Source organism: Vibrio sp. S11_S32 (assembly GCF_014694465.1).
Classification (GTDB): domain Bacteria; phylum Pseudomonadota; class Gammaproteobacteria; order Enterobacterales; family Vibrionaceae; genus Vibrio; species Vibrio algicola.
This window is the reverse complement of sequence record NZ_JAAUWS010000007.1, coordinates 57,672-115,342: the sequence shown is the minus strand read 5'-3', so window position 1 is coordinate 115,342 and position 57,671 is coordinate 57,672. Positions and strand designations below refer to the sequence as shown.

The 57,671-nt window shown below is 42.6% G+C and carries 46 protein-coding genes (2 of these 46 cut by a window edge); 24 read left to right on the top strand and 22 right to left on the bottom strand.

Features of this window, described 5'->3' with window-relative positions; all coding sequences use genetic code 11:
• The 3 genes from HC723_RS06245 to HC723_RS06235 form a co-directional block, all read left to right on the top strand.
• On the top strand, nt 1-271 hold the 3' end of the coding sequence (locus HC723_RS06245) for an ABC transporter permease (protein ID WP_153448019.1). It extends 713 nt beyond the left edge of the window; 271 of the gene's 984 nt are visible here — the last part of the coding sequence; the start codon falls outside the window, past its left edge; the stop codon is at nt 269-271.
• A 14-nt stretch (nt 272-285) separates the two neighbouring features.
• Entirely contained in the window at nt 286-1,236 is a 951-nt protein-coding gene (locus tag HC723_RS06240; protein WP_153448229.1) for an ABC transporter permease, read from the top strand.
• A 277-nt stretch (nt 1,237-1,513) separates the two neighbouring features.
• Entirely contained in the window at nt 1,514-2,494 is a 981-nt protein-coding gene (locus tag HC723_RS06235; protein ID WP_190338535.1) for a Gfo/Idh/MocA family protein, read from the top strand.
• Nucleotides 2,495-2,520: 26 nt separating this feature from the next.
• Here HC723_RS06235 and HC723_RS06230 read toward each other — a convergent pair whose 3' ends face one another.
• The 4 genes from HC723_RS06230 to HC723_RS06215 all read right to left on the bottom strand — a co-directional run bounded on the left by HC723_RS06230 (nt 2,521) and on the right by HC723_RS06215 (nt 6,279).
• The gene (locus HC723_RS06230; protein WP_153448017.1) at nt 2,521-3,138 is read right to left on the bottom strand and encodes an AcfA family outer membrane beta-barrel protein; all 618 of its coding nucleotides are present in this window, start codon (nt 3,136-3,138) and stop codon (nt 2,521-2,523) included.
• Between the two features lie 21 nt (nt 3,139-3,159).
• Complete coding sequence (locus tag HC723_RS06225) at nt 3,160-3,504, bottom strand: hypothetical protein (protein WP_190338534.1); 345 nt, start codon at nt 3,502-3,504, stop codon at nt 3,160-3,162.
• 448 nt (nt 3,505-3,952) lie between these two features.
• Nucleotides 3,953-5,323, bottom strand: a complete 1,371-nt coding sequence (gorA, locus tag HC723_RS06220; RefSeq protein WP_190338533.1) for a glutathione-disulfide reductase — start codon at nt 5,321-5,323, stop codon at nt 3,953-3,955.
• Between the two features lie 119 nt (nt 5,324-5,442).
• Nucleotides 5,443-6,279, bottom strand: coding sequence for a 23S rRNA (adenine(2030)-N(6))-methyltransferase RlmJ (locus HC723_RS06215; protein WP_153448014.1), 837 nt, complete (start codon nt 6,277-6,279; stop codon nt 5,443-5,445).
• 224 nt (nt 6,280-6,503) lie between these two features.
• Between HC723_RS06215 and prlC the strand changes: the two genes are divergently transcribed.
• Entirely contained in the window at nt 6,504-8,564 is a 2,061-nt protein-coding gene (gene prlC / locus HC723_RS06210) for an oligopeptidase A (RefSeq protein ID WP_190338532.1), read from the top strand.
• A gap of 148 nt (nt 8,565-8,712) precedes the next feature.
• Complete coding sequence (locus tag HC723_RS06205; protein ID WP_153448012.1) at nt 8,713-9,330, top strand: LysE/ArgO family amino acid transporter; 618 nt, start codon at nt 8,713-8,715, stop codon at nt 9,328-9,330.
• 245 nt (nt 9,331-9,575) lie between these two features.
• Here the strand turns inward: HC723_RS06205 and HC723_RS06200 are convergent, their stop codons facing one another.
• Nucleotides 9,576-10,874 carry an anaerobic C4-dicarboxylate transporter gene (locus HC723_RS06200; RefSeq protein WP_153448011.1) on the bottom strand — a complete coding sequence of 433 codons (1,299 nt, stop codon included), beginning with the start codon at nt 10,872-10,874 and terminating at the stop codon, nt 9,576-9,578.
• 111 nt (nt 10,875-10,985) lie between these two features.
• Nucleotides 10,986-12,431 carry an aspartate ammonia-lyase gene (aspA, locus tag HC723_RS06195; protein WP_153448010.1) on the bottom strand — a complete coding sequence of 482 codons (1,446 nt, stop codon included), beginning with the start codon at nt 12,429-12,431 and terminating at the stop codon, nt 10,986-10,988.
• Between the two features lie 334 nt (nt 12,432-12,765).
• Here aspA and HC723_RS06190 point away from each other — a divergent pair, with 334 nt between their 5' ends.
• Complete coding sequence (locus tag HC723_RS06190; RefSeq protein WP_153448009.1) at nt 12,766-13,296, top strand: FxsA family protein; 531 nt, start codon at nt 12,766-12,768, stop codon at nt 13,294-13,296.
• A 148-nt stretch (nt 13,297-13,444) separates the two neighbouring features.
• On the opposite strand, the gene HC723_RS06185 is transcribed toward HC723_RS06190, so the two are convergent.
• The 3 genes from HC723_RS06185 to HC723_RS06175 all read right to left on the bottom strand — a co-directional run bounded on the left by HC723_RS06185 (nt 13,445) and on the right by HC723_RS06175 (nt 16,089).
• Nucleotides 13,445-13,924, bottom strand: a complete 480-nt coding sequence (locus tag HC723_RS06185) for a tRNA (cytidine(34)-2'-O)-methyltransferase (RefSeq protein WP_153448008.1) — start codon at nt 13,922-13,924, stop codon at nt 13,445-13,447.
• Nucleotides 13,925-14,023: 99 nt separating this feature from the next.
• Nucleotides 14,024-15,391: an envelope stress sensor histidine kinase CpxA gene (cpxA, locus tag HC723_RS06180; protein WP_153448007.1), complete on the bottom strand. Its 1,368-nt coding sequence runs from the start codon at nt 15,389-15,391 to the stop codon at nt 14,024-14,026.
• The gene (locus HC723_RS06175) at nt 15,391-16,089 is read right to left on the bottom strand and encodes a response regulator (RefSeq protein WP_153448006.1); all 699 of its coding nucleotides are present in this window, start codon (nt 16,087-16,089) and stop codon (nt 15,391-15,393) included. Before HC723_RS06175 ends, cpxA begins: the two co-directional genes overlap by 1 nt.
• Before the next feature lie 327 nt (nt 16,090-16,416).
• Here HC723_RS06175 and HC723_RS06170 point away from each other — a divergent pair, with 327 nt between their 5' ends.
• Nucleotides 16,417-16,950 carry a CpxP family protein gene (locus tag HC723_RS06170; RefSeq protein WP_153448005.1) on the top strand — a complete coding sequence of 178 codons (534 nt, stop codon included), beginning with the start codon at nt 16,417-16,419 and terminating at the stop codon, nt 16,948-16,950.
• A gap of 898 nt (nt 16,951-17,848) precedes the next feature.
• Here HC723_RS06170 and HC723_RS06165 read toward each other — a convergent pair.
• Together HC723_RS06165 and rarD are read right to left on the bottom strand one after the other, a co-directional pair.
• Nucleotides 17,849-18,502, bottom strand: coding sequence for a LysE family translocator (locus HC723_RS06165; RefSeq protein ID WP_190338531.1), 654 nt, complete (start codon nt 18,500-18,502; stop codon nt 17,849-17,851).
• Between the two features lie 8 nt (nt 18,503-18,510).
• Nucleotides 18,511-19,515: an EamA family transporter RarD gene (rarD, locus tag HC723_RS06160; RefSeq protein ID WP_190338530.1), complete on the bottom strand. Its 1,005-nt coding sequence runs from the start codon at nt 19,513-19,515 to the stop codon at nt 18,511-18,513.
• A 529-nt stretch (nt 19,516-20,044) separates the two neighbouring features.
• On the opposite strand from rarD, the gene recQ reads away from it, so the two are divergent.
• The 5 genes from recQ to HC723_RS17870 all read left to right on the top strand — a co-directional run bounded on the left by recQ (nt 20,045) and on the right by HC723_RS17870 (nt 27,094).
• Entirely contained in the window at nt 20,045-21,916 is a 1,872-nt protein-coding gene (gene recQ, locus HC723_RS06155) for an ATP-dependent DNA helicase RecQ (RefSeq protein WP_153448002.1), read from the top strand.
• Nucleotides 21,917-21,918: 2 nt separating this feature from the next.
• A complete protein-coding gene (locus tag HC723_RS06150) occupies nt 21,919-22,224 on the top strand; it encodes a DUF3630 family protein (protein ID WP_153448001.1) in 306 nt (101 codons plus the stop codon).
• Between the two features lie 222 nt (nt 22,225-22,446).
• The gene (locus tag HC723_RS06145; RefSeq protein ID WP_190338529.1) at nt 22,447-23,178 is read left to right on the top strand and encodes a 7-cyano-7-deazaguanine/7-aminomethyl-7-deazaguanine transporter; all 732 of its coding nucleotides are present in this window, start codon (nt 22,447-22,449) and stop codon (nt 23,176-23,178) included.
• 860 nt (nt 23,179-24,038) lie between these two features.
• Nucleotides 24,039-26,849, top strand: coding sequence for a DNA polymerase I (gene polA / locus HC723_RS06140; RefSeq protein WP_190338528.1), 2,811 nt, complete (start codon nt 24,039-24,041; stop codon nt 26,847-26,849).
• A 191-nt stretch (nt 26,850-27,040) separates the two neighbouring features.
• Nucleotides 27,041-27,094 carry a hypothetical protein gene (locus HC723_RS17870; protein ID WP_446751389.1) on the top strand — a complete coding sequence of 18 codons (54 nt, stop codon included), beginning with the start codon at nt 27,041-27,043 and terminating at the stop codon, nt 27,092-27,094.
• Between the two features lie 984 nt (nt 27,095-28,078).
• Here HC723_RS17870 and yihA read toward each other — a convergent pair.
• The gene (yihA, locus tag HC723_RS06135) at nt 28,079-28,786 is read right to left on the bottom strand and encodes a ribosome biogenesis GTP-binding protein YihA/YsxC (RefSeq protein WP_153448228.1); all 708 of its coding nucleotides are present in this window, start codon (nt 28,784-28,786) and stop codon (nt 28,079-28,081) included.
• A gap of 153 nt (nt 28,787-28,939) precedes the next feature.
• Here yihA and HC723_RS06130 point away from each other — a divergent pair, with 153 nt between their 5' ends.
• The 4 genes from HC723_RS06130 to hemN all read left to right on the top strand — a co-directional run bounded on the left by HC723_RS06130 (nt 28,940) and on the right by hemN (nt 32,662).
• Entirely contained in the window at nt 28,940-29,557 is a 618-nt protein-coding gene (locus HC723_RS06130; protein WP_190338527.1) for a c-type cytochrome, read from the top strand.
• Nucleotides 29,558-29,930: 373 nt separating this feature from the next.
• On the top strand, nt 29,931-30,512 hold the full coding sequence (gene yihI, locus HC723_RS06125) for a Der GTPase-activating protein YihI (RefSeq protein WP_190338526.1): 582 nt from the start codon (nt 29,931-29,933) through the stop codon (nt 30,510-30,512).
• Nucleotides 30,513-30,625: 113 nt separating this feature from the next.
• Nucleotides 30,626-31,114, top strand: coding sequence for a DUF2489 domain-containing protein (locus HC723_RS06120; protein ID WP_153447996.1), 489 nt, complete (start codon nt 30,626-30,628; stop codon nt 31,112-31,114).
• Between the two features lie 174 nt (nt 31,115-31,288).
• Nucleotides 31,289-32,662 (top strand): oxygen-independent coproporphyrinogen III oxidase, encoded by a 1,374-nt coding sequence (gene hemN, locus HC723_RS06115; RefSeq protein WP_190338525.1) that lies wholly within the window; start codon nt 31,289-31,291, stop codon nt 32,660-32,662.
• Nucleotides 32,663-32,925: 263 nt separating this feature from the next.
• On the opposite strand, the gene HC723_RS06110 is transcribed toward hemN, so the two are convergent.
• The 6 genes from HC723_RS06110 to HC723_RS17795 all read right to left on the bottom strand — a co-directional run bounded on the left by HC723_RS06110 (nt 32,926) and on the right by HC723_RS17795 (nt 42,319).
• Entirely contained in the window at nt 32,926-35,496 is a 2,571-nt protein-coding gene (locus tag HC723_RS06110) for a bifunctional diguanylate cyclase/phosphodiesterase (RefSeq protein WP_190338524.1), read from the bottom strand.
• Between the two features lie 278 nt (nt 35,497-35,774).
• Nucleotides 35,775-37,184, bottom strand: a complete 1,410-nt coding sequence (gene glnG / locus HC723_RS06105) for a nitrogen regulation protein NR(I) (RefSeq protein WP_153447993.1) — start codon at nt 37,182-37,184, stop codon at nt 35,775-35,777.
• 42 nt (nt 37,185-37,226) lie between these two features.
• A complete protein-coding gene (gene glnL, locus HC723_RS06100; protein ID WP_153447992.1) occupies nt 37,227-38,312 on the bottom strand; it encodes a nitrogen regulation protein NR(II) in 1,086 nt (361 codons plus the stop codon).
• Nucleotides 38,313-38,421: 109 nt separating this feature from the next.
• Nucleotides 38,422-39,051: a DUF4124 domain-containing protein gene (locus HC723_RS06095; protein ID WP_153447991.1), complete on the bottom strand. Its 630-nt coding sequence runs from the start codon at nt 39,049-39,051 to the stop codon at nt 38,422-38,424.
• 247 nt (nt 39,052-39,298) lie between these two features.
• Complete coding sequence (gene glnA, locus HC723_RS06090; RefSeq protein WP_153447990.1) at nt 39,299-40,708, bottom strand: glutamate--ammonia ligase; 1,410 nt, start codon at nt 40,706-40,708, stop codon at nt 39,299-39,301.
• Between the two features lie 456 nt (nt 40,709-41,164).
• The gene (locus tag HC723_RS17795; RefSeq protein ID WP_203218756.1) at nt 41,165-42,319 is read right to left on the bottom strand and encodes a hypothetical protein; all 1,155 of its coding nucleotides are present in this window, start codon (nt 42,317-42,319) and stop codon (nt 41,165-41,167) included.
• A 390-nt stretch (nt 42,320-42,709) separates the two neighbouring features.
• Between HC723_RS17795 and typA the strand changes: the two genes are divergently transcribed.
• The 4 genes from typA to HC723_RS06065 all read left to right on the top strand — a co-directional run bounded on the left by typA (nt 42,710) and on the right by HC723_RS06065 (nt 47,065).
• A complete protein-coding gene (gene typA / locus HC723_RS06080) occupies nt 42,710-44,539 on the top strand; it encodes a translational GTPase TypA (protein ID WP_190338523.1) in 1,830 nt (609 codons plus the stop codon).
• A 186-nt stretch (nt 44,540-44,725) separates the two neighbouring features.
• Complete coding sequence (locus HC723_RS06075) at nt 44,726-45,619, top strand: virulence factor BrkB family protein (protein ID WP_153447987.1); 894 nt, start codon at nt 44,726-44,728, stop codon at nt 45,617-45,619.
• Entirely contained in the window at nt 45,616-46,053 is a 438-nt protein-coding gene (gene dtd, locus HC723_RS06070; RefSeq protein WP_153447986.1) for a D-aminoacyl-tRNA deacylase, read from the top strand. Before HC723_RS06075 ends, dtd begins: the two co-directional genes overlap by 4 nt.
• 88 nt (nt 46,054-46,141) lie before the next feature.
• Nucleotides 46,142-47,065 carry a bifunctional GNAT family N-acetyltransferase/hotdog fold thioesterase gene (locus HC723_RS06065; protein WP_153447985.1) on the top strand — a complete coding sequence of 308 codons (924 nt, stop codon included), beginning with the start codon at nt 46,142-46,144 and terminating at the stop codon, nt 47,063-47,065.
• Nucleotides 47,066-47,152: 87 nt separating this feature from the next.
• Here HC723_RS06065 and HC723_RS06060 read toward each other — a convergent pair whose 3' ends face one another.
• From HC723_RS06060 to hslR, 4 genes are all read right to left on the bottom strand, one after another.
• Nucleotides 47,153-49,135 (bottom strand): AsmA family protein, encoded by a 1,983-nt coding sequence (locus HC723_RS06060; protein ID WP_190338522.1) that lies wholly within the window; start codon nt 49,133-49,135, stop codon nt 47,153-47,155.
• A gap of 209 nt (nt 49,136-49,344) precedes the next feature.
• Nucleotides 49,345-50,970 carry a phosphoenolpyruvate carboxykinase (ATP) gene (gene pckA, locus HC723_RS06055; RefSeq protein WP_190338521.1) on the bottom strand — a complete coding sequence of 542 codons (1,626 nt, stop codon included), beginning with the start codon at nt 50,968-50,970 and terminating at the stop codon, nt 49,345-49,347.
• A 339-nt stretch (nt 50,971-51,309) separates the two neighbouring features.
• Nucleotides 51,310-52,176 (bottom strand): Hsp33 family molecular chaperone HslO, encoded by an 867-nt coding sequence (hslO, locus tag HC723_RS06050; protein ID WP_153447982.1) that lies wholly within the window; start codon nt 52,174-52,176, stop codon nt 51,310-51,312.
• A 105-nt stretch (nt 52,177-52,281) separates the two neighbouring features.
• Nucleotides 52,282-52,671, bottom strand: a complete 390-nt coding sequence (gene hslR / locus HC723_RS06045; protein ID WP_153447981.1) for a ribosome-associated heat shock protein Hsp15 — start codon at nt 52,669-52,671, stop codon at nt 52,282-52,284.
• 333 nt (nt 52,672-53,004) lie between these two features.
• Here hslR and gspC point away from each other — a divergent pair, with 333 nt between their 5' ends.
• The 4 genes from gspC to gspF form a co-directional block, all read left to right on the top strand.
• Nucleotides 53,005-53,901: a type II secretion system protein GspC gene (gene gspC, locus HC723_RS06040; protein WP_190338520.1), complete on the top strand. Its 897-nt coding sequence runs from the start codon at nt 53,005-53,007 to the stop codon at nt 53,899-53,901.
• Between the two features lie 126 nt (nt 53,902-54,027).
• Entirely contained in the window at nt 54,028-56,073 is a 2,046-nt protein-coding gene (gene gspD, locus HC723_RS06035; protein WP_190338547.1) for a type II secretion system secretin GspD, read from the top strand.
• Nucleotides 56,073-57,572: a type II secretion system ATPase GspE gene (gene gspE / locus HC723_RS06030; protein WP_190338519.1), complete on the top strand. Its 1,500-nt coding sequence runs from the start codon at nt 56,073-56,075 to the stop codon at nt 57,570-57,572. Before gspD ends, gspE begins: the two co-directional genes overlap by 1 nt.
• A gap of 2 nt (nt 57,573-57,574) precedes the next feature.
• Nucleotides 57,575-57,671, top strand: the 5' portion of a protein-coding gene (gene gspF / locus HC723_RS06025; RefSeq protein WP_190338518.1) for a type II secretion system inner membrane protein GspF. 1,127 nt of this gene lie beyond the right edge of the window; only the first 97 of its 1,224 coding nucleotides appear in the window; its start codon is at nt 57,575-57,577; its stop codon lies off the right edge, out of view.

Here is a 57,671-nt window from a genome sequence, read left to right as displayed (position 1 = left end):
ACACGCACTCAAAAACACCATGTTACCGGTGTTAACTGTGGGTGGGGTGCAAATTGGTACTATGGTGGCGTACACTATTTTAACCGAAACCGTGTTCCAATGGCCGGGTACCGGATTCCTTTTCCTTGAAGCGATTAACCGTGTTGATACCCCATTGATCACCGCCTACGTTATCTTTGTTGGCTTAATTTTTGTGGTGACCAACACTATCGTAGATTTGTTGTATGGCTTGGTTAACCCAACCGTCAATATTACTGGAAAGGGAGCGTGATCATGGCGGATTCTATGACAACAAACAGCACTACATCATCTGTTGCGCCAAGCCGCTGGCAGCGTTTTTCTCAGTCGGATTTTTTATATTATTTTAAACGCGACAAAGTGGCTATGGTCAGTTTTGCGGTGTTCTTAACTTTTTTCTTGGCGGCATTACTGTCACCTTGGATTGCCCCAACGAACCCGTATGACCTAACCTCGATCGATATTATGGATTCCGAACTGCCACCATCTTGGATGGAAGGGGGCGATGCGGCGTTCTGGCTTGGCACGGATGACCAAGGACGTGATATTTTCTCGACTATTTTATATGGTTCGCGATTATCGCTGATGATTGGTTTTTGCGCGGTGGCATTGCAGTTATTTTTAGGCATAATCATTGGCTTATCGGCGGGTTACTTCGGTGGTCGCATTGATAGCTTTTTAATGCGCTTTGCCGATGTGCAGTTGTCTTTCTCAACTATGATGGTGGCGATCATCGTGTCGGCTATTTTCAAAGCCAGCTTTGGTGGTGAGTTTTACGGTGAATATGCGGTATTGATGCTGATTGTGATCATTGGTGTGGCTGAGTGGCCGCAATATGCGCGTACCATTCGTGCTTCAGTATTAGCGGAAAAGAAGAAAGAGTATGTTGAAGCGGCACGCGTGATGGGTTTCCGTTCACCGCGTATTATGTTCCGTCATATTCTGCCAAACTGTTTATCACCAATCTTGGTTATCTCAACCGTGCAAATTGCCAATGCCATTATGTCGGAAGCGGCGTTGTCGTTCCTTGGTTTAGGGTTACCGGTTGATCAACCTTCACTGGGATCGTTAATCAGTATTGGTTTTAACTATATCTTCTCTGGTTCTTGGTGGATCACCGCTTTCCCTGGCATTGTGTTAGTGACTATAGTGTTGGTGATTAACTTACTCGGTGACTGGTTGCGGGATGTATTTAACCCTAAGCTGTATAAAGGATAAAGCTATATAAGGCTTAATCGAGACAAAGATTAATGGCATGAAATTTCTAGCTAATATTGTTGATTACGAAAAGACGTTTAAACCGTCCATGGGCACTTGAAAAAGAACGTCCATGTTCTTTGACACTTTTCTCCATCAACAATATGAATAGAAGTGTAGTGTTGTTAGATGACCATAAGCCTTCCCCCTTGGTACTATTATTTAGGGGAAGATGTACAATAAGACCACAGAGTGCGAGCTTTGTGGTTTTCTTATTTTAGAGTAGAGGTTCAAGCTTATGTTACGACTGGCAATTATTGGTACTAACTGGATCACCGAGCGTTTTGTACAAGCGGCATTGGAAGTCAAAGAGTTTGAACTGAGTGCGGTGTATTCTCGTGATACTGCGCGCGCCAAAGAGTTTGCAGCGCCGTTTAATTCAGATGCGGTGTGTTTTGATGATCTCACCGAAATGGCCCAAAGTGATGCGTTTGATGCGGTGTATATCGCTAGCCCCAACTCACTGCATTATTCGCAAAGTGTGTTAATGCTAGAAAATGGCAAACATGTGATTTGTGAGAAACCAGTTGCCTCTAACATCACTCAAGCCGAGCATATGTACCAAGTCGCTGAGCAACATAATGTGGTGTTATTTGAAGCATTTAAAACTGAATACCTACCTAACTTCGCCTTGATTAGCGAACACTTACCGCAACTGGGTAAGCTGCATAAAGTCAGTATTCATTACTGCCAATATTCTTCGCGTTATCAGCGCTACCTTGATGGTGAAAACCCGAATACCTTTAATCCTGATTTTTCGAATGGCTCGATCATGGATATCGGCTTCTATTGTGTTTCTAGTGCGGTGGCGTTATTTGGTGAGCCGGAAAGCATTAAAGCGAGTGCTCACTTACTTGAATCGGGTGTGGATGCGCATGGCAGTGCCATTTTAACTTATCCCGAGTTTGAAGTGGTGATTTGCCATTCTAAAGTGTCGGACTCTGTCTTACCGACTGAATTGCAAGGTGAGGCGGGGGTAATGCATATCCCTCATATTTCAGAGTGCGATCATGTGGATATAAAACTGCGTGGTGAAGAGGTGGTGACTTATCAAGTGCCACAACTAGAAAATACCATGACTTATGAAGCCAGCATTTTCGCCCAGCAAATCAAACGCGGTCAATTATGTCAGCAAGCAAAAGCTCGTGCGTTAGGCGTGTCTCGTATTACCACTGAAATTCGCCGTCAGACTGGGGTAGTATTTCCTTCGGATGCCTAAAATCAATGGGATAGTGGGGTTTGGTGCTAAAAATAGTAACTTGAGCTTAGGCTTAATGAGGCTGTTTTAGTGGCTTGATCCGCTTGATATTGGCTCGTAATACCTAAGGTAAGTTGATCGTTGACCGTGAACTCTAATCCAAGACTTGCAATTCCACCCCAATAATTTTGTGAGCTTGAATGAGTTGTCGTGGTCTGTGTTTCATTGGTTCTAATTTGAAAGTCATAGTGGGTATAGCTGATTCCAATACCTGATTTAACCCGCCATTGATCATTTAAAGGATAAAAATACATAGGGATAAAGCTAGTCTGCTTAGCCGTTCCTTTCGATTCCCAAGCTTGCTTATTGTTATCGGTTGTCGCTACTTTGATGGCGCTGACCTCATTGTGCATTCTATATTGGCGATACTCCAATTCTGCTCCCCAATGTTCTGTAAATTGATAGCCAGCAACACCACCCCAGATGATGCTCGAAGTATTAGGGCTAAGATCAAGATTACCGATATCAGAATGATAGACATGGTCAGAAACACCAAAACCAAGATTGAGGCCAAGGTAAGGTTGAGCTGATGTAAAAAAAGGCAAAATTGCTAAACTGGTCAGTGCGACGTTACGCAAAAATTTAATCGAATTAGATTTGAGCATAAAGCCGACCTTATTAATGAGTTAATTACTGATCTTAAGGAAAAATCCAATATGAGGGACCTTATCATCGTAGTTCACTTCACCACCAATGGCGATGTTTTCGGTAAAGTAATACGTCATATCCGCCGATGTTTGTAGATAGGTTCGGTCGTAAGCGTATTTCGCGCCAATATTTACGCCACTTTCTAGCTTGTCGGTAATGCTGTAGCGTAAACCGGTGAGGGCGCTAACCCCAATACTGCCATCATCGGACTCTAATCCGACAATTTGATCTGCTGTTGAGCTTAAATCGCTGTCTTTATACCAATCGTAACTGAGCTCACCACCAAACACCGCATCGAGTGCTTCTCGTTTTGAGGTCTTCATAAACGTTTGAGAAGGGCGGCCAACACCGCTATCGTCAGGTGCGTGTTGTAATAATACTGCGATTACTGTTTGTCAGGATGTCAGAAGTTCCTGATACCGTGGAGGTTTCAGCCAAGCTATGAAAACTAAATAAAGCTAAGACACTTAATCCAATCACTTGAATTGCATGGGTTAACTTGTGGTTAGTAAAAAATAAAGTCATATAAACGATTTGAATCCCAAAAGGGAGAAATATTCATCATCCGTAGGTTATTATTGTTGTTATTGGTCTGATGTATGGATCTTAAAAAAAGAAAAACCCCAAGCAAGAGATTCTTGCTTGGGGTCCATAATTTGCGGCTCCTGAAAATCACGTCAATTTATATAGGCAGTTCAATCGCCTTATTACTACGTGATTTATACTTGTCTTACTTGCAGCGTCAATTATTTTGACGGCATTGTTAGCGATTTACCTCATGGTAACGAATTCTTCACTACCGGTTGGGTGGATCGCAACCACCGCATCAAAGTCTGCTTTAGTGGCGCCCATTTTCATCGCCACTGCAAAACCCTGGATCATTTCATCGACGGTAAAGCCAATGCCATGCAAGCCGACCACTTTTTCATCGTCACCTGCACAAACGAGCTTCATTTTACACGGTTGACGGTGCTGTGTCACGGCTGTGTACATTGCTGTGAAGCCCGACTGGTAAATTTTGACGTTTTCTTGACCATATTTGGCCACGGCTTCCGCTTCGGTTACCCCGATAGTACCAATGGGTGGATGGCTGAAGACCACGGTTGGGATCAGGTCATAATCCATTTTAGCCGTGGTTTTGCCGTTAAATAGACGTTCAGATAGCTGACGACCGGCTTTAACCGCAACGGGTGTGAGCTCAACGCCACCTTCCATAATATCCCCAACACAATAGATACCTTTGACATTGGTTTCTTGGTATTGGTCGACTTTGATGTAACCACGATCGTTGGTGGCAACGCCAGTGACATCTAAGTTAATCGCATCGGTTGCAGGATGGCGACCAATCGCCCAAATTAAAGTGTCGACGTTTTGGCTTTCACCGTTTTCAAGGTGCAGCGTTAGGCTACCATCAGCTTCTTTGACCACTTCTTTTGGTACTGAGTGAGTATGTAAAGTCGGCCCTTCTGCGTCCATGACTTCAACCAGAGTGTCGATGATCATCGGATCGAAACTACGTAGTGGTGATTCTTTACGCACATATAAATGAGTCTCTGTGCCTAATGCGCTTAATACTCCAGCGATTTCAACCGCAATATAACCCGCACCAACCACGGCCACACGTTTAGGTTGTTCGGTGATTTCAAAGAAACCGTTTGAATCAATACCGTGCTCTGCGCCTGGCACGTTTGGAATGGTTGGACGACCACCGACGGCAATTAAAATATGATCGGCAGTGTAAAGCTCACCATTGACTTCGACCGTTTTCTTATCGACACCATCTCCTGAAACAAATCGCGCAAAGCCACGAATGACATTGATTTTGTTGTTACCCAATACACGATCGTAAGATTGATGAATACGGCCAATGTAAGCTTGACGGTTTTCAACCATTTTGGCCCAGTTGAAGCTTTTAACGTCGACATCAAAACCGTAATCTTTTGAATATAGGTTGATCGCTTCTGCTACTTGCGCGCCATGCCACATCACTTTTTTCGGTACACAGCCAACGTTGACACAAGTGCCACCCAAATCTTGCGCTTCAATTAACGCGACTTTCGCGCCGTACATTGCCGCGCGGTTAGCTGAAGCTATGCCACCACTGCCGCCACCAATACAAATGTAATCAAAATGCGTTGTCATTGTGTTCTCCGTAACTGTGTTTAAGGCATGTCCGTTTTGGTCGGCATGCGAGTGAATTTTGCTATGGTCTATTTATCATTAATGGGGGTAGCTAAGATGAACCGCAACCCCAAATTATTTTATTCAGGAACGATCCACTCTACTTTAGAAAAGCCGGTTGCAGGTGCGATCGCTTGTTGTAATCGCGGCAAAATATCCCGCATTTGGCTTTCGAGTTTCCACGGTGGGTTTATCACGATCATGCCAGAGGCCGTCATGCCACGCTCTTCGCTGTCGGGTGATACGCCCAGTTCAATTTGTAAAATCTTGCGAATGCCGAGATCTTGCAAACCTTCCAGCATGTCATCGATATTGCTGCGATACACCACCGGATACCAAATGGCATACACCCCAGTTGACCAGCGTTTATAGCTTTGAGCAATCGCTTTGACTACGTCTTGGTATTCATGGGCTAATTCATAAGGAGGATCGATTAAGACTAAACCACGACGCTCTTTTGGTGGCAAGCAGGCTTTTAAATGGGCAAAGCCATCTTTTTGATGCATCGACACTTGGCGATCACGATGAAACTCTTGTTCAAGTAATGGAAAGTCACTTGGGTGTAATTCGGTTAATACCATGCGATCGTTAGGGCGCAAATGAGCGCGTGCGACCCGAGGAGAGCCGGGGTAATAACGCAATTCTTCTCCGTGATTAAGATTGGTCACCGCTTGTAAGTAACTGCTTACTTCTTCCGGTTGAGCCGTATCCCAAATACGAGCAATACCTTGTTTGTATTCACCGGTTTTTTCAGACCATTCATGGGTCAAGTCATAACGACCGACACCCGCATGAGTATCATGATAGACAAATGGCTTATCTTTTTGCTTCAGTGCATCAAGAATTAAGCTTTGTACTATGTGTTTAACTACGTCGGCATGGTTGCCAGCATGGAAGCTATGACGATAACTCAGCATGAAATATCTCTTTTAAAAGGGGGTATTATTGTTTTCCATGATACCGAAAATCAGCTCGATATGCGTGACAAAAAATCAGCCAATTTATTTTTTCGTGTGCCGCGACTGAAAAGGCTTTTGCTTTTTCTTTATCCGCCCATTGAAATTAGCATCGATCGGCTACATTTAATCAGTATAAAGCGATAAAAAAGCTGTGATCTCAATTCACGATTAAGGAAGCCTTCATGTCAAATCCGTTACTTACTTTTACCCAATCGGCTGATGGTTTGCCGCCATTTTCTCATATTCAACCCCATCATGTTTTACCCGCTGTTGAGCAAGCGATTGCCGATTGTCGAGCTCAAGTGGAAGCGGTATTAGCGACGGGTGATGCGCCAACTTGGGATTCTATCTGCCAGCCATTAACTGAAACCGATGATCGCTTAAGTCGAATTTGGTCGCCAATTGGGCATCTTAATTCGGTTAAAAATAGCCCTGAATTGCGTGAAGTGTATGAAGCTTGTTTGCCGTTATTGTCAGAATACGGTACTTGGGTTGGTCAACACAAAGGCTTGTACGATGCTTATAAAGCGATTAAAACCGGCCAAGAGTTTGCGCGCTTAAATACCGCGCAGCAAAAAGCGATCACCGATGCATTGCGTGACTTTGAATTATCGGGTATTGCACTCCCTGCCGATGAACAAAAACGTTATGGTGAGATCAGTAAGCGTTTGTCTGAATTAGGTTCAACGTTTTCAAATAATGTCCTTGATGCCACTATGGGTTGGTCTAAGCACATTACCGAAGAAGCCGATTTAGTTGGTATGCCAGAATCGGCCATGGCGGCCGCCAAAGCCAATGCGGAAGCGAAAGAACTTGACGGTTGGTTGCTGACACTTGAAATGCCATCGTACATTCCAGTGATGACTTATTGTGACAACCAAGCACTGCGCCAAGAAATGTATGAAGCATTTGTGACTCGCGCTTCGGATCGTGGTCCCAATGCTGGCAAATGGGATAACACCGAGATCATGGCAGAAGAGCTAAAACTGCGCCATGAAGTGGCTCGTTTATTGGGCTTTGCTTCTTACGCAGAAAAATCACTGTCGACTAAAATGGCCGAAAACCCAGCTCAAGTGATGGGTTTCTTAAATGATTTAGCATTAAAAGCAAAACCACAAGGCGAGAAAGAAGTTGAGCAATTGCGTCAATTTGCTGAGCAAGAATGTGGCGTCAGCGAATTAAACCTGTGGGATATTGGTTACTACAGCGAAAAACAAAAACAAAAATTGTTCCAAATCTCAGATGAAGAATTACGTCCTTACTTCCCTGAGTCAAAAGTGGTGTCGGGTTTATTTGAAGTATTAAGCCGCGTGTTCGGCATGACAGTCAGCGAAAAACAAGACATTGAAATTTGGCACGAATCAGTACGATTTTTTGAAATTAAAGACAGCCAAGGTCAATTGCGTGGCAGTTTTTACTTAGATTTATATGCGCGTGAACATAAACGTGGCGGCGCTTGGATGGACGATTGCAGGGTGCGTCGTAGCCTAAGTGATAAACAAGGAAACATTCAGTCTCCGGTGGCGTATTTAACCTGTAACTTCAATAAGCCAATCGGTGATAAGCCCGCTTTGTTTACCCACGATGAAGTGGTGACGTTATTCCACGAATTCGGTCATGGTATCCACCACATGTTAACTCAAGTGGAAGTGGCCGATGTGTCGGGCATTAATGGCGTGCCTTGGGATGCGGTTGAATTGCCAAGTCAGTTCTTAGAAAATTGGTGTTGGGAAGAGCAAGCATTGGCCTTTATTTCAGGTCATTATCAAACTGGCGAACCATTGCCAAAAGCGATGCTAGATAAAATGCTAGCGGCCAAGAACTTCCAATCGGCGATGTTTATTTTGCGCCAGTTAGAGTTCGGCCTATTCGACTTCACGCTGCATTCACAATACGATCCAGAAGTGGGCGCAAAAGTGCTGGAAACTTTGGCGGAAGTCAAAGCCAAAGTGGCGGTTCTGCCAAGCCTTGAGTGGAACCGATTCTCTCATGCTTTCAGCCATATTTTTGCAGGTGGTTATAGTGCGGGTTACTACAGCTACTTATGGGCAGAAGTGCTTTCAAGTGATGCATTCTCTCGTTTTGAAGAAGAAGGAATTTTCAATCAACAAACCGGTCAAAGTTTTTTAAATAACATCCTAGAAATGGGTGGCAGTGAGGAGCCAATGGAACTATTCAAACGCTTCCGTGGCCGTGAGCCTAAGATTGATGCGCTATTGCGTCATGCTGGTATTGAAGGCTAAACGTTAGTTTTCATTGGTAAAAGGTTAAAATAAACGAAGTCGTAAGCCTCGGGTGAAAGCTCGGGGCTTTTTTTTACCTAAAAATTTCATCTCATTTATACTCTGCAAATAAAATGGAAATTCATGGGTGACATCTAAGGACAGAAAAATGTTAGCAGTAGCCTTAAAAGGAGCGTTTGTCTCCGGCAGTTTAATTGTCGCGATTGGCAGCCAAAATGCTTTTTTATTGAAGTCGGGTTTAAAAAATAACTATGTGATGCTGGTGGCGAGTATTTGTTTTTTAGGCGATATATTACTGATTAGCACCGGTGTATTAGGGGTTGGGGCGTTAATGGAGCAATCCCCGCTTCTCACCAAAGGATTAACCCTATTCGGAATTGGTTTCCTTTGTTGGTATGGTTTTATATCAGCCAAATCGGCGTGGCGTGGGCAAAGTCATCTCGATATTGATAATGGTGAGGTCAACCGTAATTGGGTGGCAGTGGCATTAATGACACTCGCGATGACGTTTTTAAATCCACATGTGTATTTGGATACTATCGTGGTGCTGGGCGGCATTACTTCGTCATTGAGCTTTGAAGAAAAAAAGTGGTTCTTGATTGGGGCGTTAACCGCTTCTGCTATTTGGTTTTATGGCTTAGCGTATGTGGCGAAAAAATTAATCCCTATTTTTGCGAAACCGAAAACGTGGCAAGTGTTGGATTCGATTATTGCGCTGATCATGTTCTCAATTGCCTTTGGATTAGCTAAGCCGTTTGTGAGTTGATATTTATACCAATTCCAGTGATTTTATGAGCTATAAAAATTGGATGCAGAGAAAAGTGTAAAAGGCCATGGACGGCCTTTTCTCAAGCGACCAGAACGGGACAGCGTCTTTTCGGAGTATTCAACTTGATCAGGTATTAAGTTGAATTGGAATTAGTTCTGTAGATGTGTAGGCAATAAAAAAGGAAAGAGCGAGTGGCTCCTTCCTTTTTTTAAGTGGTAGCGGTATTTAATCGAGTGGTAATTCTAAAGAATCATGCCACCAAATAGGAAACCAAGCGCTACCGATGACGCAATAGTGACAACACCAGGGATTATAAATGGGTGGTTAAATACCCACTTACCAATTCGTGTTGAACCAGTGTCATCCATTTCGACTGCCGCCAATAATGTTGGGTAAGTTGGCAGTACAAATAATGCACTTACTGCTGCAAATGATGCGACAGCGGTAAGAGGTGCGACACCAATTGCGAGCGCTGCAGGCATTAATGCTGTTGTTGTTGCCCCTTGTGAATAAAGCAGCATAGAGGCAAAAAATAGCGTGATTGCTAGCATCCATGGATATTGTTGTAGTAAGTCACCTGCAAAGTGCTTAATTTCTACGATGTGAGCAGACACAAAGGTATCTCCTAGCCAAGCCACACCAAGAACACAGATACATGCACTCATTCCTGAGCGGAAGGTGGCAGCTAATGAAATCTCAGCAGCATCAATTTTACATAGCGTGACAATTGCCGCTGCTGCGGTCAGCATGATAGCCATGATGGCTTCGTTACGACCAATATGAGGATGCTCAATTATCCCTACTGATCCACTGATCAAGGTTGCATAAATGACAACAAACACAATTGCTGCAGCAAAAATATAGACAGAGCGTTTAGCTGCCGCGGTAGTCACGGTCGATTTAACTTCTTTTATTTTAATCAGACCTTTCGCCATGCGGTCTTGATAAATAGGGTCATCTTTTAGTTCACACCCCATAAAGTTGGCAACAAATGCCCCCACCATACAAGCAAGGAATGTGGTTGGAATACAAACGGCGAGTAGATGTAGATAACTCACACCTAATGGCTCCAAAATACCAGCAAAAAAGACCACAGCAGCAGAGATAGGAGAAGCAGTAATTGCAATTTGTGAAGCAATAACGGCAATCGATAATGGACGAGAAGGTCGAACACCTTGCTCTTTTGCTACTTCAGCAATAACCGGCAAGGTAGAAAAAGCTGTATGACCAGTGCCAGCCAGTAACGTCATAAAATAAGTCACAATAGGCGCGTAAAAAGTAATACGTTTGGGGTTTTTACGTAGAAATTGTTCGGCTAATTTAACCAACCAATCCATCCCACCCGCGACTTGCATTGCCGCGATAGCAGTAATAACGGAAGCAATAATTAAGATAACATCGATCGGGATACTACCAGCATCCACCCCAAAAAACATAGTAAGAGCAATAACACCTGCCCCACCAGAAAAACCAATACCTATGCCACCAATTCTGGCTCCGAGGTAAATAAATAACAGAACAATAAACAGTTGTATCAACATAACAGTGTTCCTTTTATAGAATACGGTTTCTAATTTATCTTGCATTAGATATGACAATGGAGGCAAGTTATTGCCTCCATTGAATTAATGCTTAATCAATACAGGCAAATATTAGTTATAACGTTTTGCCTTATATTGTGGGTGCATTAGGTTTTCTGGCGAGAAGATCTCATCGAGTTGATCTTCAGTCAGTAAACCACGGTCGAGTACAATTTCACGCACGCTCTTACCGGTTTCAGCACAAATCTTACCGACGATGTCGCCTTCGTGGTGGCCAATGTATGGGTTTAAGTAAGTCACGATACCGATAGAATTAAATACGTACGCTTCACAAACCTCTTTATTGACGGTGATGCCATCAACACATTTGTCGCGTAGGTTTACACAGGCATTTTTCAGTATTTCTAATGATTCAAACATGCATTGTGCGATCACAGGTTCCATCACGTTCAACTGTAATTGACCGCCTTCGGCTGCAAAAGACAGTGCGGTGTCATTACCAAGAACCTTAAAGCACACTTGGTTAACCACTTCTGGGATCACTGGGTTCACTTTTGCTGGCATGATAGAAGAACCGGCTTGCAGTTCTGGCAAATTGATTTCATTTAAGCCAGTACGAGGACCAGAAGAAAGTAGACGTAAATCGTTACAGATTTTAGACAGTTTAATCGCTAGGCGTTTTAGTGCGCCGTGAGCCATGACATAAGCGCCACAGTCAGAGGTTGCTTCGATCAAGTCTTCCGCTGCAACACATTCAAAACCCGTTACTTCCGTTAAATGTTTAACTGCTAATGCTTGGTATTCAGGCGCGGCGTTAAGGCCGGTACCGATAGCGGTTGCGCCTAAGTTTACTTCTAACAATAATTTAGAAATGTAATCTAAGTTACGAATTTCTTCATTTAGAGTCACAGACCAAGCGTGGAATTCTTGACCAACTGTCATTGGTACTGCGTCTTGTAATTGGGTGCGACCCATTTTCAAGATGCCGTCAAATTCAGTGCTTTTAAGATCAAAGGCTTCTTTTAGGTAAGCGACTGCTTCAATGGTTTTTAAGATGCTACTGTAAACCGATACGCGGAAACCGGTAGGATAAGCACAGTTAGTGGATTGGCTCTTGTTTACATGGTCATTTGGGTTGATGAATTGGTATTCACCTTTTTGCTTGCCCATTAACTCAAGTGCAAGGTTGGCAATGACTTCGTTAGTGTTCATGTTAACAGAAGTGCCCGCACCACCTTGGAATACGTCTGATGGGAATTGATCCATGCATTTGCCAGTAGTCAGAATAACGTCACACGCTTGAATGATGAAATCACTGATATCAGCAGGCAGTACGCCGATTTCTTTGTTGGCTAGAGTCGCCGCTTTTTTGGTCATTACCATGCCGCGAACAAATTCAGGCACATCAGAAATGGTATTGTTTGAGATATTGAAGTTTTCGATTGCGCGAATAGTGTGAATGCCGTAATACGCTTCAGCTGGAACTTCACGTTGGCCAAGAAGATCTTCTTCGATACGAAATTGCTGAACAGGAGTGTCAATAATTGGATTTGTCATTAATTTGGACCTCAAGCATATAAGCTTAATAAATACAATATTTGCCGTGTTACTTAGAATCCATTCATGAGAACAATAGGCTGTTTTTTTCTGGCTGCAATCATACCCCTTTAATTGCACAAAAATAGATCCTAGATCAAACTTTTCAACACCTATAATTATTTATCTGAGCATAATGAGAACACTTATTTTTTGCAGGTTTAAAAACGGCCGTTTGATGGTGGTAATCTTATATTGTAAGGGTTGTAAACGATAAGTTACGTTTTGTTGTGGTTATTATTTGTTGTCTTGATCATGAAAGCATACACTGAGCTTACGATTATTGGAGGTGCCTGTGTTTACTGTTTTATTAGTGTTATTTATATGTGTCCCTATTGTTGAAATTACGCTGTTTATTCAAGTCGGTGGCGCGATAGGTTTATGGCCGACCATTGCGATTGTGCTAACCACAGCCATTGTGGGCGCGTCTTTAGTGCGTAGCCAAGGTATTCAAACTTTAATGTCGGTGCAATCACGGATGCAACAAGGTGAACTGCCCGCACAACAAATCGTCGAAGGCGTGATGTTAGCTGTTGCAGGTGTGTTGTTATTAACGCCGGGCTTTATGACTGACTTTTTAGGTATGGTGGTCTTGTTACCGGCTCCACGCGCGATGTTAGCCAAGCAATTAATGAAGCGAGTCAAAGTGAACCCTGCCAGCGGTCCATTTGGTGGTGGTTTTCAAAGTGGCGGCTTCCAATCGGGTGGCTTTCAATCCGGTGATGCACATAATCCGTTTGGCGATACCAACCAAAACCAACAAGGCGATGTGTTTGAAGGTGAATATGAAAAGAAAGCCGATCAAGATAAGCGGCTAGATAAGTAATTCCACTTAAAACTTGCTCGGTCCCTAAATTCTGCAATGGGTTTAGGAACGACAGCTAAATAGCGGCAATAGTGATGACCAACAAAAAAAGACAAGAGCCGAAGTTCTTGTCTTTTTTTAGTGCTAAATTAGCCGGCATTTGCCGATATTATTGCGCGCCACCAAAATCCATTTGTCGCCATGCTTCAAACGCAATGATGGCGACGGCATTGGATAAATTCAAACTGCGACTTTCGGCCATCATAGGAATGCGAATACGTTGCTCCATTGGTAGTCCTTCGATGATTTCCGCTGGTAAGCCCCGAGTCTCTGGGCCAAATAACAACACATCACCCGCTTTAAACTGCGCATCAACATGATGGCCAGTGGTTTTGGTGGTGCAGGCAAAAATACGCACATCGTCGCCTTTCTCTTGTTGTAGATATTCAAGAAATGCGGCGTAATCTTTGTGGCGTTTTACGCGCGCGATATCATGATAATCCAGCCCAGCACGACGCACTTTCTTCTCTTCTAAATCGAATCCTAATGGCTCAATTAAATGCAAGTTTGCCCCGCAGTTGGCGCTGAGACGGATAATGTTGCCAGTATTAGGGGCAATTTCTGGTTCAAATAAAGCAATATCAAACATAAAAACAACTCGTGATGTTAGAAAGAGAAAAACTATGCCGCCGAGTATATACCCAGTAACGTCAAGATACAGTTTTCAGCGACAATAAAACGGATATCGCTAAGCATTAATTGGTAGGGTAATTGTCACCCCAAGTCCGCCACGCTGACTATGTGCTGCTTGAATGGTGCCATTGTGTTGATGCACCGCCGAACTGGTGATAGCCAAGCCTAAACCCGCGCCACCACTATCCCGATCGCGTGCGGTCGATACGCGATAGAAAGGACGGAAAATGGCCTCCAGCTCCAATTCATCGACCCCTTCGCCATCATCTTCAATTACAATTCTGATATGATCTTGATGATAGGAGAAGTTGAGCCAAATTTGCTGATGGCTGTATTTAATCGCATTGCGTACCACATTCTCTATCGCACTAGTCAGTAGATAAGGTGTGCCGGTTAAATAGCAAGTTGGCACGCTATTGCTGTGTAATTTTTTGCCCATTTGTTCTGCTTCAAATTGGGCATCATTGACCATTTCTTGCCATAACTCATTGGCCAGCAAGTGTTGGCGCACCTCATGAGTATCCGCTTGCTTGCGAGAGAGCTCTAATAACGCATTGATCATGCTCTCTAATCGCTCAGCTTCGGTGTCTATTCGGGTTAATTCCGCGCTCTCACCTTGCTTACGAGTGGCGAGAGCATTGGCCATCCGCAGTCGAGTTAACGGCGATCTTAGTTCATGAGATATGTCAGATAATAAGCGTTGCTGCCCTTGGATCATATTATTGATCGATAACACCATTTGGTTAAAACTGGCACCGGCTTGTTTAAATTCGGTTGGACCTTTCTCTAGCTTAGGATCCACTTCAAGCTGACCGAGCGCCACTTTTTGCGCCGCTTTTTCAAGCCGCATTGCGGGGCGACTTAACGCCCAAGCCAGCCACAATAAAAGAGGGGTACTGGTGAGCATAACTGCCAATAATAGTTGCACAGGACGATCAAGTATTTGCAATAAAAACGGAGGTGGGCGGTGCCAACGAATAGTGACAAACATTTTAAGCGGGGTGTGAGCAATAACCACCGGAATAGGACCTGCCACCATTAATCGGTTGTAAAGTCGTTGTTGAGGTTTGCCGGCAATATCTGACAAGGTAATAAAGTTATTTAACGCTTTTTTTCTATCGCTTCGAATCGCAGGTACCCAGTCGGCATTGCTTTTGGCAAAGTAAAAATCAATTTGTTTGTCACGGTCATATTGATGATCGATCTCATGTATTGCTTTCATCAATGATGGTGCAGATTCAAATTTTTTCGTAATACTTTGAGCGTGTTGTTGCAAGCGAGCTAAGGGTTGCTCGGGAATATCATGCAGTTGCCTAGGATCTAAGTTTGATACGGTCAAGATGGCAATGACCACCAATAGCATAGTCAGCCAAAAAATGGCAAAAATTCGCCCATATAAACTCGAGATTTTAGGCAGTTTCATTATTTGTCCTCAACCATCAAATATCCGCGTCCACGTAGCGTTTTGATCAGTGGCTTGTCATCATAACTCTCACCAGATTCTTGATTGAGTGACAGTTTTTTACGCAAATTAGAAACATGCATATCAATGGCGCGATCAAAAGGGCTTAATCGCTTACCCAGCACCTCTAAGCTTAATGTTTCTTTACTGATCGACTCACCCATATGCTGTAAGAAGTAATGCAACAATGAAAACTCGGTCGTGGTGAGATCCAATTGTTGTCCCTTACAATAAGCCTCTTGTTTACCCGGGAAAACTTCAATTCCATGCGGCGTGATATCCGATGGCTCGGTTTTATTGATTTGAGTGCGACGTAAAATAGCGCGAATACGTGCAAGTAGTTCACGATCACTAAACGGTTTAGGTAAATAATCGTCCGCGCCGAGCTCTAAGCCGATCACGCGATCCACTTCCTCACCTTTGGCGGTAAGCATAAGCACCGGAGTATGCCAGTTTTGACGTAACTGTTTCAGCATCTCCATACCGTTCATTTTGGGCATCATAATATCAAGAAGAATCAAATCAATATTCGCGCTGAGTTTGGCTAAGCCTTCTTCGCCGTTATGGGCTTGAGAAACGGTGAAACCTTCTAAAGTGAGAATATCTTTAAGGAGTTCGATGAGTTCAATATCATCATCAACCAATAGAATGTGGGTCATAGCGCTAGCCTTAATAGAGAGTGGGATAACTCCGATGATTTAATTATCCCTGATTTTTATTCAAAAACGACTATTTTGACATCGATTTACATACCTTTACGCAAAGCATACACCTGTTTACGTTGTAGCCACTATTATTACATCCAACAGATATATCCGTCTTACTTGAAGCTACAGCTTTGTTGGCGATGCGCACTCACCCCAATCACTTAGGCTAGCTAAGCTCATGGGACCTCGCTTACTTGCCGCCTCACTGTAACTTCAATTATTTAGGATATAGAAAAGAAGCTCATTTCAACATCCCATATAGACAAAGGTAGGTTTAACATGAAATCTTTAATCAAAAAAAGCATCATCGTATTGGTTGCAGCGCCATTGGCATTGGGTTCTGTATCCGCTCTAGCAAATAACCATGGCATGGATGGACATCAAGGGAAAAAAGGTGGACACCCTGGTCAGCAATGCCATATGGACCGTGGTATTTGGAAACAACTGGATTTAACTGACGCACAAAAAACACAAATGAAAGACTTGCGACAAGCGGATCGCGCCGCAATGAAGTCTGATTTTAAAGCGCATCAACAAGACTTCAAAATCGATCATCAAAAAATGCAGAAGTTAGTGATGGCAGATAACTTTGATCAAGCAGCGGTAAAATCTTTAGCGCAAGAGATGGCGACTAAGCAAGTTGATCAGCAAGTGAAAATGGCGAAATCTCGTCATGATATGTTCAACGTATTAACCACTGCACAAAAGCAAGACTTCTCAAAACTGCAAGCAGAGCAACATGAAAAATGCATGCAAAAATGGCAGAAAATGAAAGAGCGTCGTGAAGCGCATGCAGACAAAAAAGCACAATAAGCGATCACTCATGAGTTTCTAAATTAGAGTGCCTATCAATAATGACATCGAGATTTGAGCGACTGCTTGGGTCTCGATTTTTTTGATCTATGGATAGCCAAGACAGAGTTTCCTTTAACACTTTTCTCTGTACTCAATTTTGAACGATCATTAAATTTATCGAATGGGTATAATTATTGGGTGGAATGGCGATTACCACTTAATTGAGATGGAACTGTATAGAGCATAACAAGGCTGGGAATTAAGGTTTGTCAGTGGCTAAAAACAAGAAAACCCCGAGGGGCAGAAGCCCTTCGGGGTTATAGTCTTACTCGCAGCAATCCGGCTACTATGTAGTGCTCCATGCATCAAATCCTTGATAGCAGTGCTGTATCCTTCAGCGTATTCCTTTTCATCGCCATCCTAGCGGTGTCCTTGGCCTTATCCTAGCCTGCTAATCTATCCTAAATTAGCGCGCATCACTTGTTCCTTGAGCGGTGTCCTTTACATCATCCTGATGTTTAATCCTTGCCTCAATCCTGAGGTGTCCATCGTCTATCCTTAGTCATTACCATCCTAGTAATGATTGCGTCCATTCAATGTCCATTTTGCTCCGTGCTGGTTACTCAATCCTAAGTATCCAAATCTTCATCCTGAAGATGACCTATCCTTGGGTCTTTCCTGTTCCTGTCAGCATCCTTCCGACAGAGTTAATATTACGGATATATCAGCTCGGAACAATGGTGTCAGTTCACATTAATGATATGGAATTATAGGGTTAAATATAAATCCATTTAAGTATCAATGCTTTACCTTTGGTGGGTGGTGTTTTTGATGCACATATATGATGAAGTTCTTACTTGTTTGTAAGAGATCTCGCACAAGCTACTAGTCTAAAGTCTGCATCATGGCCATTTTGTTATAAATGAGAGATGGCTTGCCACAGGATCGCGCAACCAATTAAAGTGAAAACTACCCCACAAATGCCATCAATATAGTGGGCAGAAGCTTCTAATTTACGTTGCAAGCGTTTGGTTGAAAGTAGCCATGCCAATAATGAGAACCAGAATAAAGCCAAAAACCACAAAATAAACACCGCGGAGGCTTTTCCCCCGACCGACATTGAAGCGGGAACCAAAGAGGACATTAAGCTAATAAAAAACACCAACGCCTTCGGGTTTAAAATATTGGTCATAAACCCTTTTGAAAACGCTTGTTTTTGGTTGCTCAATACTCGGCTGGCTTTGTTGCTCGCACTTGCACCTGCGGGATGTTTTTTCGCCTGATATAAGCCTTTGAGAGCCCCGAATCCTAAATACAGTAAGTAACTGCCACCTAAAATTTGCACTACCGAAAACAAGGTCGGATGTTGTTGCACCAAATAACTGATACCAGTAATGCTTAAAATCGAGTGGACTAAAATGCCAGCCGATAGCCCTGCCGCAATAGTGAGACCGGTTTTTCGCCCGTGATGACTGGTGTTTTGCACGATAAGCGCAAAGTCGGGGCCTGGGCTCATTAATGCAATAAAATGCACCGTAGCTAAGGTGATTAAGATGCTCACTTCATTCATATTGAATGCTACTTTCCTTGTTGGTTGGCGTTTTTGTCAGCGCTATTGATGTCTTGGACTAACGTTTCTGTGGTGACTTCAACATCTAATGGCGCGGTTTGTTTTAGTGCCGCCGCTTGCTTCTTATTATTGGCATTATTGTTTAAGCCATCCCAAGTGAATAAAATCAAAGCTGCCCAAATAAAGGCAAAGGTAATGATTTTGTCGGAAGTAAAGGCTTCGCCATACACAAATACAGCCAGCAAGAACATCAAACTCGGACCGATATATTGAATAAAACCTAATGTGGCAAGGCGTAATCGCACTGCGGCACTGGCAAAACATAATAAAGGTAAAGTGGTGACGATACCGGCAGAAATCAATAGGGCGTTAAGCTGCCAATGATTGTTGGTAAGATGGCTGGTGGCGGTGTCGGCAAAGATAAACAAATAGGCCAATGCCACCGGCAGTAGCACTAAGGTTTCAATAAATAATCCGGTAAATGCGTCTAAGTTGACCTTTTTACGCAATAAGCCATAAATACCAAATGTGACTGCCAACCCAATCGCAATGATCGGTACCGAACCAAACACAATCAATTGTACTAACACGCCCATGCTGGCAAGTGCGACGGCAAACCACTGCATTTTACGCAGCTGTTCATTAAGGAAAATCATCCCCAATAAAACGTTAAACAAAGGATTAATATAGTAACCGAGACTCGCGTCGAGCATGTGATCAACACTGATCGCCCAAATGAATATAAGCCAATTCAGCCCAATCGTGACCGAAGTAACTAACAAATACAGGACTTTAGTTTTTGATTTAAGCGTGGTTTTGATTAACCCCCAACCTTTGGTGAAGTACAAAAGTACCGCTAGAAAAATAAATGACCAAATCACACGATGACAAAGGATTTCAAAAGGGGAGACATCGCCGAGCGCTTTAAAATAAATGGGAGCAATGCCCCACATGATATAGGCCAGTACTGCAAATAGTACGCCTTGTTGAGTGCGTTTTAGTTGATCATCCATAACGGAGTTATTTACCATTTTATTAATATAAAGAGGAAGTATAAAAGTGGTTAAGCGAATAACCTAATGAAAAGCAATGCCGAATGAAAAAACTTATTTTTATCGGTAAGGAAAATCATCGGTGCTTATTAGGGGCTGTTGATCTTTCGTGGTTGTTTTTACTGCGAATTGTTGGGTTTTTATACAAGGAAGAGGCTTTGTGGTGTAGCTGGCTACACGAAAAGCCGATGACGAAGTAGAAAAGACCAACAAACGCAGCCCGAAGGGTTCGGCTAAAAGCCTTTTACTCTTCGTTAAGTCTCATTTACTTAGAATAACTAGGCTTCAATCGACTTGCCTCGATTAAAGGCTTTTATCTCGAACAAAATTTAATCACGAAAGATCAACAGCCCCTAAGTGCCAAGGTTAAGTTAGTTGATGATAAAGTTTCAATCCGATCAAAACCCCTCTACAATAGCCGACCATTTAGCCAATTAAGATTGGTTAGATCCTGAGTCTAGCGTGTTTTATTTACTTGTATTGAGATCATATGCCTGCGTCTGTTACTGCTGAATCTTCCCCATCAGAGTCTTCTCAACAAAGCTCAGTTCAAGCCAGCACGCCCGATGCCGCTCAAATCTTGCGTGATGTGTTTGGTTATCAAAGTTATCGTATCGGACAACAACAAGTTATCGACAGCGTATTAGCCGGACAAGACAGCTTAGTGATCATGCCAACCGGTGGCGGTAAGTCGTTATGTTACCAAGTGCCTGCGTTATTATTCTCAGGATTAACTATCGTAATTTCACCGTTGATCTCGTTAATGAAAGACCAAGTCGATCAATTGAAAGCCAATGGTGTGGCGGCAGAATGCATTAACTCTTCAATGGATCGGGAAACCCTGATCAAAGTGTATAACCGCATGAACAACGGTCAGCTGAAAATGGTGTATATCTCGCCAGAACGCATCCTAAGCCGTGATTTTAGCGAACGTTTGGAGCATTTACCGCTGAGTATGATTGCAGTCGATGAAGCGCATTGTATCTCTCAATGGGGACATGATTTCCGTCGAGAATACGCGCTACTTGGACAGATCAAGCAACGTTTCCCCCACGTTCCGGTCATGGCGCTCACCGCAACGGCCGATGAAGCCACTCGTAAAGACATCATTTCACGCTTGGAATTGAACCACCCTTTAGAATATTTAGGCAGTTTTGATCGGCCCAATATTCGCTATACCTTGCTTGAAAAACACAAACCAGTGTCACAAGTGATCCGTTACCTTGCCACTCAAAAAGGTCAGTGCGGCATCATTTATTGTGGTAGCCGCAAAAAAGTCGAAATGGTGACCGAAAAACTGTGCAATAACCATATTCGCGCCGCGGGTTATCATGCCGGTATGGATAACGATGAACGGGCGTATGTGCAAGAAGCGTTTCAAAAAGATGATATTCAAGTGGTGGTGGCAACGGTGGCATTTGGCATGGGGATCAACAAACCGAACGTACGTTTTGTGATGCACTTTGATATCCCGCGTAATATTGAATCTTACTACCAAGAAACCGGTCGCGCAGGTCGTGACGGTCTGCCAGCTGAAGCAGTGATGCTCTATGATCCCGCCGATATGGGTTGGTTGCGCCGGATGTTAGATGAAAAAGAAGACGGCTCACAAAAGCAAGTTGAAAGCCATAAACTCAATGCCATGAGCGCTTTTGCCGAGGCGCAAACTTGTCGTCGTCAAGTGCTGCTCAACTACTTTGGTGAATACAGCCACAAGCCTTGCGGTAACTGCGATATTTGCCTCGATCCTCCTAAGCACTTTGATGGCACCGAAGCGGCCAGAAAAGCGCTGTCGTGTGTGTATCGCGTTAATCAAGGGTTTGGTGTTGGCTATGTGGTGGAAGTGTTGCGCGGCATGCAAAATATTCGGGTTCGCGAAAATGGTCACGATAAGCTCAGCACTTACGGTATCGGTAAAGAGCACAGTCATGATTACTGGGTCAGCATTATGCGCCAGCTGATCCATAAAGGCATGTTAAGTCAAAATATTACCCGCAATTCCACCTTACAATTAACCGAAGAAGCACGACCATTATTGCGCGGTGATATGGCGCTTCAGTTGGCGGTGCCGCGTTTAGATACCGCAGTGCGTTCGGCTAAAAATGATAAGCTGGCGACCAAAAATTACGATAAAAAGCTGTTTGCCAAGCTGCGTAAGTTGCGTAAAACCATTGCCGATCAAGATGGTTTGCCGCCTTATGTGGTGTTTAGTGATGCCACGCTGGTGGATATGGCCGATATTTTGCCAACCTCGTACGGTGAGATGTTAGCGGTGAATGGGGTGGGTCAGCGTAAATTAGAAAAATACGCCGATGCCTTTTTGGATGTGATTCAAGAGCACCTTACGGTAGGGGAAGGATAAGCATGGCGACATTTAGTTTACGAGAATTTGATGCACAAGCAGGGCGTATCATTCTGATCAATCCCAGCTTTGATTTTGACTCTTACCCACCGATTGGAGAAAGATTGGTATCGGTGCTTTCTGCTACCATTATTGAAAAGCAAAGTGATGCAGATTTACACTCGTGGTTGCTCGATTTTGAAGGCTGTCAGTTGTTTCTACGCGCAGAGCATTATTCCGAAACCATGTGGATAGAAGCGTTATCACCACAAGCGGGCTGTGAAGAATTACAGTACCTGACTAAGTTGTTTGCGATTGGGATCGGTTAAAGCATCGCACGATTTACTTTACCCGTTGTAAACGTTTGCGTAAAAAACCGACACTTGCAGCTAAGAGTGATTTCGGTATAATCGCCCAACTTTCAAGATGAAATACCAATTCAAGTTCCTATTTGATCGATTATTAAATCTATGGAATTGGTATTATCAACCACATTGGCAACACTGAATTATGGGTTCCCTCGCCCCCATACATTAAAAAAAGGTCACAATATGACGAACAAAACTCCTACTCAACAGGCGGCGTTTTCGCCTGCACAATTTACAGCGCAACAAAACTCAGCCAAGGGCAATAATAAAGCCTTGTTTTGGTTAGTGATCTTCCACCTTGTGGTGATCGCATCGAGTAACTACTTAGTCCAGATCCCATTTACCTTATTTGGTTTACATACCACTTGGGGCGCATTTACCTTCCCGTTTATTTTCTTAGCTACTGATTTAACTGTGCGTATTTTTGGCGCAGGTATGGCAAGAAGAATTATCTTTTGGGTGATGCTGCCGGCGTTAATTATCTCTTATATATTGTCGGTTTTATTTTTCCAAGGCAGTTTCCAAGGGGTGGCTCAATTAGCAATATTTAACTTATTTGTCGCGCGTATCGCGATCGCTAGCTTTATGGCTTACTTGCTTGGCCAAATTATGGATGTGCACGTTTTTAACCGTCTGCGTCAAATGAAGCAATGGTGGATAGCGCCAACCTGTTCGACTTTATTTGGTAATGCACTCGATACCTTGGCTTTCTTCTCGATTGCTTTTTATATGAGCACCGATGCCTTTATGGCGCAACATTGGACCGAAATTGCTTTGGTCGATTACAGCGTTAAATTAGTGATCAGTTTGGGCTTATTTGTACCTATGTATGGCGTGCTGCTGAACTACTTAATGAAGAAATTGACTAGCGTAAATAATGTGACTTGTCAGCAAGAGTTAGAAGCCAGCGCTTAAAGCCAGAGCAGTAGTCCTCTACTTCTATATAGAAACCAAGATCGTTTGATCTTGGTTTTTTTTCGATATAGCCAAATGAATCCTGTGTCTTTTCTCAAGCAAGCAAGCAAGGACGGATCAGCGTCTTTTCAGCGTATGCAAATTGATCAAATATTAAATCGAATTGTATTACTTGGGTATATAACAAATTAAAGCATGATAGATTATCTAAATGAGATTATTTCGCATTTAACTGTTGACTCTCAAGTGAGAATGATTATTATTAACCGTGTCAAAGGGAATAAGTATTTAGCTCTCACCCAAATGAGACTAGCGACTAATCTTTAGACACGACATTGCTCACATTGCTTCCAGTGTATTTTGAGAAAATACTTAGGTATTGGTTCTCATGGCCGACTTATCAAAGTCGGCCTTTTTTTTGTCTGGCGCTTTTTTCAAGTACCTAGGGATGAAGCCGCGTGTTTTCAGCGCATTCAAATTGAACAAGCTTCAAGCTTAATTTAACGCTGAATGAATCTCATCATTAAGTGGACAATTTCAAGCATAATTATTGTCGATCAAAGGTTTTCCACAAAGGATCCAAAGGGTTTGTTTTTTTTATACATGATCCTACTTAAGTTAACCAATTGTATTTAATGCGATTTAAAATAAATCAAGTAAAGATCTTGACATTGAAAAACATAACGACAAAAAGTTAACAACAAGGTTATCCACAGGAAGGTGACAGCGATGGGAGTAAACGAAGACACTTAAGCCGCCAGAAAAGAATATAAAGCGAGTGAGATAATAGATCCCAGTTGTCAGACGTGGCATCCTATGCCTCATTCTTTGTTTATCATCTTGCTTGGATATCAAACCCTATGGCAACAATTGCTGACAACTCCCTGATCTTAATCGATGGTTCTTCTTATCTTTATCGTGCCTTTCATGCTTACCCTGAAAGTATGAATAACGGCAATATTCAAACCAATGCCGTGTATGGCGTGGTGAATATGTTGCGTAGCATGATGCGTCAATTTTCTTCTGATCGTTTTGCGGTGGTATTTGATGCCAAGGGCAAAACCTTCCGCGATGAAATGTATTCTGAATACAAAGCGAACCGTCCGTCGATGCCACATGAATTACGCGATCAGATTGAGCCTCTGCACAATATTATTCGCGCGATGGGATTGCCGTTAATTTGTGTGGGTGGGGTTGAAGCCGATGATGTGATTGGCACGTTAGCGTCACAAGCATCGAAAGCCGGAATGCCAGTGTTGATCAGTACCGGTGATAAAGATATGGCGCAGCTGGTGGACGATAACGTGACCTTAATTAATACCATGACTAACGTGGTAATGGATCGCAAAGGCGTGATTGAAAAATTTGGCCTTCCGCCTGAACTTATCATCGATTATTTGGCGTTAATGGGCGATAAAGTCGATAACATTCCAGGCGTTCCTGGGGTGGGAAATAAAACCGCAGTGGCGCTATTGCAAGGCTTAGGCAGCATTGAAACTATCTATCAAAACTTAGATAAAATTGCCGAGTTGGGATTCCGTGGCTCAAAAACCATGGCCAAGAAGTTGGAAGACAATAAAGAAAACGCCGATATGTCTTATCAACTGGCAACAATCAAACTGGATGTTGAGCTAGACTGCACCCCAGAAAGTTTATGTAAAACTGAACCGAATAAAGATGAATTGATCCAACTGTTTGGCGAGATGACGTTTAAGTCATGGTTGAATGAATTACTTGAAGGCGGCGACGGTAAAATTGCCGCTATTGATGGCGTCAAAGCGACCGCATCGGCGAGCACGAAAACGGCCGCCACCACCGCAGATGCTCTTGAAATTGATATGAGCGCTGCCAATATTGACCGCAGTGCTTATGAGACTATTTTCGATAAAGACACCTTCCTGTCATGGCTGGATAAACTCAAAGCCTGTGAGGTGTTTGCGTTTGATACTGAAACGGACAGCCTAGATTACATGGTGGCAAACTTAGTCGGTTTATCTTTTGCCACTGAAGAAGGCGTGGCTGCTTATGTGCCAGTTGCGCATGATTATTTAGATGCTCCGCAACAACTTGATCGCGATTGGGTGCTAGAGCAACTTAAGCCGATCCTCGAAGATCCTAAACAAGCCAAAGTTGGTCAGAATCTAAAATACGATATGAGCGTCTTGGCGCGTTATGATATTGAAATGCAAGGCATCGAATTTGATACCATGTTGGCGTCTTATGTGTTTAATAGCGTGGGCGGCAAGCATGATATGGATAGCTTGGCCTTACGTTTCTTGCAACATAGCTGTATTTCATTTGAATCGTTAGCGGGCAAAGGAAAAAAACAATTAACCTTTAATCAGCTAGCGATTGAAGATTGTGGCCCATACGCGGCAGAAGATGCGGATGTAACCTTGCGTTTGCATAACCGTTTACAGGCAGCGCTACAGCAAGATCCAAAGCTGCTGTCGATTTATAAAGACATCGAAGTGCCATTGGTGCCGGTGATCTCAAAAATCGAACGCACTGGTGTGATGATTGACGACATGCTACTTAATGCTCAATCACAAGAAATTGCTGCCCGTTTAGATGAGTTGCAAGCCAAGGCATTTGACGTGGCCGAGCAAGAGTTTAACTTAAGCTCACCAAAACAATTACAAGCGATCTTATTTGAAAAAATGGGACTACCAGTGGTGAAGAAAACCCCATCTGGCGCGCCTTCAACCAATGAAGAAGTGCTGCAAGAGTTAGCGTTAGATTACCCATTGCCAAAACTTATTCTAGAGCATCGTAGCTTAGCTAAGTTAAAAACCACTTACACCGATAAATTGCCGAAGATGATCAATCCGCAAACTGGTCGAGTTCATACCTCGTATCATCAAGCGGTGACTGCCACTGGACGTTTATCCTCGACCGATCCTAACTTACAAAATATTCCGATCCGCAATGAAGAAGGACGTCGTATTCGCCAAGCTTTCATTGCACCACATGGTTGGAAAATTCTGGCGGTCGATTACTCGCAAATTGAATTGCGTATTATGGCGCACCTTTCTGGCGATAAAGCCTTGCTGGAAGCCTTCTCGCAAGGCAAAGATATTCACTCGGCTACCGCAGCAGAAGTGATGAATGTCACTATCGAACAAGTAACATCGGAACAACGTCGTCAAGCCAAAGCGGTCAACTTTGGTTTGATTTATGGCATGAGCGCGTTTGGTCTGGCGAAACAATTAGGGATCTCGCGTGGCGAAGCGCAGCAATATATGGATGTGTATTTCGAGCGCTACCCTGGTGTAATGCAATATATGGAAGACACTCGCTCACAAGCCACCGCGCAAGGCTATGTTGAAACTATTCTAGGTCGTCGTTTACATCTGCCTGAAATTAAATCGAGCAATGGCATGCGCCGTAAAGCGGCAGAACGCGCCGCGATCAATGCGCCAATGCAAGGCACCGCTGCAGATATCATTAAAAAAGCGATGTTAGTAGTAGCGCAGTGGATTGAAGCGGAAGGCAACGATGAGGTGAAATTGTTGATGCAAGTACACGATGAATTGGTGTTTGAAGTCAAAGAAACGGCGTTGGCGGCAATTGAAGTAAAAATACAACAATTAATGGAGTCGGCGGTTGAGTTGAAAGTGCCATTAATTGCAGAATTTGATCATGGAGACAACTGGGATCAAGCCCACTAAGCCAATGTCGCTATTTGTTACATAGAAACAGAGAGCTATCTCACGCAGTGGCTTTTTTGACTCTAAAATAAAGTCATCAACGGTTTTTATTTATCGTTATTTTAACAAAAAAGATGAAAATTAATTACATAAATAGCTTTGAATTTGAGCATAATTACGGTAAATTAATCGTTGTAGGGTACAAAGGTAAGATGTTCTATCTTTTAGACCTTTTGTTTCACGTTATTGGATTTAGCTGTTTTTAAGCCGCTTCAGTCAGATTTGACTGGGGCGTTTTTTTTGCTTTAAATTTGGCTGGAACAAATAAATCATTGTTTTTAAATGGTTAAAATATGATATTTATCTCGATGGTGTTTTATCGCGAGCTCATCATTATTGATTGTCTCATGTTGTTAATCACTGGCGACTATCGTTTTGGTGTCACTTATCATCGCATTAATGCTATTTACTTTTTTGTTATTAAATAACAGAAAAATAAGACCACTATCAAATTAATTTTTAAGTAAAAACAAGATCATAGCAAAGGTCTCAATTTTAATGCAATTTGCATGTAACGGCGAAAATAAGCGGATAGAAAAGCGGGTATTTAGCGGTGAATGGAAAGAGTGAAAATTGAGTAACTTGTATTTTTGCCCTGCATGGTAAAAACTTTAAGCATAATAAAACATATGGAAACCTCCTTTCTCTTCCTTTCCCCATTGGTCGCCACCTTTTGGGGATTTCTTTTATCTGAAAGGTATTAATACTAGGGGCTGTTGATCTTTCGTGATTAAATTTTGTTCGAGATAAAAGCCTTTTAATCGAGGCAAGTCGATTGAAGCCTAGTTATTCTAAGTAAATGAGACTTAACGAAGAGTAAAAGGCTTTTAGCCGAATCCTTCGGGCTGCGTTTGTTGGACTTTTCTACTTCGTCATTGGCTTTTCGTGTAGCAAGCTACACCACAAAGCCTCTTCCTTGTATGAAAATCCAACAATTCGCAGCAAAAACAACCACGAAAGATCAACAGCCCCTAGTTCCAGTAATTTTATGACCGATAAAAATTGGATGCAGAGAAAAGTGTAAAAGGCCATGGACGGCTTTTTCTCAAGCGACCAGGATGGGACAGCGTCTTTTCGGCGGATTCAACTTGAGCAGGTATTAAGTTGAGTAGGTATTAAGTTGAATTGGTATAAAACGAAAAAAGCAGCCTTTAAGGCTGCTTAATATAATCCATATTCATTGCTAGCGATTAAGCGTCATGGGGATCTTGTGGGGCTAACTCGTCATCTTCTTCGGCAAATTGAGCTGCAAGTTCATCACGATGTAATTGCTCAAGCATTTCTTCGCTCATTACTGCTGGCGCAAACCAAGCGTCGAGTTTATTACGCAGTTGATCCACACCGATGCCTTTCATGGAAGAGAATACATCGACTTGTACATCACCACAGAACGCCATTGAAGCTTCACGGATTTTTAGCAATTGCGCCTTGCGTGGGCCTTGCTTGAGCTTGTCGGCTTTGGTGAGCAGTACTTGTACCGGAATATTCACCTCAACCGCCCAATAAATAAGTTGTTGATCGAGATCTTTCATTGGGTGACGGATATCCATCAATACCACTAGGCCTTTTAAGCATTCACGCTTTTGTAGGTATTCACCGAGTGATTTTTGCCATTTCTTTTTTAACTCGACTGGTACTTGAGCAAAACCATAACCAGGCAAATCGACAATGTGGCAGTTTTCTGTCACTTTAAACAAGTTAATCAACTGAGTACGACCAGGGGTCTTACTGGTTTTAGCCAAGTTTTTTTGATTGGTGAGACGATTTAATGCGCTTGATTTACCGGCATTAGAGCGACCAGCAAAAGCAACTTCGATACCTTCATCATCAGGTAGGTGACGAATATCGGGTGCACTCGTTATAAAGTGGGTATTTTGATAATGGATTTTTTCCATAATTGTTAACTCCATCTCCACTTTTGTAGAGGAATGATTGCTTTTATGTATAATTGTGTACAATTGGTTTACTTGTCAGCGACAAGACTGGACGTAGTGTACCATGAACGTGTAACTATCGTGGTAATGGAAGCTGAATAATTATAATGGAATATCATGAATAAATTAGTACTCATTTTAGGCTTGGTTGCTAGTTGCTCGGTTTGGGCGCAAGGCAATGTCGACGCTGGTAAAGAAAAATCAGCGACTTGTGCAGCATGTCATGGTGCGGATGGTAATAGCGTGATCACGCAATATCCGAAATTAGCCGGACAGCATGTTAAGTATCTTGAAAAGCAAATGCATGATTTAAAACTCGGTATGACCAGTGGTGGTAAGCAAGGTCGATATGATCCAGTAATGAGCGCCATGGCAATGCCATTGAGCGATCAAGATATTGCCGATCTATCCGCTTATTATGCTTCTCTGCCAATCAAAGAAGGCTCAACCCCAGAAGATGTGGCGGCTAAAGGTAAAGCGCTTTATTTTGCCGGAGAGCCAGGAAAGGAGCTTACCGCTTGTAGTGCATGTCATGGTCCTCGTGGACACGGTATGGAATTAGGTGGCTTTCCTAAGATTGCCGGCCAACAAGCTGATTACGTCAAACTGCAATTAGAGCATTTCCGTTCTGGTGCGCGTAGCAATGATATGAATTCGATGATGCAAGATATCTCGAAAAACTTAACCGATGAGCAGATCGAAATTTTATCCAAGTATGTAGGCGGTTTGCACTAATCGCTTTTAACCACCTCTGATGGCTGCTAAATCGAGTTAAGTGTTTTATTAAGCAAAAAATTAGTCCTCAGGCGAGTAACTGCCTGGGGATTTTTGCGTTTTGGGATCATGAATTTTTAGCTCGATCGCTTAATAAAACTCCACTATTTAGCGCATTTCTGCTATCTTGCGCATCCTTAATGGAGAGTGCAGCATGTCCCATTTTATTTTGGGTCTATAATTACTCATCCACAGTGCGTAAGCACCCAGTTTTATCGCGTTCAATAGTGTCAGATCTCGCCATCGGCAATTTGAAATTATTGGCAATGATGTCATGTTACTGAGAAAACTCACGTTAGAGTTAACGTAGTGATTTCTTAGAGGAAATTGAATAATGTCTCGCAACAAAAAAGCTAGAAAGCCTGGTTCAACGGGCAGTGAAGAATTAATGGTGACTCGCAATCGCAGCGAATCGAATGTTGAAGGTCGCCTGCGTAAACGTGTGAATAAGCGTAAAGGTTTAAAAACCGGTAGCCGTCATGCGGATACCGAGCAGAAAAAACAACATACCGGTTTAGGTCAAGTTAAAGATCCGCGTCACGGCAGTAAAAAAGCCATTCCTTTGGTCGTCGAAGTGAAAGCGAAACCATCAAAGCAGCAGCGTAAACTGAATGCCGAGCAAGAGCTTGAAGCAATTCAAAATGATGCTCAATTAAATGTGCTGATCGACCGTTTAGAAAATGGCGATAAACTAGGCGCAGGTTTGCAAAAGTTTGTTGATGAAAAATTAGATCGTCTAGAAATCTTGATGAAGCAACTGGGTATTTACGATGATGAAGAAGAGATTATTGAGCCCGAGCCGCAACAAGAAGAGGCAGAGGTTATCATCCCAACCAAGAAAGCAGCCAAAAAGCCGGCTTCTGATGATGACTTGTTAGCGCAATTTGAAAACCTAAATTTGAACGATTTTAAATAATCGCTACAATCGGCATTAACATTCTGATCGATCAATAAGGTCAGGATGTTAGTGCCTTTTTTTTTAAGTTTTTTAGTTATCGTATTTTTAGTCAATAAAAGTAGAGGGATGCCATGTCGACTGCACTTTTCGCGTTTGTAGGGGCGATTATTATTATTGGGCTGGCAAGTTATGCCGGATTTTTATTGATGCAACTGAAAAAACAAAAGCAGCTTATCCAAATTCAGCAGCAACACGCGATCGATCAGCGTAATGCGAATATTTTTGAGAATGTACATACCTTGTGTATGGCGGGGGTTCAACAGCAATGTGATTTAGCTGAAATCGTGATCCGAGTGGTGTGCATTATGGATTATGTGCAAGGTGATGATCGGGTCGATTTTGCCGTCGACTACCCGGCAATTAATGAACTCTATCAAGTCGTGAAAGACATGGCGCGTGGCGATGATCGTCAAGCGTTAGATAAGAAAGATCGAATGAAGCAAACTCTCGCCCGCCAAAAAGCAGAATCACGCTTAACTGAAACCGTGTTAACCGAACTGGGTCAACTCAAACAAAATATCCAACCGTTAAATAACAAAATTGATATAAAAGTGATCTAGATCTCACTATTTTGAAATGGATGGCATTCATTTTTTGCTCAGATAGGGCAAGCTAACCTTTGGTGGTATATTCATCATCACTGATTAGCAGTACGCTATATCTGCCTTACGGCCATCGCGGTTCTCACAGGCATTCAATCAATCCTTAGTTTAGTTTTATAAGTGGAAATTATCATGTCAAAAGAGCAAATTGTTTGGGATCAGGCTATGTTGGAAAAGTATAACTATTCCGGCCCTCGATACACCTCTTACCCAACTGCTCTGGAATTCCACGAAGCCTTTACGATTTCGGATCTTGATATGGCGTGTGGCCAATACCCAGACCGCCCATTATCGCTTTATATCCATATCCCATTTTGTCACAAGCTTTGCTATTACTGTGGGTGTAATAAAGTGATCACTCGTCATCAGCATAAAGCCGATGATTACTTGCAAGTGCTCATCCACGAAATCCGCCAACGCGCACCTTTGATTAATCAACGCCAGGTGACGCAATTGCATTTTGGTGGCGGAACACCAACCTTCCTGACTAAAGTCCAAATGACGTGCATTATGACTGCGATCCGCGGCGAGTTTAGCTTTACTGCTGATGCTGAAATAAGCATTGAAGTTGACCCGCGTGAAATTGAACTGGATATGTTGGATCACTTAAGAAGCGAAGGCTTTAACCGCTTAAGTATTGGGGTGCAAGATTTCAATAAAGAAGTTCAAGTTCTGGTTAACCGTGAGCAAGACGAAGATTTTATTGTCGCCATGGTGGCACGTGCTAAAGAGTTGGGTTTCCGTTCGACTAACCTAGATTTGATTTATGGCCTGCCAAAACAAACGCTTGCTACGTTCTCCAATACACTTGAAAAAGTCTTGGCGATGCAGCCGGGTCGTTTATCTATTTTTAATTACGCCCACATGCCGGCTTTGTTTGCTGCACAAGCGAAATTGAAAGAAGAATGGCTACCAAGCGCTGAACAAAAAATGGAAATTCTGCAATACACGATTAAAACCTTAACCGATGCCAGTTATCAGTTTATTGGTATGGATCACTTTGCTCTGCCGGATGATGAATTAGCGGTGGCGCAGCGTGAAGGTATTTTGCATCGTAACTTCCAAGGTTACACCACTCAAGGTGATTGTGATTTAATTGGCTTTGGGGTGTCGGCGATTTCTATGGTGGGTGACAGCTATGCACAAAACCAAAAAGAGTTGAAAAAATACTACGCCCAATTAGATTATCAACGTCATGCATTATGGCGTGGGGTTGGGCTAGACAATGATGATTTGATCCGCCGTGAGGTGATCAAGCAATTGATTTGCAACTTTACATTGGATACCAAAGTGATTGAGTCTCAATTTGGGCTTAACTTTGAGCAGTACTTTGCTGAAGACTTAAAGCTACTACAGACTTTTGTTAATGATGGGCTAGTGGAAAATAAAGACGGTATCATTTCAGTGACCTTACGCGGTCGTTTACTGATCCGTAATATTTGCATGTGCTTTGATAAGTATTTACGTAATAAAGCCCGTCAGCAGCAGTTCTCACGCGTGATTTAAGGTAAATCCGAGACATAAAAAAGCGACCGAGAATGGTCGTTTTTATGCTTGATGTTTATTGATATTGACTCATTAAGTACTTCTATCCAAATTGTTGATGGGGAACAGTGTCAAAGAGCATGGATGTTCTTTCTCAAGTGCCCATGGACTGTTTAAACGTCTTTTCGGAATGAACAATATTGGTTCAAAATGTAGGGCGATTAACATCTCTAAATATCAGAAAAACACACTTTTTAACTATAAATCACAGGATTGATGACCGATCAACTAAGGTGCGATACATCAATATTGTCTGGCCATTGCTCTAATGGTACTGGGCGACCATAGAGGTAACCTTGCGCTTGTTGGCAACCTAAGTCAGTCAATATTTTGGCTTGCTCTTCGGTTTCGACACCTTCCGACAACACCACAATATCTAACTCCTTGGTTATAGTTAAAATCGCGGCCACAATAGAGGAATCCGCATTATCTGCGGTTAAGGTATTGGTGAATGAGCGATCGATTTTCAAGCAATCAAAATGCATTTTCTGTAAATAGGCTAAAGACGAATAACCAGTACCAAAGTCATCAATCGCAATGCTAATTCCCAGCGCACAAATCGCGCGTAAGTTTTCTTTAATCACTACGTCATTGTTGACAATGTTGGACTCTGTCACTTCTAATGTGAGATTGTGAGCCGCAATTTTACTTTCTTTTAAGATTGATTGTAGGCTGTCAATAAAGCTTGGTAGCAATAATTGGGTCACCGACACATTAACATGCAGATGGAACTCTTTATCCCAATGACCGCTTTCAATCGCTTGTTGAGTATCAATGCATGATTTTAGTAGGATTTGATGACCAATCTGATGAATAAGGCCGTATTCCTCCGCGATGCTAATAAAATCATTAGGTGGAATAATACCTTTCGTTGGCGATAACCAGCGCGCTAAGGCTTCTGCGCCGATAATTTTCTTGGTTTGCAAATCCACCAAAGGTTGGTAGAACGGAATAAACTCATCATTTTTAATGGCTTGCGTGATCAGAGCGATAGTTTGAGTTCGCTTAAGTGAAGCATCCGCCATCTCAGGTAAGTAAGCGGAGTAACGAATGGGTTCTTTCTTAGCGTAACTTAGTGCGATACTGGCATTGCGCAGGCTATTTTCGATACCATCGTCAGCGATGACTTGGGTTGAACCTATCACAGCGTTGATTAGAACTAGTTCAGAATGAATCTTAATCGGTGAAACAAATTGTTGTTTTATTTGAGTAATAAACTTGTCGGCTTGCTCAGATGATGACAATTCGGGAGCATAAATTGCAAACTCATCACCGGAAACTCGTGCTAATAAATAGTTATCAGGCAATAGCGATTTTAGACGCTCACTAATGATGACTAACACTTGATCACCACGTACATGGCCAAGACTGTCATTTATAGCTCGGAATTTTTCTACCCCAATCACCACTAACATACCTTGAGCGGAGATGTTGTTATGGCTGCACTCTTCAATTAAGCCCTGACGGCTATACAGTTGGGTTAATGAATCATAAATTAACTGCTTTCTCAGTTCGCTAAATGAAGTACGTAGGTTTTGCGCCATATCATTAAAAGACTTTACCAGCATAGAGGTTTCACGGATAAAACCATTATCTGGAATTCGAGTGCTCCAATGACCTAATGCTAACTCACGCGCAGCATTGGCGGTTTTTTTAATTGGTGAGGTAATACGGTTGAATACCACAAAGCCAATTCCCGCGGTAAACAGGCAAGCCAATAAGCCAAATAATAGAGCCTGTTGCTGTTGATAGGGTAACTGGCCAAGCAACTCAGACTCTGGCAAGGTAACTGAAATATACCAAGTTAAGCCATGTTCATCGGTGTATGGGGTGAGGTAGCTAAAATATCGCTCAGAACCAAGAATGAAAGAGAAGGCGTGGTTGTCTATTTCTGCATGGGTTAAACCAATAATTTTTTGTGCGGTTTTACGAATAATAGGATCGACACTTTCGGTGATTGAAATTCGACTGCCGGTGATAGACAGTGGATTATTACGTGATGTTTTGGGTTCGTTTGAGGATAAAATGGGGTTATTGGTATCAGAGTGTGCGATCAGGCGTTGATTTTGGTCAAAAATAAACACTGAGGCATTATTTTGTTTTTTCTGCTCGGTTAAGAAGCGATCGAATGTGGTGAGCTTTATATCAGCAGTAAGTACACCGATCAGTTGCTTACCTTTTAACACTGGGGTTTGTGCCGATAGGGTGATTTCTTGGCGTTCGTCATTGTTGGTATAAGGTTCAGACCACATTGGTTTACGACTTTTGTCTACCGGAGCATACCAAGGGCGAATTTGTGGCGTATAGTGTGGGATTTTTCCTCGGATGCCAGAAGCTTCCGTTTCACCTTTATACAACAGCAAGTAACCATCGGTATTATTATCTTTCTTCATTAAAGAAAAATGGTGGCCTTTTTCACGGCGCATACCAATGTATTGTCCACCAATTTCTCCACCAAAACTTAATGCGTCTAACTGTGGCATGTGGCTTTCTAGACTGAGATAAGTAAAGCGCATAAAATCAGTTAGCTGAGAAGTATTGTTAGGATCATAAATGTTGTTGTAAACAATCGCATCACTTACGGCTATGCTGACTTTGAAAGGCGCGAGAAGAAAGCCAGTAAGATTGGAACTGATATTCTGCGAGATATTGGTCAGTTGTTTTTGACTGATTTCTTGGAGCATATTTTCATTGGTAATCTTTTGCACCACGGTAATAATACTAATAGTGGCAATCAGCACTAAGGTGAAAGGGAGAATAACCGCAGTGCGTAAAGATAAATATCGCTTGGTCATGAAAATCCAAAAAAGCAAAAGGGAATAGTTCAACAATCATACACCACAATAGGTAAATGAAACTATGTCCAATTGGCTTTTTGTCAGAAAATTGACATGTAAGCATGAGTTTATATTTGCCTCAATAATCAATCTGTTATTTATCGATAACTAGTGAAGAAAAAATTCAAATTTAATATGGTTATTCGCTAGCTATTAACATCTGATATCAACGCTGAGCTATGGCTGTTTAGTTCAGCGGATGTTAGTTTTTGATTAGTTTTAATTTTCTAGCTCTTTTAATTTTCTAGCTCTTTTAATTTTCGAGTCAGAGTATTACGTCCCCAGCCAAGTAATTTAGCCGCATCTTGCTTATGACCATTGGTGTGAGTGAGGGCTGCGTTTAATAAAATTCGCTCAAATTCCGGTTGTGCAATGGTGAGTAGATCGGACTTTCCTGCAGTCAAAGTTTGTTGCGCCCAGATCTCTAATTGTTGCTGCCAAGAACCTTGCGGACTTGCGTCTAAAGGTAATGGATTGGTGGTGATTAATTCATTGGGCAGATCGGCTGGTAATACCTCGCTACCACTGGCCATTACGGTTAACCAACGACAAATGTTTTCTAATTGACGGACATTTCCCGGCCATGTCAACTGACTCAAGGTTTCAATGGTGGTTGGATGTAGTGTTTTAACGTCAACCTCTAACTCTTTGGCTGCACGAGATAAAAAATGAGCGGCTAGTTTTTCAATGTCTTGGCGACGCTCTCTTAGTGCTGGAATATGCACTCGGATCACGTTGAGGCGATGGAATAAATCTTCACGAAAACCGCCGTCATTGACTAACTTTTCTAAATTTTGATGGGTGGCGGCAATGATCCGCACATCAACACTAACAGGGGCATGTCCACCAACGCGGTAGAATTGTCCGTCAGCCAGTACGCGTAATAGACGGGTCTGAATATCCAGTGGCATATCACCAATTTCATCTAAGAAAAGTGTGCCACCATTGGCTTGTTCGAAACGACCTTGGCGTACCGTATTGGCACCGGTAAATGCGCCTTTTTCATGGCCAAATAATTCTGATTCAATCAAATCTTTTGGGATGGCGGCCATATTTAAGGCAATAAAAGGATTTTTGCTGCGTGGGCTATGACGGTGCAAGGCGTGAGCGACCAACTCTTTACCAGTGCCGGATTCACCATTGATTAAGACTGAAATGGACGATCGAGAGAGGCGACCAATTGCTCTAAACACTTCTTGCATCGCGGGTGCTTCACCAAGAATTTCTGGTACCGCATCTGGTACTTGGTTTTCTGCTGTGGTGGCCGTGTGCTGTTCATGGCTATGAGCAATAGCACGTTCGACTAAGGTCAGTGTTTCATCAATATCAAATGGCTTGGGTAGATATTCAAAAGCCCCTTTTTGATAAGCATTGACCGCCGCATCGAGATCGGAATGTGCGGTCATAATAATGACGGGTAAGTCAGGATGACTGGTTTGGATTTGATTCAGTAAAGTGAGTCCGTCCATACCTGGCATGCGAATATCTGAAATTAAAACATCCGGTGTTTCTCGCTCTAGGCTGGCAAGCACACTTTCGGCGTCAGCGAATGTTTCACATTGAATATTGGCTGATGATAATGTTTTCTCTAAAACCCAGCGGATAGAACTGTCATCATCTACCACCCATACGAATCCTTTACTCATTATCTATTTCCCTTTGCAAGTACCAATAACTGCGCATAATGACTATGCGGTTTGGATTGGTAAATAAATACTAAAAATGGTGTGTCCAGGCCAGCTTTCAACGTCAATTTTACCTTGATGCTGGTCGATTATATTTTGTGATATGGATAACCCTAAGCCAGTGCCTCCTTCGCGACCGCTGACCATAGGATAAAACAAGGTGTCTTGAAGTTTATTCGCAATACCTGGGCCGTTATCCATGATCTCAATTCTGGCGACTAATTTGTGCCTGTGACCATGAATATTGGCTTGATACACGGTACGAGTGCGAATGGTAATTTTTCCATCTGGTTGGTGAGAAAGAATTTGTGCTGCATTACTGACAATATTTAGTAAGGCTTGCTCTACTTGATCTGCATCCATGATGATTGGTGGCATGCTGGGGTCGTAATCGCGTTCAATTACGATTTGACTGCCAAATTCCAATTCGACTAATTGGCGTGCTTTCTCGATCACTAAATGGAGATTTTCGGTAGTTTTTTTACCGGGCTTTTGTGGCCCTAGTAGTCGATCAACGAGTGCGCGCAAGCGATCTGCTTGTTCAATAATGATTTGGGTGTATTCATTTAAGCTGGGATCGGGCAGCATGCGACTCAGCAGTTGAGCGGCGCCGCGTAATCCGCCTAGTGGATTTTTAATTTCATGGGCGAGGCCGCGCACTAATAATTTAGCCGCTTGTTGTTGGGCATGTTGGTTTAGCTCTTGGCTTAAACGTCGTTGCGAATCTATTTTTCGGATCTCAACCAGCAACATTAACTTGGAGCCAAATGGCGCCTCTTTAAGTGAAAGTGGACTGGCGGTGACTTCGAGCATCATAGGTTTGGCATTGATAACAAAGGTCACGTCACTGTCGGTAATACTTTGCCCTGTTTGCAATAGTTGGGTAAATAGCGCTAAATCCATCGAAGCATGTTGTATCAAACTTGAAAGGGGCGAGCCTTGTAAGCGTTTGGCACTTTGGGAAAATAATTGCTCTGCAGAGGTGTTGGCATAATGAATGATCAGTTTGTCATCCAGTAAAAAAGTGGCCGTCACCAGATTACCAAGAATAGCGACAGCAAGTGATTCATTGTTTTCTGCTTGGGGCATTATCGTGCACTCATTTTTCAATGCACCAATACGGTGCACTGGAAGCTCCAGTATGAGGCATGATAAAAATCAGTACAAATAAAACTGCTAAATGACTCCGATAATGCCGCTATTTGACCGATGTTTTATGCAAAAACACCGTGACAACTGAAGATGATGCAATAACCTTGCCGCTTTGAACAACCTGTACTTTTAAACTATGTTCACCACGCTCAACCCCTTTTAACTCCCAGTACTTTTGGGTTTGTGGTGCGCCATAAGGGGTGCCATCAAAGACTAATTGTAATCGCTCTCCAATACCTAATTTACGGTTCAAGCTGGTTTGTATGGTCATTAAGCCGCGGCTGCTTCTTAATGTTTCATCATTGCTTGGGCTTTCGATATCAACCGTTATATCTTTATAATCGGCTTTTTTCTCGCTGCTGGCTATTTCAGTAACTTGCTCATCTGCGGATAATGACGCTGCGCTATCATCTGTTTTCACGCTAGCGGTTTGATCCGTTGTGACGGAATCTGAAGTCTTGGTTGCGGTATTGTTTCCATCATCCTCTCCCGATGAAGGCGCTCTATTCTTTACCTCTGGTAGGACTAATTTTTCTTTATTTTTACTCGTGATTGACTTGGGTGGCGGGGTATCACTGAGGTGCATGACGCCTTTGCTATCGGTCCATTTATAGATTTCATTGGCATGAGAAAGTGGCGCAATTAAGAATATGAGTAGTAGCGGCGAAAATTTCATATTTTGATTCCTGTCATTTTAACTAGGCGCTGAACGCTTCAGGATCTGAAAGACTAATATCAATGGAGATCGATATAAAACAACAAGACTTGAGACCGTTTCTTTTAGCTTAACGATTGTACTTTTCCTCACAACCAAAAAAAGGCCCACCTGAGAGGCGAGCCTAAATTTTTTGTCTTTTTTACACAGTTACAGCGTAAAATTTGAGTGCATAAACGCGCTTTAAATTAAGCGAATTTACTAAAAATTATACTGAGTAGTACAATTCAAACTCAAGTGGGTGAGTCGCCATGTTAACGCGCTCAACATCTTTAGATTTCAGTGCGATATAAGAATCAATGAAATCATCAGAGAATACGCCACCAGTGGTTAAGAACTCACGATCTTCGTCTAGTGCTTTTAGTGCTATTTCTAGCGACTCTGCCACTTTCGGGATCTCAGCTGCTTCTTCTGCTGGTAAGTCGTATAAATCTTTATCCATCGCATCGCCAGGGTGGATCTTGTTTTTAATACCATCTAGGCCTGCCATCAGTAGACAAGCGAAGGCTAGGTATGGATTCGCTGCTGGATCAGGGAAGCGAGCTTCGATACGGCGAGCTTTCGGGCTTGGTACCACTGGAATACGGATAGACGCTGAACGGTTACGCGCCGAGTATGCCAACATTACCGGTGCTTCAAATCCTGGAACCAGACGTTTGTACGAGTTAGTTGCCGGGTTAGCAAAGGCATTGATTGCACGCGCATGCTTGATAATACCGCCAATGTAGTAAAGCGCCATTTCAGATAGGCCGCCGTACTTATCGCCAGCAAATAGGTTAACACCATCTTTAGCAAGAGACATGTGAACGTGCATACCAGAACCGTTGTCGCCAACTAATGGTTTAGGCATGAAAGTCGCGGTTTTGCCGTAAGCATGCGCTACGTTGTGAACCACATACTTGTAAATTTGAATCTCATCGGCTTTTTCCGTTAGGGTATTAAAGCGAGTGGCGATTTCGTTTTGACCCGCTGTTGCCACTTCATGGTGATGCGCTTCAACCACAAGCCCCATTTCTTCCATGATTAAACACATAGCAGAACGAATATCTTGAGATGAATCTACTGGTGCCACTGGGAAATAACCGCCTTTAACGCCAGGACGGTGACCTTTGTTACCACCCTCGTATTCAGTACCAGTATTCCAAGCCGCTTCTACATCATCAAGCTTAAAGAATGCGCCTGAAATATCGTTACCGTATTTAACGTCATCAAATAAGAAGAATTCTGGTTCTGGACCGACAAGAACGGTGTCAGCAAATCCCGCTGCACGCATATGGTCTTCTGCACGTTTAGCGATTGAACGTGGATCACGATCGTAGCCTTGCATAGTTGCTGGTTCAAGAATATCACAGCGGATATTTAAGGTTGAATCTTCAGTGAATGGGTCTAATACCGCGCTTGCTGCGTCAGGCATCATAACCATGTCAGATTCGTTAATGCCTTTCCAACCTGCAACTGATGAACCATCGAACATCTTGCCATCTTCAAAGAAGTCAGCGTCTACTTGGTGGGCAGGAATTGAGATATGCTGCTCTTTACCTTTTGTATCGGTAAAGCGCAGATCAACAAACTTAACTTCGTTTTCAGTGATCAGAGAGAGTACGTTTTCAACTGACATCTTGGATAACCTCCGGTGTTATAAATGCTATTCAAGTAGAAGTATCTACTTGGGCAATAAGGCAATAATGGGTTCGCGATAGTGAATCGCTTTAACTAATAACTAAAGCTATTGATTAAAACCGCTATCGCGAAACTATAATCAATGTATTTGTATAAGCTAAAATCATGCCAAAAAATTAAATCCTTTAAATTCAGAGTGATAGGTGTGGGTGGGTATGATGCCAATAAGCTATTGCACCATAATGGAACCTGTGGGGATCATTTTAGTGCAATCGAATGTTGCATTGCATCATATTGATACAGCAAACCTATTACCCCACCATTCAGCCGAGAATTTGATCGTTTGTCAATGAGGCAAATCTATTTTTGATAAACCTGTCGATTTAAGTGTTAACCATTTGAATTTACAGTAAGCGATAAGTTTGATTTTTTACCCATTAATATGGCGTTGGAGTTACGCAAAGGGCAATTGCATTGTGTGCAACATGTGCTTGAGTAAGGCCGTAATAGGTTGAACCCAAGCAAGATCATAGGCTTTTGAGATAATGTAGGCGGCAAAAAAGATATATAGCCCAATTAAGGTATAGGCTTTTGCTTTTCCTAACGCTTTACCAAAGTAAAACAGGATGAACGCGGCAATGGTCAGTAAGAGTAGTAACACTCGTAGTTCACCGACATTATCGACCATATCTATTGGCATAAAGATAGGACCATTAATGATGGTATATAAAAATAATGGCAACCCTAATGCAAAACAGATATCAAAGATATTGCTGCCCAGTGCATTTGAAACGGCATCATCATAATTGCCTTTTTTGGCATCGCGTACCGATAAAATAGTGTCAGGAACACTGCTGGCAGCCGCGGCAATAATGACTGCGACAAAGTAAGATTTTAACCCTAACTCGTGGCCTAAAAGTTCACAGCCAAGTACTAGAAGGTAACAAGATAGAGCAATAAAAAAGGTGGAGACAATTAATAAAGCCCAAGCGTTTTGATTGGTGGTTTTCCTTTCACCGATTACGGCATTTTCAAGATCAAGTGTTAGCCATGACATTAAGGCATTTTCAGAGCTTACTTTATCTTGTTCTTCTTCCTCTGCCTCTGCAATAGAATACTCTGCGTGATGCGATTTTTTCATATTGGTAAGCATGTAAGCGATGTAAATAATATAAAGTGACATTAACATTAAGCCATGCCACCAAGTTAAATGCTCACCAATGGTTACGATCAGAATTAATTCAATGGTAATAAGAGCGATACCATCACGCAAAATGACTTTTTTGGAGACGTTAACTGCAGAGAGTTTAAATATTTTTATGGCGGTAAGAATACTCACGGCAGGGATGATCATGGTATTAAAAACGGCACTACCTGCTGTGGTAGCTATGCCACCTGCAAAACCGCCGGTATCGTTAAAGAGAAAGAGAAATACCATGGTGGCGCATAGCTCGGGCATTGAGCTACCAATCGCATTGATAGTCGCACCTTTTACACCTTCTGACATGTTGCGACCAAGATGGTCTGCGGCGGCTTCAAAGCCATCACAAACCTTGGCTATCATCCAGGTGGAAAATAAAACTAAACAGATAGAGATAAAAATCGCCACTAATATTCCTTACCATAATATTTATAAAACTGGAGCATTACAAAAGTCGTAATATTAATAAGTAAGAATGTGGTTTAAGTGAATGTTTTGCGGTTGTGTATCTAGCAAGGTATTAATTTTGTGCGTGATTGTACAGTAAATTAAGCTGAGAAACATATAAAAATAGCCACGATGAATCGACAATGTGAAGGGGGTAACATTTAGTTTATCGTCCTATCTTTTATGTTGAATTAGCACGCCATCCATCAAAGTGAGCTATTTTTAATCAACTATTATCATTTTGGCGTGAATATTCCTAGGGGTTTGGCGTAAGATCTGGTACATTTACGACCGTTTTTTTAATCAAATTCATCCAATGTCTGGATGTCTTACATAAGTGAATAGAATTCCATGACCACAACTAAAATCGATAAATTAAGAAATATCGCGATTATCGCGCACGTTGACCACGGTAAAACCACCTTGGTTGATAAGCTATTACAACAATCGGGTACGCTTGAATCTCGTGGTGAAGCTGAAGAGCGCGTCATGGATTCGAACGACATCGAAAAAGAACGTGGTATTACCATTCTTGCAAAAAACACTGCAATCAACTGGAATGATTACCGCATCAACATCGTAGATACCCCAGGACACGCCGATTTTGGTGGTGAAGTTGAGCGTATCATGTCTATGGTAGATTCTGTGCTACTTATCGTTGATGCTGTTGATGGCCCAATGCCTCAAACACGTTTCGTAACGCAAAAAGCATTCTCACACGGCCTTAAGCCAATTGTGGTTATCAACAAAGTTGACCGTCCTGGCGCTCGCCCTGACTGGGTTATGGATCAAATTTTTGATTTGTTCGATAACTTAGGTGCAACTGACGAACAACTAGACTTTAAAGTTGTTTACGCATCAGCATTAAACGGCTGGGCTTCTATGGATGAAGGCGTTGTTGGCGAAGATATGGAACCATTGTTCCAAGCGGTTGTTGATAACGTTGATTGCCCAAATGTTGACATCGATGGCGCACTTCAAATGCAAGTGTCTCAACTTGACTACAACTCTTACGTTGGTGTTATCGGCGTATGTCGCGTAACTCGCGGTAGCGTTAAACCAAACCAACAAGTGACTATCGTTAGTGCTGATGGCAAGAAGCGTAATGGTAAAGTCGGTACGGTTCTTGGTTACATGGGCCTTGAGCGTCACGAAGTTGAACAAGCTGATGCGGGTGACATTATTGCCATCACTGGTTTAGGTGAGCTTAAGATCTCTGACACCATCTGTGATGTAAACGTAGTTGAAGCAATGAAGCCACTTTCTGTTGATGAACCAACAGTAACCATGACTTTCCAAGTAAACAACTCACCGTTTGCTGGTAAAGAAGGTAAGTTCGTGACTTCACGTAACATCCTTGAGCGTCTAGAAAAAGAATTGGTTCACAACGTAGCACTACGTGTTGAACAAGCAGCCGATCCAGACAAATTCCGCGTTTCAGGTCGTGGTGAACTTCACCTATCTATCCTGATCGAAAACATGCGTCGTGAAGGTTTCGAGCTAGCTGTATCTCGTCCAGAAGTTATCATCAAAGAAGAAGATGGCCAACTAATGGAACCGTTTGAAACGGTAACGATTGATGTAGTTGAAGAGCATCAAGGCGCGATCATGGAAAACATTGGTATCCGTAAAGGTGAACTAACCGATATGGCACCAGATGGTAAAGGCCGTGTTCGCATGGACTTTATGATGCCTTCTCGTGGTCTTATTGGTTTCCAAACTGAATTCCTAACTATGACTTCTGGTTCTGGTCTAATCTACCACTCATACGATCACTACGGTCCGCACAAAGGTGGCGTAATCGGCCAACGTGCTAACGGCGTATTGATTTCTAACGGTATGGGTAAAGCAGTAACTTACTCTTTATTCAACCTACAAGATCGTGGTCGTTTATTTGCTGAGCACGGCGACGAAGTGTATGAAGGTCAAATTATCGGTATTCATAACCGTGCTAACGATCTGACTATCAACTGTCTACGTGGTAAGCAATTAACTAACGTACGTGCATCTGGTACTGATGAAGCACAAACGCTTTCTCCTGCGATAAAATACACGCTAGAGCAAGCACTAGAATTCATCGATGATGATGAGCTAGTAGAAGTGACACCAGAAAGCATCCGTATTCGTAAGCGTCATTTGACTGAAAATGAACGTAAGCGTGCCGGTCGTGGACCAAAATAAATCGATATAATTCCCTCAACAAATTGAAGCCTGTGCTTTAATTAAGATGGAAGTATTGTGATATAGTAAAAGGCCGATGCAATTGCATCGGCCTTTTTGCATTAAGCGGATCAAGATTGACAACTTAGATGCCACTCAAGGAAAGAGAAAATAAACCAAGTAAACCATTATCACCAAGGATAGAGTATGAATTCAATTCAGACAGTAGAACGCCGAATCGGCCTTGGTCTGCACTACTTAATTTATTTAAAGCAAAGAGTGGTGAATGATCGCCTTGCCGTTAATGCTGGTTATATGGCTTACATTACTCTTTTGTCTTTAGTGCCCCTCACTACGGTGGTGGTAACTGCACTATCTAAATTTCCAGTATTTGAAGGGATCAGTAACCAAGTACAAGAGTTTATTTTTAGTAACTTTGTGCCCGCGGCGGGTGATGCGATGAAAGATGCGCTAAATAGCTTTATTAGTAATACCGCAAAAATGACCGCAATAGGCGGGGTGTTTGTGTTTATCACTGCCATGTTACTGATTTCGACCATTGATAAAAATCTAAATTTTATTTGGCGAGTGAAGCGTAAGCGCCGTTTGGTTTATTCTTTTTCTATGTATTGGATGGTGCTGACGCTTGGCCCGTTATTTATTGGTTCGAGCTTAGCCCTCACCTCTTATATAACCTCGACCCAGTTTTTGAGTAGCGAAGTGTTGAATTTGGTGTATCGACTATTGCCAATGTTACTGTCCGCATCAGCATTTTTTGGTCTATATTTATTGGTTCCTAATATAAAAGTAAGAATTTTCCACGCTCTGGGTGGCGCTTTAGTGGCTGGCTTATTATTTGAATTAAGTAAGAAAGGTTTTGCGTTTTATATTACCGCTTTTCCATCATATCAATTAATTTACGGCGCATTAGCGGCAATTCCCATTTTATTTGTTTGGGTGTATTTATGTTGGTTTATCGTCTTGATTGGTGCGGAAGTCACCGCCAGTTTAGGCGAGCGTGAGTTGTGGCATGAAGATGAGCCTTTTCAAGTTCTGCAAGTGTTACATAGTAAATTTGCTAAAAAGGACGATAAGCTGTGATTGCATTGATCCAACGAGTAAGTGAAGCTAGCGTTAAAGTTGATGGTGAGATTGTTGGTGAGATCCAACAAGGGTTATTAGTACTACTGGGTGTTGAAAAAGGTGATGATGAAGCGAAAGCTAAGCGCTTAGTTGAGCGAGTGTTAGGTTACCGAATTTTTGAAGATGACGCCGGAAAGATGAATTTAAATGTTGGGCAAGTTGGCGGTAGTGTGTTGATCGTTTCTCAGTTTACGCTGCCTGCGGATACTCAAAAAGGTATGCGTCCGAGCTTCTCTAAAGGGGCCGATCCGCGTGACGCTGAACGTTTATATGATTACTTTTCTCATTGCTGTCAGCAGACTGGGATCAATACCCAAAATGGTCGTTTTGCGGCGGATATGAAAGTGGCATTGGTCAATGATGGACCGGTGACATTCTGGCTACAGGTTTAATCGTTTTGCTCTCTACTCGATGATTGGTCAGCATTGAACTGATTAATGAGGCCGTGCAGCGATAGGATAAAAAATAAAAGGAATTAACATGTTTAAGCTAGTGACACCGAAAACAGAGGCGGAATTAAAACGTTACTATCATTTTCGTTGGCAGGTGTTGCGTGAACCCTTTCATCAACCTTTGGGCTCTGAGCGCGATGAATACGATGAAATGAGTTCGCATCGCATGATTATTGATAGTCGCGATCGGATTATGGCGGTGGGGCGCATTTACCTTACCCCTGATTGCGAAGGGCAAGTGCGCTTTATGGCGGTGAGTCCTAATCAGCGAGGTAAGGGCTTTGGTTCATTGATTCTGGTAGCACTAGAGTCGTATGCGATGCAAGAAGGCGCTAAGCGCTTAGTGTGTAATGCACGCCAAGATGCCATCTCTTTTTATAGTCATAATGGTTTTGAAAGCCAAGGCGAACTCAGTGATGAGCGGGGGCCGATTCGGCATCAACAAATGGTCAAACCGCTCAATTCATTATCTTTGGTCTCGCACCGCCCTGACTGGTGTGATGAACTGCAAAATCGTTGGCGACAAGAAATCCCTATTTGTGGTGCGATGGGGATCCGAATCAATCAATATACCGGACACCGCTTTGAGTGCTCGGCGCCATTAAATCCCAATATTAACCCTCATGAGACCATGTTTGCAGGATCGATTTTTACCTTAACTACGTTAACGGGTTGGGGAATGGCATGGCTATTAATGCGAGAAAAGGGCTTAAAAGCGGATATCATTTTAGCGGATAGTCAGATACGCTTTCGTGCTCCGGTAACCGAAAGCCCTACCGCCGTGACCTCATTAGATGGTATCAGTGGCGATTTAGACCGATTAAAAAATGGGCGTCGCGCGCGCATCATTGTCAAAGTGATAGTGTATAGTGGCGACACACCAGCTGTAGAATTTACCGGAACCTATATGTTGATGACTGACTTTTTAGGTGAAGAACCTTTAGTGAGTTGACGTTTTCATATCTAATCATATTAAACGGTGTCATCGTCAATGAATAGCTCATGCTATAGCCGTTATTCATTGAGCAAACACTTGACACTATTGGCAATTATCTTCCATTGTGATCGCGCTGTTATCTCCTAATAAATTAAAGATCAGCGCCTTACATTTTCCTTTTCCTTCGAGCTTATATTGCACATTACCTTTTTCTGGAAATAAGAAATCGTAATTACCGCCTAAATAAGCGGTGAAATCTTTCCCTTTGATGCTAAATGGTTTTAATGCCACTCGTCCACGATCGGCATTTAAATGAATATTGCCAATCGATACGGCTTGCTTGGTTTGTGTCGGCTGTTTTGGTTTATCTACTGGATGAGGATCTTCCGATGGATCGAGTTCAATCCCCTGATTGCGCAACCAAAGTGCTTCAAAATCATCGCTGCTGGTGGCTTGGCTAATGGTCGCTTCAAGTTTGCCCGTCACGCTATGGTTAAAAATCAATTGATCGCCATACAAGCCTTCGCCTTTCACGGTAAAGTCGGTGATACCATCTAAATGCAGTGGTAAGTTAAAAACGCGTGTAAAAAAGCGTAATGGAATGCCTGAAGCTTCAACTGATAGATTCCAAGGTTGGCTAGTTTTAGCGTAATCCATATCGCCACTGGCTTTGATTAACCCATCATCGAGCGGAACAAATAGCTTTTCTAGCCAAAAATGGCCATCTTTAGAGTGCATATTAAGTAATAAATTACGGCTAGTGACTTTGTCATAAGTGGCACTGCTGGCACTGATACTCAACTTGCCATCCCATAACCCCCAACGTCCGTCACGCTTTAATTCAAGTTGGTCACCATCAATACTCATGCCTGAGGTTTGAATGGCTGGCGTTTGGGTGAGATCAATCACCTGAACATTATTAATGGTTAAGGACTGGGCGTTAAGAGTGTGGAGTTGATTGAAGTAAGCTAACACTAAGTCCTTAGATTCTTGTGATGGGATCCATTTTATATTATTAATATTGAGTAGTTTTATATCGGCACTATCGGGTTTGAACTTCCCCTGTAGATGAATATCACCTTGCAATACTTCGAGTGATAAATTCTGCACATAAGCCGATTGAGGCTGCAAATTGAGAGTTAAATTAGGAGATTTGATGGATTGCCCCATGGCGCTCATCGAGTCGGCGGAAAGGTTAATAGACGCATCTTGTTGCTGCCAGAGTTTAAATGGCAAGTGCACATGGCGAGCATTAATCAGCAAATTATTAGCTGTAAAATCATTAACTTCCAAACTAGAATCACTAATATCTAATTGGTCGATATCCATTGCAATGTGATTAAACCAAGCCAATACATCTGAATGGATCGCTTCTAAATTGTGTTGTTGTAATCTTAAGCCAGCAATGGACACTTGAGGTAGTTGCCATACATGCTCATCGGAACCTTTAGTCGCTTGAGCTTGAAATTTTCCGTGTCGCCAATTAAAGCGCATATCATAAATAATAGTATTGCTGTGGCTGATATCGCCATCAATAAATACTTTATCTAGCGCTTCACCTTGCCAATAAATTTGGTCGGCAGATAACTGAATTTGACCATAGAAAGGGAAAATTTTTGATGGGCGATATTGGGGGTGTTTCACTTGCATGGTCATATCACGCACCACCCAACCTTGGTCGGCAAAGTCGATACTCGAAATCGCTAATTGTTTGATATTAATATGTGGCAATATTGCCAGTTTCGGCCAGCCGCTTTGTAACTTGATACCTTCCATCAGGACATTATCAATTTGTAATTTAGAGTCTTTCCAAAGTGGGTTATCCAGCCAAATATCGACTTTTCGGATCAAAATTGATTGATGAGTTTGAGGATTTTTGACTAACACCCCTTCAAATGTAATATGGCGAGCTTGTTGATAGGAATAGCTGACTTCACGCACCGCAATTGGCTTATCTAAGACTTGGCTAAATACAAAGTTGACGAGCTTTGGGGCATATTGGGTGTGTAAAGTACCGTAACCGGCGGCTAAAATCACCATTAATAGCGCGATAAAACTAGTAAAAATGATAAGCAACTTTCTCATGGATCGTCCTGTTAGTCGAGATGAGCAATAAATCGAGAAGATCCCTAATTATTTGAGAGTAGGAATTTATCGCTAGAAGGAACAATTTATAGAAAATCATCGAAAGGGTGAAGTATTCTTTTATAAAAACCTGAGATAGGTGCGCCGATAATGGAAAAAGCTATTATCGGCGCAAGGTTTACGCAGTTTCAAGTAGCATAAATGATGATTTAGCCTTTCTGTGGACCAGCCGCGACGAGCGATTTACCTTCATCATTGTCAGTGTACTGAGCGAAGTTATTAATAAATAAGGTTGCTAAGTCATCGGCTTTTGCTTGCCACTCTTGAGTGCTAGCGTAAGTGTCGCGAGGATCTAAGATCGTAGGATCGACTTTTGGTAGCGAGGTAGGCACTTCTAGGTTAAAGGTTGGGATAATCTTAGTCTGGGCTTTATCTATCGATCCATCTAAGATCGCATCAATAATACCGCGCGTATCTTGAATCGAAATGCGCTTGCCAGTGCCGTTCCAGCCGGTGTTGACTAAGTAAGCTTCAGCGCCTGATGCAACCATACGCTTAACTAACACTTCCGCATACTGAGTTGGGTGCAAAGTTAGGAAGGCAGCGCCAAATGCGGCCGAGAAGGTTGGTGTTGGTTCGGTAATGCCGCGTTCAGTACCTGCGAGTTTGGCGGTAAAGCCCGACAAAAAGTGGTACTTAGTTTGTTCTGGTGTCAGTTTGGATACTGGCGGTAGTACCCCAAAGGCATCGGCAGTTAGGAAGATGACTTTTTGTGCATGACCGGCTTTAGATATCGGTTTAACGATATTATCAATGTGATAAATAGGATAAGAAACACGAGTATTTTCGGTTTTTGAACCATCATCAAAATCAATAATGCCTTGCTCGGTTACCGTCACATTTTCAAGTAAGGCATCACGGCGAATTGCGTTATAAATATCAGGTTCAGCCTCTTTCGATAAACGTATGGTTTTCGCGTAGCAGCCGCCTTCAAAGTTAAACACACCGTCATCATCCCAGCCGTGCTCATCATCGCCAATCAACTGACGTTTAGGATCGGTAGAAAGAGTGGTTTTTCCGGTGCCTGATAAACCAAAGAAAATAGCCACATCACCGTCTTCCCCGACATTGGCAGAGCAATGCATTGACGCCATACCCTTGATCGGCAATAGGTAGTTCATCATGGCGAACATGCCTTTTTTCATTTCGCCGCCGTACCAAGTGCCACCGATGATCTGAATGCGTTCAGTGAGATTGAAAGCGACAAAGTTTTCCGAATTGAGGCCTTGTTTGTGCCAGTTTGGATTCGTGGTTTTCGCGCCATTCATCACCACAAAATCAGGCTCGAATGTTTTGAGTTCTTCATCGGTAGGACGAATAAACATATTTTTGACGAAGTGGGCTTGCCACGCAACTTCGGTGATCACGCGCACTTGCAAGCGAGACTCTGGGTTAGCGCCACAAAAACAATCAACCACAAACAAGCGCTTATTTGACAGTTGAGTTGTGACTAAGGATTTTAAGTCTTGCCATACCTCTTGGTTAATGGGTTTGTTATCATTTTTACCTTGATCAGACCACCAAAGCGTATCGCGAGTGACGTCATCTTTAACAATATACTTATCTTTTGGTGAGCGACCGGTGAAGATGCCAGTATCAACCGATACCGCCCCTAATTCAGTCTCAATACCTTTTTCATAGCCAGATAAGTCATCTCGAGTTTCCTCGGTAAATAACACCTCATAACTAGGGTTATGCAGCACATCAGTCGCATTGTGAATACCATAACCAGTGAGATCTATTTGTTGTGTTGCAGTGTGCGTCATAACAGTCATAGGGTGTCCTTAGTTTCAAGTCGTCAAAATTTCAAATAGTAAGATGTTAAATTTATTAATATTGACGCCATTTTAACCATATTCTATATATGGTTTTATTGGTGACATCACAAAATCATCCTATCAAAGTATGGTAGATCAAAAATGGGATCAGGCGCGACTATGTTTATTATTTCACTAAAATTAAGTGCGGTATTTGCAGGAGAGTTTGGGTGATGAAATACACAATAGAAACAAAAGTTTGACTAAAAAAACCGACACAGGGCCGGTTTTTTTAGATATTACTGGTGGTTATTACGTGCTAGAAAATAATGCACTAGACTTAAGTTATTGGACTGATTAATGCAGTGTTTTCTTCGCTTCGGTTAGGATTTGTTCCACTTGTGCCGAATTAAAAGAGTAGGAACTGCCGCAATAGTCACAATGTAGTGCAACTTCACCTTCGGCGTGCAGAATATCGTCGAGTTCGGGTTTTGCTACTGTGGCAATAGCGCCAGCACTACGTTCACGTGAACATCCACAGAAAAACTCAATTGGTTGAGGTTCGAATACTTTTACTTCTTCTTGGTTGTACAGGCGATACAGTAGATCGTGAGCGTCTAAAGAGAATAATTCTTCATCTTTAATGGTTTCGGTTAGTTTTTCTAAGTGCTCGAAATCATCCGCAGAGCCTGTACCATCTGGCATAATTTGAAGTAGCATACCAGCAGCATGCGCTTGACCATTATGCTCACCAGTGCGCAGCCATAAGCGCGTTTTTAGTTGTTCAGAACGTTCAAAGTAGCCTTCTAAAATTTCCGCCAATGTCTCCCCTTCAAGCCCAACCACACCTTGATAACGTTCACCTTCTTTAGGAGAAATGGTGATCACGAGATGACCCTTACCAATTAATTGATGCAAGCTTGCGTTGCTATCAATATGGCCTTCCCAGCGCGCTACACCACGAAGCTTTTGATCATGATCGCCGTTGATCACCACCAGAGGTACCGGACCATCACCTTGTAATTGCAACGTGATGGAACCTTCAAATTTTAGGGTGGCGGTTAACAGGCTGGTTGCCACTTGTAACTCACCTAATAAATTACGGATCGGTTGCGGGTAATCCTTACTAGCAATAATGTTTTGAAAGGCGGTATCAAGTTGAACTAACTCACCACGGACCGATAAGTTTTCAAATAAGTAGCGATGTAAAAGGTTATTTGCCATCAGTTAGGGAACTCCCAGCGATTATTGTTGTTTAATATACTCATCTGACTTGCAATAACTTTGGCTGACGAGTATTTGACTAAAAAATATTGAATTAAAAAACGGTTATTGCTGTTTAAAGCGAATGATATTACGGCGTTGTTTTTTATCTGGACGTCGATCCGGGCTTGGGCTGTATAACGCATTCAGTTTGTGTTTTTCGGCATCTTCTGCGCGTTTAGTGATACTCTCTTCAGTTTCGCGATATAACGTCTGTGCTTCTGGTGCCCCACGTCGATGTTCTGAAATTTTCTCGATAATAATGGTTTTTTCTTCGTTACCTTGGCGCAAACGAATTTGAGCGCCGAGCTCGACGATTTTGCTTGGTTTACTACGTTGATTATTATAATGGACTTTGCCACCATCAACCATAGTGCGAGCCACGGAACGAGTCTTATAAAAACGTGCCGCCCATAGCCATTTATCTAAACGTACTGACAATGTTGGTGAACTCATTCTGAAATGCGTCCTTAGCCGGTTTGCAATGAAAAGTAGATAAACAATGGTGGTGAATAACCGATATTTCAAGGGGGAGTGCGCACAAAGCGGTGACTTTATCCATCGCGTCTAAGTGATTATTCTTACATTAAAGTTATGAAAATGATGATTTGATGTAAGGATAATGGCTAATTATGCTTAAGGATGTGAACTTTTCCCACTTTCCTCTATTTTTAATACTATTTTATTTGGTGGCTTGGGCTTTAAACGGTAAGGTAGTCTGGATAAAGTATTACAAAAATGGCTGAATATTTAGCGAGCAATATCAAGTAGAACGGAGTCTTAATTAACATGTCATCTTCTATGGCCTTAAAAACGGATTTAAGAGGTCAACTCACCCAAATGGCTACTCGATTACTGTCCCATCAGGCAGTGATTGCTTACGCCTGTACTTTATTGTTGCTAGCGATTATTGCGTGGATTTTAGGCGTGTTGGTTTGGTCTGTTATTACTCCTGCTCCCACCGTCAGCCATTGGGTAGCTCCGAATGTGAGCAGCCGCCATGTGATTAACAATAATCATGGCGATCATGTATCGAAATTAGTGAGAAGTGATCTGTTTGGTAATTACAACCAAGAGTCGATAGCTAATGAAGCGGTAGCAAAAAATGCTCCTCAGACACGCTTAAAATTATCCTTAGTTGGGGCGGTGGCGAGTAATAACCCAAAACTAAGTTTGGCGGTGATCGCGAATCAAGGAAAGCAATCTACTTACGGCCTTGGTGAAACGATTGATGGGACTCGGGTAACATTAAAATCGGTATTACCAGATCGCGTGATTATTAGCAATCAAGGCCAAGATGAAACCCTGATGTTAGAAGGGATTGATTATAGTAAAATGAATCAACCTAGCGCTCCAATAAAGGCGGCGCCATCATCCAGCTCGGATTTAACCGCCATTCGTACTGAGATTTCGAAAGATCCACAAAAAATATTTCAATACCTTCGATTATCACAAGTGATGGACGAAGGTAAGCTAAAAGGTTATCGAGTTCGTCCCGGACAAAAGCGTGAATTGTTTGATTCGGTCGGACTAAAAGATGGCGATATTGCCACGGTATTAAATGGACATGATTTAACCGATCCATCACAAATGACTGCGTTATGGAAAGACGCATTAAGTGCCCAAGAGTGGAATTTAAGTGTTGAGCGAGATGGGCAGATCCACGATATCTATATTGAATTTTAAATAGTACGTGATCATTTACAGACAGATTGAATTTTAAACGATAAAGATCGTTTTAGGATAATTTAAGTCACCACCTTTGGTGAGCAGGAGCATTGCGTGAAGAACGTAAAGAAATTTAAAAAAACGATAAAACAGGTGGGGCTCATTTTAGTCGCCAGCCTAGCTTGGTGTTCTGCCTCTGCAGAAGAGTTTAGTGCCAGTTTTAAAGGTACCGATATTCAAGAGTTCATCAATATCGTTGGCCGCAATTTGCATAAAACCATCATCGTTGACCCATCGATTCGCGGTAAAATAGATGTGCGTAGTTACGATGTATTAAGCGAAGACCAATATTACAAGTTCTTCCTTAATGTTTTGGAAGTGTATGGCTTTGCTGTGGTTGAGATGGACAATGGCATTTTAAAAGTTATTAAAGATAAAGATGCCAAAACATCGGCTATTCCAGTGGTAGGTAATAATTCAAAAGTCACCGGTGATGCCGTTATCACCCGTGTTGTCGCGGTTAAAAATGTTTCGGTGCGCGAACTTTCTCCAATTTTACGCCAACTTAATGATAACGCTGGCGCCGGTAATGTGGTGCACTACGATCCAGCCAATATTATCTTGTTAACCGGCCGTGCGGCAGTCGTGAACCGTTTAGCTGAAATTATCAAGCGCGTCGATCAAGCCGGTGATAAAGAAGTGGAAGTGGTTGAGTTAAATAATGCCTCTGCCACGGAAATGGTGCGCATTGTGGATGCGTTAAATAAAAGCGCTGATGCTAAAAATACCCCCGAGTCTTTGCAGCCGAAGCTGGTTGCCGATGAACGTACCAATTCTATTTTGCTCTCTGGCGAGCCTAAAATTCGTGAGCGTCTGAAAAAACTGATCAAACAACTTGATGTTGAAATGGCAACCAAGGGCCATAATCGTGTTATTTACCTACGCTACGCTAAGGCCGAAGACATTGTTAAAGTATTGGATGGGGTATCTGAAAACCTACAAGCTGAAAAACAAAGCAAATCGGCGAGTGGTAAATCAGCATCGAAATCAAATGTGATGATCACCGCCGATCCAGGCACCAACGCGCTAGTGTTAACCGCTCCGCCTGATATTATGAAAGCATTAGAAGATGTGATTTCGCAACTGGATATTCGCCGTGCGCAAGTCCAAGTTGAGGCATTGATTGTCGAACTGGCTGAAGGTGAAGGTATCGATCTTGGGGTGCAATATGCGAATTCAAAAACCGGCAGTATGGTGCAATACGGCAATGCTAACGCCAAAATAGGTCAAGTGGCGGTTGGATTAAAAGAAGCCGAAGGCAAGAAAGGAACAACAACAACAGTTGTAGCTGCAGATGGTTCAAAAACCACTTCAACAACCCCTGATACCAATGGAGACTACTCAACCTTAGCGAGTGCTTTATCTGGTGTTAATGGAGCTGCATTAAGTATTGTGAAAGGTGATTGGGCGGCGTTAGTCAGCGCCGTGGCGACCGATTCAAATTCCAATATCCTGTCCTCTCCAAGTATTACCGTAATGGATAACACCGAAGCCTCTATTATTGTGGGTGAAGAAGTACCTGTTATTACTGGTTCAACCGCGGGCGCAGATAATGATAACCCGTTCCAAACCGTAGATCGTAAAGAAGTTGGCATCAAACTGAAAGTGACGCCACAAATTAACGAAGGCGACTCGATTCAAATGAAGATCGAACAAGAGGTGTCCAACGTATTAGGCGCGAATGGTGCAGTCGATGTCCGCTTTGCTAAGCGTCAAATTAGCACATCCGTGATGGTTGAAGATGGTCAAATGATTGTATTGGGCGGTTTGATTTCAAATGAAACCCAAGAAAGTAAATCTAAAATCCCATGGTTGGGGGATATCCCATATCTAGGGGTACTATTCTCTTACACCAACAGCAGCACAACAAAACGTAACCTAATGGTGTTTATCAAACCGACTATTATTCGTAACGGTATGGCTGCAGATAGTTTATCGAGCCGTAAGTATAATTACCTGCGAGCTGAGCAACTGTATCGCGCCCAGAAAGGGGTTCAGCTTATACCAGATGCTGAAGTGCCGGTTATTCCACGATTGGGCAAAGATGCGCGGCAACCAGCCGAAATTCAAGCTTTTCTTGACCAGTTGAAAAAAGCAAAAGCACCAGCGACAACTCAAGGTGCGCAGTAATGATTGAGCTGCCAAGTGACGATCCGACTCGCGCGGTATTACGTTTACCGTTTGCCTTTGCCAAGCGCCATCAAGTGGTGTTGGAGTGTGAAGGTGAAGAGGCGGCGCTATATTATGTGGAGCAGTTATCGCCACAAGTGTTATTGGAGATCCGCCGCGCACTTGGTGCAGGGTTTGCTCCGGTCAAACTCACTAAGCAAGAATTTGATAATAAACTGACGCAAGCTTATCAGCTCGATTCTTCTGAAGCGCGCCAGTTAATGGAAGACATTGGCGCGGATGATGATTTTTTCTCATTGGCGGAAGAGCTTCCTGAAAATGAAGATTTACTCGAATCGGATGATGACGCGCCCATCATTAAATTGATCAACGCCATGTTAGGCGAAGCGATCAAAGAAGGGGCTTCGGATATTCATATCGAAACCTTTGAAAAAGTATTATCGATCCGTTTTCGCGTTGATGGGGTATTACGAGAAGTATTAACCCCAAGTCGTAAGTTAGCGCCGATTTTGGTGTCGCGGGTTAAGGTTATGTCTAAGCTCGATATTGCCGAGAAACGGGTGCCACAAGATGGGCGTATTTCGCTGCGTATTGGTGGTCGAGCGGTTGATGTGCGGGTATCGACCATGCCTTCTTCTCATGGTGAGCGAATCGTAATGCGTTTGTTGGATAAAAATGCCACCCGTCTTGATTTGCATAGCCTTGGTATGACGGCTGAAAACCACGAGACTTTCCGTCGTTTAATTGCACGTCCGCATGGCATTATTTTGGTGACAGGCCCAACCGGTTCCGGTAAATCCACCACCTTGTACGCAGGCTTACAAGAGCTGAACAGTACCGAGCGTAATATTCTTACCGTAGAAGATCCAATCGAATTTGATATCGACGGCATTGGACAAACCCAAGTGAATGCCAAAGTTGATATGACCTTTGCCCGTGGCTTACGTGCTATTTTACGTCAAGATCCTGATGTGGTGATGGTGGGTGAAATCCGCGATCTCGAAACAGCCCAGATCGGGGTTCAAGCCTCTTTAACCGGTCACTTAGTGATGTCGACCTTGCACACCAATACCGCGATTGGCGCGATTACTCGTCTGCGTGATATGGGGATTGAACCGTTCTTAATTTCATCTTCATTATTAGGGGTTTTAGCCCAGCGTCTGGTTCGTACCTTATGCAAACAATGTAAAACGCCCTATCAAGCTGACAGCGAACAAAAGAAATTATTTCATCTTGGCGAGCAAGATCAACTGACTTTGTATAAAGCCAATGGTTGCGAGCATTGCAATAAGAAAGGCTATCGTGGCCGAACTGGTATCCATGAAATGCTGGTGATTGACGATACCACCCAAGAACTCATTCACGCCGAAGCGGGCGAGCAAGTGATTGAAAAAGCAGTGCGTGCGCAAACACCAAGTATTCGTGATGATGGTCTGGCTAAAGTGCGCAGAGGCATTACCACCCTAGAAGAAGTCTTGCGCGTAACCAAGGAAATCTAACCATGGCGGCATTTGAATATAAAGCGCTCGACGCCAAAGGCAAACAGAAAAAAGGCATCTTGGAAGGGGATAACGCCCGCCAAGTTCGCCAACGACTAA

Bases quoted from the DNA above. Each gene is read 5' to 3' on its own strand.
- HC723_RS06240 (WP_153448229.1), top strand. From the start codon at position 286: ATGACAACAAACAGCACTACATCATCTGTTGCGCCAAGCCGCTGGCAG.
- HC723_RS06065 (WP_153447985.1), top strand. From the start codon at position 46,142: ATGTTTAAGCTAGTGACACCGAAAACAGAGGCGGAATTAAAACGTTAC.
- gorA (WP_190338533.1), bottom strand. From the start codon at position 5,323: ATGACAACGCATTTTGATTACATTTGTATTGGTGGCGGCAGTGGTGGC.
- polA (WP_190338528.1), top strand. From the start codon at position 24,039: ATGGCAACAATTGCTGACAACTCCCTGATCTTAATCGATGGTTCTTCT.
- HC723_RS06075 (WP_153447987.1), top strand. From the start codon at position 44,726: ATGAATTCAATTCAGACAGTAGAACGCCGAATCGGCCTTGGTCTGCAC.
- HC723_RS06145 (WP_190338529.1), top strand. From the start codon at position 22,447: ATGACGAACAAAACTCCTACTCAACAGGCGGCGTTTTCGCCTGCACAA.
- HC723_RS06095 (WP_153447991.1), bottom strand. From the start codon at position 39,051: ATGAAATTTTCGCCGCTACTACTCATATTCTTAATTGCGCCACTTTCT.
- HC723_RS06165 (WP_190338531.1), bottom strand. From the start codon at position 18,502: ATGAATGAAGTGAGCATCTTAATCACCTTAGCTACGGTGCATTTTATT.
- HC723_RS06170 (WP_153448005.1), top strand. From the start codon at position 16,417: ATGAAATCTTTAATCAAAAAAAGCATCATCGTATTGGTTGCAGCGCCA.
- typA (WP_190338523.1), top strand. From the start codon at position 42,710: ATGACCACAACTAAAATCGATAAATTAAGAAATATCGCGATTATCGCG.
- HC723_RS06060 (WP_190338522.1), bottom strand. From the start codon at position 49,135: ATGAGAAAGTTGCTTATCATTTTTACTAGTTTTATCGCGCTATTAATG.
- rarD (WP_190338530.1), bottom strand. From the start codon at position 19,515: ATGGATGATCAACTAAAACGCACTCAACAAGGCGTACTATTTGCAGTA.
- hslR (WP_153447981.1), bottom strand. From the start codon at position 52,671: ATGAGTTCACCAACATTGTCAGTACGTTTAGATAAATGGCTATGGGCG.
- HC723_RS06175 (WP_153448006.1), bottom strand. From the start codon at position 16,089: ATGACCCACATTCTATTGGTTGATGATGATATTGAACTCATCGAACTC.
- hslO (WP_153447982.1), bottom strand. From the start codon at position 52,176: ATGGCAAATAACCTTTTACATCGCTACTTATTTGAAAACTTATCGGTC.
- hemN (WP_190338525.1), top strand. From the start codon at position 31,289: ATGTCAAAAGAGCAAATTGTTTGGGATCAGGCTATGTTGGAAAAGTAT.
- HC723_RS06130 (WP_190338527.1), top strand. From the start codon at position 28,940: ATGAATAAATTAGTACTCATTTTAGGCTTGGTTGCTAGTTGCTCGGTT.
- gspC (WP_190338520.1), top strand. From the start codon at position 53,005: ATGTCATCTTCTATGGCCTTAAAAACGGATTTAAGAGGTCAACTCACC.
- glnA (WP_153447990.1), bottom strand. From the start codon at position 40,708: ATGTCAGTTGAAAACGTACTCTCTCTGATCACTGAAAACGAAGTTAAG.
- HC723_RS06185 (WP_153448008.1), bottom strand. From the start codon at position 13,924: ATGTTTGATATTGCTTTATTTGAACCAGAAATTGCCCCTAATACTGGC.
- yihI (WP_190338526.1), top strand. From the start codon at position 29,931: ATGTCTCGCAACAAAAAAGCTAGAAAGCCTGGTTCAACGGGCAGTGAA.
- cpxA (WP_153448007.1), bottom strand. From the start codon at position 15,391: ATGAAACTGCCTAAAATCTCGAGTTTATATGGGCGAATTTTTGCCATT.
- HC723_RS06150 (WP_153448001.1), top strand. From the start codon at position 21,919: ATGGCGACATTTAGTTTACGAGAATTTGATGCACAAGCAGGGCGTATC.
- HC723_RS06200 (WP_153448011.1), bottom strand. From the start codon at position 10,874: ATGTTGATACAACTGTTTATTGTTCTGTTATTTATTTACCTCGGAGCC.
- glnL (WP_153447992.1), bottom strand. From the start codon at position 38,312: ATGCCCCAAGCAGAAAACAATGAATCACTTGCTGTCGCTATTCTTGGT.
- prlC (WP_190338532.1), top strand. From the start codon at position 6,504: ATGTCAAATCCGTTACTTACTTTTACCCAATCGGCTGATGGTTTGCCG.
- HC723_RS06120 (WP_153447996.1), top strand. From the start codon at position 30,626: ATGTCGACTGCACTTTTCGCGTTTGTAGGGGCGATTATTATTATTGGG.
- HC723_RS06225 (WP_190338534.1), bottom strand. From the start codon at position 3,504: ATGAAGACCTCAAAACGAGAAGCACTCGATGCGGTGTTTGGTGGTGAG.
- HC723_RS06230 (WP_153448017.1), bottom strand. From the start codon at position 3,138: ATGCTCAAATCTAATTCGATTAAATTTTTGCGTAACGTCGCACTGACC.
- gspE (WP_190338519.1), top strand. From the start codon at position 56,073: ATGATTGAGCTGCCAAGTGACGATCCGACTCGCGCGGTATTACGTTTA.
- glnG (WP_153447993.1), bottom strand. From the start codon at position 37,184: ATGAGTAAAGGATTCGTATGGGTGGTAGATGATGACAGTTCTATCCGC.
- HC723_RS06235 (WP_190338535.1), top strand. From the start codon at position 1,514: ATGTTACGACTGGCAATTATTGGTACTAACTGGATCACCGAGCGTTTT.
- pckA (WP_190338521.1), bottom strand. From the start codon at position 50,970: ATGACTGTTATGACGCACACTGCAACACAACAAATAGATCTCACTGGT.
- HC723_RS06110 (WP_190338524.1), bottom strand. From the start codon at position 35,496: ATGACCAAGCGATATTTATCTTTACGCACTGCGGTTATTCTCCCTTTC.
- aspA (WP_153448010.1), bottom strand. From the start codon at position 12,431: ATGACAAATCCAATTATTGACACTCCTGTTCAGCAATTTCGTATCGAA.
- HC723_RS06215 (WP_153448014.1), bottom strand. From the start codon at position 6,279: ATGCTGAGTTATCGTCATAGCTTCCATGCTGGCAACCATGCCGACGTA.
- HC723_RS06205 (WP_153448012.1), top strand. From the start codon at position 8,713: ATGTTAGCAGTAGCCTTAAAAGGAGCGTTTGTCTCCGGCAGTTTAATT.
- recQ (WP_153448002.1), top strand. From the start codon at position 20,045: ATGCCTGCGTCTGTTACTGCTGAATCTTCCCCATCAGAGTCTTCTCAA.